Source organism: Rhodococcus sp. NPDC059969 (assembly GCF_042738325.1).
GTDB lineage: Bacteria > Actinomycetota > Actinomycetes > Mycobacteriales > Mycobacteriaceae > Rhodococcus_F.
Genome location: NZ_JBHWUF010000001.1, coordinates 286,038 through 343,708 on the forward strand (window position 1 = coordinate 286,038; position 57,671 = coordinate 343,708).

Here is a 57,671-nt window from a genome sequence, read left to right on the forward strand (position 1 = left end):
GCAGCATGAGACATCGGTGTAGTGAGCAGCATGTTGGTACTCGAAGGCCATTCCCACGTGGTGCAGGCCCAGGCATTGGCAACCAAGGATCGGTCTCTCAGCATGACGCCTTTCGGCTCACCGGTAGTGCCACCGGTGTAGAAGAGATACAAAGCTCGACCGCGGCCATCGAAGTCCGAACGTGTTCCTTCCCCGGCCAATTCACACGCCGATTCGAGGGCCGACAGTGACATCACTCGAGTCTGTGCCGCATCGGCGCGCGCCTGGAACTGTCCGTCGGCAACCAACAAGAGATCGGTACCACTGTCTTTCAACACCGTTCTGTCGTTCTCTTCGGTCGCGAGCGGGTGGAGTGCTGTGTAGCGCACGCCTGCCAGACACGCTGCCGCCATGACCGTGAATGCTTCAGGGCACGGACCGGCAAGCAGGGCGACTCCGCCTCCGTCCGGCAGCGTGAGGCGACTGAGGACCGCTGCAATCCGCTCGATCTGTTCCTCGGTCTGCCGATATGTCAGCTCGGCCCGATCACCGTTCCGATCCGTGAATCGAAACGCGATGTGGTCAGGTCGGCGCCGCAGCGCAGACAGAATCAGATCCGCATATCCCGTTTGCGCGTGCAAGCCCGTCGCCGTCGGTTCCTCGTTCATCGTGTCCTCGTTCAACGTGATACTCCCAAGATCGTGACGGCGGCGACCGCCTCCTCGATTCCGTAGAGACCTCCGCCGTTCTCTGCGACCGCGATTCGAGCGCCGGGAACTTGTCGCCGCGCTGCTTGTCCGCGCAACTGCGTGACAAGTTCGAAGACCTGCGCCAGTCCCGTTGCCGAGACTGGATGACCACGGGACTCGAGCCCACCTGACGGATTGACCGGACGCACGCCTCCCAACGAACTCGCACCGGACGCAGACCACGCGCCGCCCTCACCGATCGGGCAGAACCCCAGATTCTCGACCTGCTGCACTTCACCGAAGGCCGTGGCGTCGTGGACCTCTGCCACGTCCACATCGCCTGGCCCGACTCCGGCTTCCTCGTATGCGTTCATTGCTGCACGGCGACCGATGTGATTTTCCACGTCACCTGTGGCCCGATCCGTACCTGACACCAAGCTGCAACCGAGAACCTGCGCCGCCCGCCGAGAAGAATCGCGCCTTCGAGCAAAGTCCGCACTGGTCACAATGACCGCCGCTGCACCGTCACTGACGGGCGAGCACATCGGAACGGTCAGAGGCCACGCGACTCGCCTCGCGGCAAGCACTTCTTCGACAGTGAAGGGTTTGCGAAAGTGCGACCGCGGATTGTGCACGGAATGCGCATGATTTTTCGCTGCCACGGACGCGAGCTCGAACTCGGTAGTTCCGAATCTCTCCATGTGCGCCCGGGCAAGAGAAGCGTAGATCTCCATGAACACCGAACGCTCACCCTGCGATCCGAGTTCGTCCGGCAGCGGAGCGGACAGGGAGGCAAGGCCGGCGAGCGTCTCGTCGCGATGCGCAACGTCGAGCGCACCGTCGAACACCTCCAGACTTCGCGCCGGATCCGAGCACACCAGTTTGTCCACCCCGACCGCCAGCGCGACCTCGGACAGACCGGCGCGAACGTGGGCGATCGCCAGCCAAAGTGCGGTTGCCCCGCCGGCGCAGGCATTTTCGACATTGACGACCGGGACTCCCCCGAAACCGTATGGCCTCAAAGCAATCTGGCCTGGGATCATGTGCTGCCGATCGATCGCCTTCTGACTGACGGTCGCGTAGAAGACCGCACCGACGTCACCGCGGGACAGGCCCGCGTCTTCTACGGCGTCGATCGCCGCACGCCCCGCCAATTCCGAGGCCGAGGTATCCGCGTGCCGCCCGAAGGGAGTCGCGCCGACACCGAGAACCATGACTTCGCCGCTCACGCCACTACTCGATTCCTCAATACACCGAGGCCTGTGACCTCGAGTTCGACTACGTCTCCCGTTTCGAGGAACCGCCCGTGCTCCAATCCACATCCACTCGGCACCGTGCCGGAACAGAAGACTTCACCCGGGTACAACCGCGTGGAAGTCGAGGCGAACGAAATCACGTCCTCGAAACGATGGTCCATATCGGCGCTGGTTCCTCGACTCACCTCTTCGCCGTTGATTCTCGCGGTCATCTCGAGCTGGTAGGGGTCACCGACTTCGTCGGCGGTCACGATCCAGGGCCCGAGGACGTTTGCGTTCGAAAAGTCCTTGCTCTTACTGAGACCGAGTCCGGTGGAGATCTCCTCGAGCTGAGTATCGCGGGCGCTGAAATCGTTGAAGATGGTGTAACCGAAGATGTGCGCAGGGGCATCCGCGCGTGAGATGTCGGTTCCACCGCGCCCCAGTACACAGGCGAATTCGAGCTCGTAGTCGCGCAAGCTCGAGTACTCAGGCCACACGACGTCGGATTCATGCCCGGTCACAGCCAATCGATTCGCGATGTAGTAAAGCGGGCGTTCCAACTGGATCTTCGGCAGTTCGACGTCCTCGAGCGCGATCCCTTGAATTCGAGCGCGAGCGTTGCGGAAGTGATCCATGAAGCATCCGAAGTCTCGGATCTGTGGCGGCTGAGGAAGCGGCGACATCCAGCGCACATCACTCGAATCGACCATGGCACTTGCTGGTTGCTCGTCTGCGAGCCGATCCAGGATCTCCCGCGCCGCCGGACCACCTTCGATGACGCTTTGCATGGTTTCCAGTTCGGGAGCCCATTTTCCCGTCACAACTTGATGAGCTCGCTCGAGCAACAACAGCTGCTCGCCGCTGCCCGTCACCAGAGCCGTCTGCTGGGTCTTTTCATATTCGACGGTTGCAAGTTTCACTGTGAATCAATACCTTTCACTGAATTTTTCGGCGCGTGAGAATTCGGCTCAGACGAACGCGACCACACGAGCCGGGGCAGCGCTGGCACGCGCAAGCTTGATCGGAAAGAACGCCACGTGAAATCCCGAGGGCGGAAGCGCGGCGAGGTTCGCCAACTGTTGAACGATGAATACTTCGCGTTCACGTCCGGCCCGATGCCCGTCCCAGAGAACCGAGTTGTCCCCGGTGTCACGAAATTTCTGCGCCATGACCGCAAAGCTCAAGTCCCAGCCGGCGGCGTCGGTGCCGAGCACCTTTGCACCTTGCTCGGCGAGAAACAGCGTGCCTTCGCGACTCATACCTGGATACTGAAAGAACTCCGGATCCGCCAAGGTGAAGCGCTCCTGTCCGGTCCGTAGCAACACGGCACCGCCCTGGGAAACGGGCGCACCATTTTCTGCCAGGGCACCTTTCAGAGCGTCCACCGAGATCGGCCGGTTCGCCTTGCACCGTCCGCGCAGATCGAGCACTACTGTCTCGCAGAACAATTCATCCAACGCGATGTCTGTGATGGTGCGAGCCGGCTTGCCCTCGGAGGTCGATCCGTAGTGCAAGGGTGCGTCGACGTGCGTCCCCAGATGACTGTTGAACTCACTCAACATCTCCGACCCCCACCCCTCACCGTCCGGAAGATCATGAATTCCGCACCGCATGGCTGCCGCGAACTCGTCGCGTCCGGCACCTGCGGGGTGCGAGTAGGTCACCGAAGGGGCAACGACGGAGGCCAATGCCTTCAGGCCCTCGGGGAGCAGTTCCCGATCGGCCGGATCGAGAGTTCGAGTCAAATCGATGAGTTCCATGTCCACCCATTCCGCTAAGTTATTGGACGCTCAGCATAGAACTGGACGATCAACATAGGCAAGCGGGTTCTGGCGAGAGGAATACGACCGTGAGACGGACGGCCTCGTAGCATGAGTGCCGGTACGCAGGTCTCGGCCCCGACGGGCACGTCGACGTCACCGCGTACCGGAATTGGCTGCACTCGAGAACGAAAGAAGGCAGGAACACCGAATGGCGTCGACACGCAAGCAGGAGATTTCCGAGGAAACCAGACGACGACTGGTGAAAGCGGCGGCCGAACTTGCTGCCGAAGGTGGGTCGGCCGCAATGTCCGTCCAAGCCGTGGCGGAAAGATCCGGAATCAGCCGAGGGTCCGTGGCCTGGCACTTCGGGTCGAAAGACGGGCTCCTACGAGCCGTCGTCGAGGACGCATTCCGGTGGGGCATGGAGAAGTTGCGCGCCGAGTTGGCGTCATCCTCGGCGACTGGAATCGAAGCACTGATCGAAGCCAACTTCGTTCTGATGTCGCACCCCGAGGCACGAATTTTCTCGACGATCCTGATCGAAGCCGTGATTCCCGGGTCCACCATCCGCGAGACCTACGCAGCGCAGTACGTCGCAATGCGCACGCTGTACGCGGACTACCTGCGTTCGATCGACACCCCGGTCGCCAATCCGGAGTTGGTTGCCATCACCCTTCTGGCCGGCACTCTCGGGATCAACCTCCAACATCGCCTCGATCCCGACAACGTCGATCGACGTTCAGCGGTAACCGAGCTCGAATCGATCTATGCCCGAGCACACGAGAATCCATAGGTGGAACGGAAGTTCAACTTCCCGAACAACTTTCACCCGCAGCCTGGGGCGGGACCGCATCGAGCCTGGCACGAATGAACCTGGCAACGTCTCGTAGCGCCGCCCGGCTCTCCGGCAAGCCAGGCCAGACGGCGGGAAACGCGTGAACCTGGCCGTTCCAGATCTGCAGCGAGCACGGCACCCCCGCGGCAGCGAGCCGCTGCGCCATCACCTCCGAATCGACTCTGAGCACCTCGGATTCGGCGGCGATCAGCAACGACGGCGGCAGCGCGGCCAGATCACCGTCGACGGGCGAGTTCGTCTGTCCGCCAAGCTTTCCGATCGCCATCAATGCCGACACCGGGGCGATCACGTCGCGTCGAGCGTTGGCATGGACCGATTTGGTGGTGCAATCGAGATCAAGGAGCGGTGAGAGCCCGACAAGACCGGCCGGAACCTCGAGTCCCGCGGAAACAGCTGCAAGCGCCGTCGCGAAAACCAGGAAACCTCCGGCCGAATCACCAACGAAGACAACCTTTTCCGGCAAGGCTCCCTGTTCGAGGAGCCATCGGTACGCATCCAGGCAGTCGTCGACGGACCCGTTGATACTCGTCTTCGGCAACTGCCGATACGCGACGTGCAGGACCGGAAGGCCGGTTCGCTTGGCGATGCCGGCAACAACCGGCCGATGCGTGTTGAGCCCGCAGCACATGAACCCGCCGCCGTGCAGGTAGAGAACGACACCGTCGCGCAGATCAGCCGTAGAGCCTGCCGTCCGGACGAGTTCACCGTCGAAACCCGGAAAGCGAATCGCTTCCCGATCGATCCCGGACGGAATGCGTACACCCGCGGCCGAGTCCAGAACTGCGGCGCGGCGCATCGCGCCAGGCGTCAGCGGGGCGATCCCGACCACGGGCCGAAGCATCCATCGGCACGCGTTGTAGAGGACCTGCGATTCGATACTCGGCCTGCCGTATCGAGTTCCGGTCCTACGACTGACAGTCGGCAACAGAGACATCTGTCCAGATTAGAAGCGATCAGGCACCGAAGAGGTCGACTTCGTCGAGATCGTCGACGATCGTGACCTTTCGTTTCCGCCCGCCGATGACCTTGCCCAGACCGCGCAGTCCGCCGGACTGAGCTTTCGGGGCGGGTTCTATGCGCTGAGGCGCAACTCTCGTCCGCGCTGCGCGCTGAACAGGCTTGGGTGCGGGAGCTGATGCCGGTGCCGAGGGTTCTGGAACCTCGGCTGGAACCACCGCTTCCGGCTCCACAAAACCTGGAACAACCGGGGCCTCGGGCGCGACCTCAGCGGCTTCCTCGACCTCAACCACCTGCTCCACCTGAACCGGTCCGTCGATCACCGGGATGTCCGACGCCCACCGGATCCGATATTCAAGACCGCGCGCCGCCAGTTCACGCGCGAGATCGCCATGCCAGACCCCGTCTTCGCCGTCGCCGTATGCCCGTGCGTCGGAGCTGACCCAGATCACGTCGACGCCCGGGTTCCGGTCGGCGAGATCGAGCACGGTCAGCCAGTTCAGGGTCGCCGGGTAACCGTCTCGCTTCTTCTTGTCGGTATAGGGCCGACGCAGCGAGATCGCCCTCTCGGCCACCTCGAGATGCGAAACGTCGACTGGATCGACCACTTCGACGCCGATCGCCACGAGGTCTTCGATCACGTCGTCGACGTAGCCGTCGGCCTTGTCGTGAGCCGCGTCGACAAACCTCGTGAGGTCGCGCCGCAATCCCAGTCGGTCGTACATGCGCGCCTGGACGCTCAGGGCCGCGATCATCTCCGCCGATTCCTCGCGGTAGCGACTCGCAACCTCGAGTACGACCAATCGCGGCACGACGACGCGGTGTCCTAGTGCGCGCGCGTCGGCGATTGCGGTGTCGAACCGTGCACCCCTGGTCAGGGCCGAAGAATCGAGAACGATGATCATGGGCTCGATTCTCTCTCGAGAAACCGGACGAATGCGCTAATCCACCCCGAACCGTTACTTGATCTTGAAGATCACTGCCCGCTGAACGATGAAGTTGATGACCGTCGCGGTGCCCTGCGCGATGACGAACGCCAGCGGTGTCCGCCACCAATGTTCGTCGAAGATATGGACCATCACTTCGTTGAGTCCGACCTGGACCGCAAAAGTGACCGCGTACAGCGCAACTACGGCGATGAAGCGGGCCCGCGAAGGCTCGGCCTTGAACGTCCACCGGCGATTAATGAGGTACGCCGTCGTGGTGCCCGCGACGAAGCTCAGCGATTTTGCGGCGACGCGCGGCAAGCCGAGCGCCAGGAGCAGCACGTACAGCCCGTAGTCCACGACCGCCGACAGCCCACCCGTCGCGACGAACCGGACGATCTGCGTTTTCAGGTCCATCGCGTCGTCGGCGATGTCCGTCGTGACAGGAATCTCGACGGGCAGCGGGACGTGGGGTTCGTGCTGGTGACTTGCAGGTGTTTCGGGCACGACGACGAGAGTAACCACTCGAGTCGGAGCCGTCGGCACTACTCCCAGGTAACCTCTACCTTGATGTCCACGACAGCAGAAGAGACGCCGAAGCCGGCTCTCCACACCCAAGCCCGCACCCTCACCGGTTGGGGACGCACCGCCGCCACCACTGCACAGGTGCTGTCCACCCCCGACGTGGAAGTGATCGCGAACGCGGTCGCCCAGGTTGCGGAACAGAACGATTCCAAGCCCTCGCATCTGCGACGCGGCGTCATCGCGCGCGGCCTGGGCCGCTCGTATGGTGACCCAGCGCAGAACGCCGGCGGCCTGGTCATCGACATGAATGCACTCGACCGCATTCACCGCATCGATCGCGACACCGCTCTGGTGGACGTCGACGCCGGCGTGAATCTGGATCAGCTGATGAAGGCTGCTCTGCCGTTCGGCCTGTGGGTTCCGGTCCTGCCGGGTACTCGCCAGGTCACGATCGGCGGCGCCATCGGCTCGGATATCCACGGCAAGAACCACCACAGCGCGGGCAGCTTCGGCAACCACGTCGTGTCGTTGGATCTGCTGACGGCCGACGGCAAGGTGCGCACGCTCACCCCCAAGGGCGGACGCAACGACCCCAAAGCCGCATTGTTCTGGGCCACGATCGGCGGCATGGGCCTGACGGGCATCATCTTGCGGGCGACCATCAAGATGACACCGACCGAGACGGCGTACTTCATCGCCGACGGCGACGTCACCAACAGCCTCGACGAGACCATCGCGCTGCACAGCGACGGCAGCGAAGCCAACTACGAGTACTCGAGCGCCTGGTTCGACGCGATTTCCGCGCCCCCCAAGCTCGGTCGTGCGGCAGTCTCACGCGGGTCGTTGGCGAAGCTCGATCAGCTTCCGGCCAAGCTGCAGAAGAACCCGCTCGCGTTCGACGCACCGCAGTTGTTGACGTTCCCCGACGTCTTCCCGAACGGGCTGGCCAACAAGTTCAACTTCACCGCGATCGGTGAGGTCTGGTTCCGTAAGTCCGGCAAGTACCGCGGCAAGGTCCAGAATCTGACGCAGTTCTACCACCCGCTCGACATGTTCGGTGAGTGGAACCGCGCGTACGGATCGAACGGATTCCTGCAGTACCAGTTCGTGGTTCCACCGGAGGCCGTCGACGAGTTCAAGAAGATCATCGTCGACATCCAGCGCAGCGGGCACTACTCGTTCCTCAACGTGTTCAAGCTCTTCGGCGAGGGCAATCAGGCGCCGCTGAGCTTCCCGATCCCGGGTTGGAACATCTGCGTCGACTTCCGCATCAAGCCGGGCCTGAACGAGTTCGTCACCGAACTCGACAAGCGTGTCCTCGAATTCGGCGGACGCCTGTACACGGCCAAGGATTCGCGGACATCCGCAGAAACCTTCCACGCCATGTACCCGCGCATCGACGAGTGGATCGCGACGCGCCGCAAGTACGACCCCACAGGCGTTTTCGCCTCCGATATGTCCAGAAGGCTGGAACTGTGATCAACGCTGTAGGTAACCCGCAAACCGTTTTGCTTCTCGGTGGAACCTCCGAGATCGGCCTCGCCATCTGTGAGGAGTACCTGAAGAAGGCGCCGTTGCGCGTCATTCTGGCGGCGCTCCCCGGCGATCCGGGACGCGAAGCTGCGGTCAAGCAACTCGAAGCCAAGGGCGCCACCTCGGTAGAGCTCATCGACTTCGACGCCGTTGATTTCGAGTCGCACCCGAAGGTGATCGACCAGGCGTTCTCGAACGGTGACGTCGATGTCGCCATCGTCGCCTTCGCACTGGACGGTGACTCCGAAGAGCTGTGGCAGAACCAGCGCAAGGCCGTTCTGGTGGCAAACGTCAACTACACCGCTTCCGTCTCGGTCGGCGTTCTTCTCGGCGAGAAGATGAAGGCTCAGGGCTTCGGCAAGATCATCGCGATGTCGTCCGTAGCCGGGGAGCGCGTCAAGCGTGCCAACTTCGTCTACGGCTCCACCAAGGCGGGCCTCGACGGCTTCTACCTCGGGCTCGGCGAGGCTCTCGCGGAATTCGGACCGCAGGTGACCGTCGTTCGCCCCGGCATGGTGCGCACGCAGTTCAGTGCCCACGTCAAGGAAGCCCCGCTGACGGTCAACAAGGACATCGTCGCGAAGCTCGCTGTTGCCGCCTCGGACAAGGGCAAGGAAATCGTCTGGACTCCCGGCCCCTGGCGCTTCGTCATGATGGGCCTGCGCCACGTGCCGCGCCCGATCTTCCGGAAGTTGCCGGTTTAAGCTCCTCCCGTGCCAGAAACAACAACTGCTCCGAGTACAAAGCTTTCGACCCCGTCGCCGTGGCGTAATGCCGCGGCGACGGTGGTGGAAATGGCCCTCGGAGCGCTGGTCGCCGCTGTTGTCGCTGCAGTCGGGCTCTTTGCTTTCGGCCGAGTGCAGTGGCCGGCGTTCACCTCTTCCAACGTCACGCAGGCAGTCACGACCGTGCTGCAGGTGCTCTGCATCGCAGTGGTCGGTGCCGCGGTTCTGATGTTCCGTGCCCGCAAGGCCGAGCGGGTCGCAAAACTCCTCTCGTGGGCCGGGCTCTCCGGCTTCGTCACCACGACGCTCGGGCTTCCCCTCGCCGCGACGAGTCTGTATCTGCACGGCGTCTCGGTCGATCAGCAGTTCCGGACCGAGTACCTGACCCGGCTGACGGATTCGGCTGCGCTGCAGGACATGACGTACGTGGATCTGCCGCCGTTCTACCCGGCCGGCTGGTTCTGGGTCGGTGGACGCGTCGCGAACCTGCTGGGTATGGACGGTTGGGAAGCGTTCAAGCCGTACGCGATCGGCTCCCTGGCGGTCGTCGCCGTCGTAGCACTCGTGTTGTGGACCAAGCTGATTCGACGCGATTGGGCCGTCGTCGCAGCATTGGCCGTAACTGCCGTCGTGTTGGCGTACAACTCCCCCGAGGCGTATGGCGCCGTCATCAACCTCCTGATCCCGCCGGTGCTGATCCTGGCGTGGGGTGCGCTCGATCGCCCGGGTGCTTCTCGATTTGCCGGAGCTGGCGCAATTCTCGGGACGGGCCTGTTCCTCGGTTTTGCCGCAACCGTCTACACGCTGTATCTCGGATTCGCCGCGTTCGCAGTGACTCTGATGGCCGTCGTTGCCGCAGTACTTGCCGCCCGCGCCCAGAACACGTGGAAAGCCGCACTGGGACCCCTCATTCGACTTGCAGCAATTGCAATCATCTCGGGTCTGGTTGCTCTGACCGTTTGGGCGCCGTACCTGCTGAAGGCACTCTCCGGTGCCACTGCAGAGTCCGGCACCGCAATGCACTACCTCCCAGATTCCGGTGCGGTGCTGCCCTTCCCGATGCTGAGTTTCTCGCTCGTCGGCGGCCTGTGCCTGCTCGGCACGGTCTGGCTGATTTCGCGGTTCCTGTTCTCCCGCCGCGCCCGAGCACTCGGTATCGGCGTCATCGCCGTGTACCTGTGGGCGCTGCTGTCCATGACGTTCACCGTTGCCGGCAGCACGCTCCTCGGATTCCGGCTCGAGCCGGTACTGATCGGACTTCTCGCGGCCGCCGGCGTATTCGGTTTCTTCGAGTTCGCGGGCTGGATCGTGCTGGCCACCAGCGAGAATCCCCGAGTCAAAGCGGTACTCGTTGCACTCGGTGTCATCGGAGCCATCGCTTTCGCGCAGAACATCCCGCAGGTACTGGCGCCGGATATCGCTGTGGCATACAGCGATACCGACGGCAACGGCGAGCGCGGCGACAAGCGACCACCGGGCGCCGAGGCCAATTACGCCGACATCGACCGGATCATCCGCGAGCAGTTGGGACGCGAACCCCGTGACACGGTGGTGCTCACCGCCGACATCGGCTTCCTGAGTTTCTACCCGTACTTCGGTTTCCAAGGGCTGACGTCGCACTACGCAAACCCCCTCGCCGATTTCCGTGCGCGCGCCGCGCTGATCGAGCAGTGGTCGGAACTGAAGACCCCTGACGAACTGATAGCTGCGCTGGACTCGGCGCCGTGGCGCAGCCCCGACGCCTTCGTCTTCCGCCAGGGCGCCGACGGGTACACACTGCGGTTGGCCGAGGACGTCTATCCCAACGACCCGAACGTCCGCCGCTACACGGTCACGTTCCCCAAGGAACTGTTCGACGATCCTCGTTTCACCGTCACAGAGCAGGGTCCGTTTGTGGTCGTTACCCGCTCTGACGCGAACTAACCAGGAGATACGTCACAAAAGGCTTACCGTCGGGGTCGTTGACGCGACCCCGACGCACCCCTAACTTCATACCGTGACCCGAACCGATGCCCGAGCGGCAATGATCGATGCAGCCGAGCGTCTGGTTGCCGAACGAGGCCTGGCCGCTCTGACGCTTCGTGACGTTCAGACCGAAGCCGGGCAGGCCAACAAGTCGGCCGCGCAGTATCACTTCGGTTCACGTGAAGGTTTGCTGGCGGCAGTCGTCGAGTCCAGAATGCGACCTGCCGCTGACCGTCGGCGTGAGTTTCTCGACATGATCGATCTCGACCCGAATCCGCCGACGATGCGTGCCCTCGTCGAGGCTCTCGTCCTGCCGTTGGCAGAACAGACCATCTACCGCGAGGGCACTTTGTACGCGCGGTTCCTGGTGCAGTCGATCTTCGACCCGGCAATGTCGTCGACCATCCGCGATCACATGCAGGCCGAGAGCTTCCGCGAAGTTCAGCGGCGGATCATCGCCGCATCTTCATTGCCGACAGACATCGCCGAACTTCGGGCGGGAACTCTGACCGTGCTCACCGTCGTCACGTTTGCCACGTGGGAGGGGCGCGTCGACAGCCGAGATCGGGCTCACGTGATCGCCGCCGACCTGATCGAAAGCTGCCTCGGAGCACTCTCGGCCCCGGCTGCGCAAATCTGACACGCCACCCGGCGAGTTTGTTTCCGAAACTGCCGGGGTACTCAGCCCCTCCAAGCGCAGTCGAGCAAACGGCCGCATCAACCACCGGCGGGGTAGGTGATGACAGTGAGCGAACTCGTTGCGCAAAGCCGCGAGCTTGTACCGCATCGTGCAGTTCTCGATTCCGCTGAGCATGTTCTGGTCATTGCACGCGGCAAACCGTTCGGGCGCGAGCAGGCCTTTCACGAAGTGCTGAGTGTCGCGATTCGCAACCGCATCGAAGTCCTCACTCTGGCAAGGGCTCTCATCGACGTTTCCGAGTCTCGCGATTACCGCACGATCCCGACCGACACCGCGCACACCGTTGCGGTGCTCGAATGGGGTGAGCTACTCGAGGTCCCGACCGAACACCACGAGAGGTCCAAGGCCGAATCGGGTGGGGACATCGATGAATCGAGCGAACCCGACGATCCGGTCGAGCCTGAGTACCTGGTCGAGACAGATGTGGGCGGACGCGTCGTCTTTGTCGCCCTCGCGTTCACGGTCGGCGGGATAGTTGGATTCTTCGCGCACGACTGGGCACTTCTGCTTCTGATCACTGCCGTGTACCTCGTGTGGATCGCGGCACGACTGGTCGCGAAACTCGTCAGTGTTTCCCGCAGTGCCCATTGGGCAGACGCTTCGCCTATTCGTGGCACCGATTCGACCCCACGCAACGCAGAGAGCTCCCACCATCACGCTGTTGCAGCGTGACGGCGGGAGCACCCACTTCCGCTAAAGCCTCTGCGGTACACCGTAAGTGACGACGGTATCGCCATTCGACGTGACTGCCTTTGCGTACGGCCTGATTGTCACCGGCCCGATTGCTCCCTGCACGTATCCGTGAACTCCGGAGAGTCGAACGGCCGCTTCGGGACCGTCGAATTCCTGATCCTCGAGCAGCGCGACGTCGGTGATTCCACCTGGCGCCAGATCGACGTCGAGCTCCTGCGACGGAATGATGTCCCCACCGATGACGAACCCGTTCGAAATATCCAGTCCCAGTTCGAAGTCCGGAACCAGGCCGATACCGAGGTTGGTTCCACTCTCGACGGCCCAGTCGAGACCGGGACTGTTGAGAACGACCGTCGCGCCGGTCAACGCGATCGGGTAACCGATCTGATAGCCGATCGTCAGCTTCGTTCCGGTGAAACTTGCTGCATCCGGCCCGTCGATCTTCACGCCGGCAACCCCGTCGTGGAAGAACTCGACACTCAGCGGTGAGCTGTCGAGCGGTGGAAAGACATGGATAGCGGTGTCCGCTTGAAAGACTTCTATCCGATTTCCTTTGACGTCGGTTATCGAACTGGTGTTGTCGACGCCTGCCGACGCCGTCCCACCCCCCAGGACAACGGCCAACAAGGCCACTGCTCCCACTGCGCTACTACGAACTGCTGTCTTCGACATGCACAAGCACCATCCCATCCGGTATAGGCCCCGGACGTAGGTTCCAACTCTTCGTCGAGGATGGGATTCGTCGGGGCTGCCTGAACAAACGCGAGCAAGATCCTTGTTGCGATACCCCGGTCACGAACCCGTCAAACGATGCACGAAAACATTACTTTCCGGACAAGTCGGGCGGACCGGTTTGTCTCGCTGACTGCGCCCGCTCGCGGACGCGAACCGTTTTGTTCGTTACTCTGACAGTGGAAGTTATCGAATCGAGACCTAAGTAGGCCACCCCGAACTTCTGAGAACGCCACTTCAGGGATGGGCGCCAGAACCGAAAGGCACCGACTGCATGACCGAGACCCTGCCCGACGTCCAACTGCTCGAAGAAGCACGTCCAGGGCGAGTCCGTTCAGCAGTGCGGCGCTCGGTCGTCCAGCGCGGTCGTCTGGTCGATCTCGCGATCATGGTGACATTCACCGTCGCTGCGGTCTATGTGATGTCGAACCTGTGGAGCGATCTGCAGTCCGGCTACCTCTTCAATGCGGGGCGCGACCAGGCGATGTGGGAATGGTTCTTCGCCGACACCGCCCACGCTCTCGCGCAGTTCCGCAGCCCGCTGTTCAGTGACCTGCAGAATTACCCGCTCGGCGTGAACCTGATGGCCAATACCGCCATGTTCGGGATCAGCATCCCGCTGGCCCCGATCACGTTGATCTTCGGACCGACGGCCACGTATGCGATCGGGCTGACCGCCGGCCTCGGCGGCACCGCCATCGCTTGGTACTGGGCTTTCTCGCGGCACGTACTGACCGGCGTCTCGGTCCGCTCCAAGGTTGCCGCCGCCGTCGGCGCGGGGTTCTGCGGATTTGCACCGGCCATGATCTCGCATGCCAACGGCCATCCGAACTTCGTCGCGTTCTTCGTGCTTCCGTTCATCTTCTTGCAGGTCGTGCGCATCTCGAACGGCAAGCGTCCGGTTCGCGACGGAGTCGTTCTCGGCCTACTCGTCGCGTGGCAGATCTTCCTCGGCGAAGAGCCACTCCTCATCTTCACGATGTCGGCCATGGTGTTCGGCGCCGCATACGCCCTGCCCGACCTGGCCAAGTCACGCCAGGCGATCAAGCGTGCGATGCCCGGCCTCGTGATCGGCGGCGCGGTCACACTCCTGATCACCGCAGTGCCGCTGTGGTCGCAGTTCTTCGGCCCAGCGAGCTACGACGGCGTCTCACACGGTCAGGCCGGCAACGACACCGCTGCCCTCACCACGTTCCCGACCGAGTCGGTTGCGGGAGATCCCGAGGGCGCCGAGTTCCGGATGAACCCGACCGAGGAGAACGCGTACTTCGGGTGGCCGCTGGTGATCCTGCTCCTCGGCGCCACGGTGTGGTTGTGGCGCATCCGTCTGACCCGCGCTGCCGCCGCCGTGATCGTGGTCATGGGTGTGCTCTCGCTCGGTTCCGAACTGATCATCGACGGCGACAGGACCGGCATCACCCTGCCGTGGAAACTTCTCGCCGACCTGCCGCTGTTCGAATCGGTGCTCGAATCCCGATTCGCCATGGGCGCGATTCCGGCGATCGGACTGCTGCTCACCCTCGGCACCTACCGCGCTTTCGTCGAACTTCGTGGACCGCGCCGCACTGCTGCCGGTGTCTGGCTGGTGACACTCGCCGTCGCGATGATTCCTCTCATCCCGACACCAATCGACGCCGATCAACGATCTGCGACGCCCGAATTCATCACCAGCGGCTCGTGGGAGAACTACGTCAGCGACGGCACCCTGGTGACGGTCCCCGTCGCGAGCGCGGAAGACGCCCGCGCACTGAGTTGGCAGGTCGACGCCGACTTCGGGTTCCCGATTGCCGGCGGATACTTCGTCGGCCCGGATTCGAAGACCCGCGCCGGAATCTACGGCGCCGAGTCCCGACCCACCTCGACCCTGCTGGTCAATACCAAACAAACCGGCAAGGTCCCGTTGATCGACGTGGGCACCAGGGCGAACGCACTGACCGACCTGCGGTACTGGCACGCCGACGTACTGGTACTTCCGCGATTCAAAGGTGACGAGGCCCTGCGTCACACGGTCGACGAACTGGTCGGCTTCGATGCCAAGCGCGTCGACGACGTGTGGGTGTGGGACGTACGAGACCTCGTGAGCGGCAAGACCTCGAACCAGGGTTAGCCAGAAGGAGGTTAGTCAGCGGGTCATGATCACCGGACCGTCTTCGGTGATCGCGACCGTGTGCTCACTGTGCGCAGCCCTGGCGCCCGAAACCGTACGAAGGGTCCACCCGTCGGCGTCGTGCCGGTAGTCGTCGGTTCCGTCGGCGATGAGCATCGGTTCGATGGCGATGACCAGGCCGGGACGCAGCCGGAAGCCTTTGCCTGCTCGACCTTCGTTGGGCACGTCCGGCCCTTCGTGCATCTCACGGCCGATGCCGTGACCACCGTGATCGGCGAGCATGCCGTATCCGAGGCCGCGCGCGTACTGTCCGATCGCGGCTCCGATGTCGCCCAATCGGTTTCCGGGCTGGGCGGCGGCGATGCCGCGGGCAAGTGCCTGATCGGTCGCGTCGATCAGTGCCTGATCCCCACTGCTCCCCTGCCCGACGGTGAAGCTGATGGCAGAGTCACCGCACCATCCGTCGAGTCTCGCGCCGCAGTCGATGCTGACCAGGTCACCGTCACGGAGTCGGTACCCATTCGGGATACCGTGCACCACAGCATCGTTTACGCTCGCACAGATGGCACCGGGGAACGGTGTCGGCGCCGTTGCCGGCCGGTAGTTCAAGAACAGTGCCGAGGCACCGGCCGCCGAAATAACCTCCGCGGCAACGGCGTCCAATTCGAGCAACGTCACCCCGACGCTCGCCGCCTCACGCGCTGCAGCCAGAGCCTGCGCGGTAATTCTTCCCGCCGCCGCCATCGCGTCGATTTCGCCTGCGGTCTTGATTTCGACCATCTCGAACACCTTCCTTGTCGAATAACTATACCGGTATTACTATAAGCACATGGTGCGCGTACCGCTGACGGCGGAAGAACTCGAACGAGGACTACGACTGGGTGAACTCCTGCGATCGGCGCGGGGAGACCGAAGCATGGTTCAGGTAGCGCTCGACGCCGGCATCTCGGTCGAAACGCTGCGCAAGATCGAAACCGGCCGCATCGCGACACCCGCCTTCTTCACCATCAGCGCGGTCGCGGAAGTGTTGGGTATTTCACTCGACACCATCGCCCGAACACTTGAAACACCACAATCCGAACAGGAAGTTGCATCCTGAGTAGTTCTCTCAGGATGTGCGGGCCCACACTCGCCTAACATCGTTCCTTGTGCCGTCTGAAGTAGTAGTGCCCCCGAAACCCGTGCCCACTGGCCCCGAAGCTCCCCGGGAATCGGATTCCCAGAGAGTCCGGACGGCACGACTCATCGCGATAGTCACCGGCCTTCTGGGCCTGCTTCTCGCACTGGCGACGCCGTTCCTGCCCGTCAAGCAGGAAGCCGCAAGCATCGACTGGCCGCAGGGTGGGACCGTCAACAGCGTTTCGTCGCCGCTGATCTCCTACTCGCCCACGTCGCTGGACATCACCATCCCGTGTTCGACCCTCGACCAGTTGGGCGGCAGCGGCGGCACACTGCTCTCGACCATGCCGAACGGGGCGCCGGACCGAAACGCCCGCGGCCTCACTGTCCGCACCACTGCCGACCGCCTCGAAGCACTCACTCGCGATTCGGTTCTGATCTCGGCTCCGCTCGATCAACTCGGCGGATGCACCGCGCTCACCATCACGACCAACTCCGAGCAGACCGTCGCGGCCGTCACCGGTATCGACGGCGTCGGCACCACCCTGACCGGCGACTACCGCCCACAGGTTGTCGGCATCTTCACCGACTTGCAGGGCGCAGCGCCCGCCGGACTGTCCGCCCACATGGACGTCGACTCCCGGTTCTCGTCCAGCCCCACACTTCTCAAACTGTTCGCGATGATCGTCGCGGCACTCTCGACCATCGTCTCGCTGTACGCACTGCACCGGATCGACGGCGTCGACGGCCGTCGTGCGCGGCGCTTCCTGCCGGCGCGATGGTGGAAGTTCACCGGCATCGACGCCCTGGTGATCGGCACGCTGGCTCTGTGGCATGTGTTCGGCGCCAACACTTCCGACGACGGTTACCTGCTCGGCATGGCCCGAGTCTCGGAGCACTCCGGGTACATGGCCAACTACTTCCGCTGGTTCGGAGTCCCCGAAGCGCCGTTCGGTTGGTACTACGACGTGCTGGCGCTGTTCGCGAAGGTCAGCACCGCGAGCATGTGGATGCGCCTGCCCGCGTTGATCGCCGGCATTCTGTGCTGGATGGTCATCAGCCGCGAGGTGATACCGCGACTCGGTGTTGCGGTGCGCCGCAACAAGGTTGCCATCTGGACCGGCGGGCTCGTCTTCCTGGCCTTCTGGTTGCCGTACAACAACGGCCTGCGTCCCGAGCCCATCATCGCCCTCGGCGCTCTGCTCACGTGGTGCTCCATCGAACGCGCCATCGCTACCGGACGTCTGTTGCCCGCCGCTATGGCCGTGCTGATCGCCGCATTCTCGTTGGCCGCCGGACCTTCCGGGCTGATCGCGATCGGCGCGTTGATCGCCGGCGCCCGGCCGATCCTGCAGATCCTGATCGCCCGCGGCAAACGCGTCGGCTTCCTGTCTCAGATCATGCCGATCCTTGCGGCCGGAACCGTGGTTCTCGTCGCGGTCTTCGCAGATCAAACCCTCGCGACAGTTCTCGAATCGACCAGGGTGCGAACGGCAGTCGGGCCGAATGTTCCGTGGTTCGAGGAACGGTTGCGTTGGGACGCACTGATGACCATCTCCCCCGACGGTTCGCTGGCGCGCCGCTTCGGCATGTTCGTCATGATCGTCGGACTCGTCTTCTGCGTCATGATGATCCTGCGCAAGGGCCGGATCCCCGGCACTGCGATCGGGCCGTCGCGCCGGATCCTCGGCATCGTGTTCGCGTCACTGCTCCTGATGCAGTTCACCCCCACCAAGTGGACCCACCACTTCGGTGTGTACGCCGGTCTGGCCGCCACGGTCGCCGTGCTCGCCGCCGTCGGCGTGAGCGCGTCGAGCATGCGTTCGAAACGAAACCGCGCGCTGTTCGCCGCGGGCATCCTGTTCATCCTCGCTGTGGCGTTCACCAGCTCCAACGGCTGGTGGTACGTCTCGAGTTACGGCGTCCCGTGGTGGGACAAGCCGCCGTCAATCGCCGGCAAGGGATTCTCGACGGCCTTCCTCGGTCTGACGATCCTCGCGCTGCTGTTGGCCGCGTGGTACCACGTCATGGAGCCGCGCGAGCGAAACGGTGCGGAAGACAGCGTCAAGAAGACAAGGCGACTTCGCCTTCTCGCCCCGTCACCGTTGACCATCGCCGCCGGAGCCGTAGTGCTGTTCGAAGTGCTGTCCCTACTCAAGGGAGCCGTTGCTCAGTACCCCGCGTATTCGATCGGCAAGTCCAACATCGAATCCGTCTTCGGCGGAAGCTGCGGTCTCGCGGGCGAGGTACTCGTCGAGTCCGATCCGAACGCCGGCGTTCTGCAACTGACGGATCGGCCCACCGATCTCGCCGGCGCGGGTGCGTTCGGCGCGAGTGAGTCGACCGGATTCTCGCCGGACGGAGTCGCCGGCGACCTCACAGCCGACGCAGAAGACTCGACGGCAGGCAGTGCAAACAGCCTCGACACCTCGACCTCGCAGTCCGGCACCACCACGCCGGGAACCGGATCCGGCACCGCCGGTGGCTCGCAGTCGACGGCAGGCGTCAACGGCAGCAATGTCGCGCTCCCGTTCGGGCTCGACCCCGCAAAAACCCCGGTGCTCGGTAGTTACGGGGCGGCGCAGGCCGCTGCGCTGACCACCGGTTGGTACTCACTGCCCGAGCGCAACGACGCCGTACCGCTCCTGACCGTCGCGGCCGCCGGACGCATCCGCTACGTCAACTCCGACGGCATCGTCACCCCCGGTGCGGTCCTGCAGGTCGAGTACGGCAAGAAGCAGGCAGACGGGAGCGTCGACGCCCTGGGACGTGTCGATCCGATCGACATCGGCCCGTCGCCGTCGTGGCGCAACCTGCGCGTTCCGATGGATCAACTGCCCGCCGACGCCGACACCGTGCGTCTGGTGGCCAGTGACACCGACATCAGTGCAGATCAGTGGTTGGCGGTGACACCGCCGCGAGTGCCGACCATGCGCACACTGCAGGACGTCGTCGGATCCACCGATCCGGTGCTGATGGACTGGGCCGTCGGACTGGCCTTCCCGTGCCAGCGCCCGGTGGATCACCTGTACGGCGTCGCCGAGATCCCCGAGTGGCGCATCCTGCCCGACCGGATCGGCGCGGAGTCCACCAACGCCTGGCAGGACCACTACGGCGGCGGACCGCTCGGCTGGACCACCGAACTGCTCTCGGCCAGGGCATTGCCGACCTACCTGGACAACGACTGGGATCGGGACTGGGGTTCGCTCGAGCAGTACGCACCGCTCGATTCGGATGCAGTTCCCGCGCAAATGAACGTCACCACCGAGACGCGTTCGGGCACCTGGACGCCGGGCCCGATTCGTTACCAGTCGTAACTGTTACGCGTGGACCTACCAACCACCTGGGCACGGTAGGTCCACGCTCAGCCCTGACATACCATCGGTAGCCGTGCCCGACGCAGTGACAGCTTCACCTCAGACTTCGAGTTCGCCGCCTCCTGCTGGTCAGGATGCCCGCGAGCGTTTCCATCGCACTCGATGGGTTGCGATCATCGCCGGCTTGCTCGGCTTCGTGCTCGCACTGGCAACTCCGCTGCTTCCCGTCGTGCAGACGACGGCGACAGTCAACTGGCCGCAGAACGGCGTGATCGGCGACGTCGAGGCACCTCTGATGGCGCAGGTTCCCATCGACGTCAACGCGTCGATCCCCTGCACCGCGGTCAGCTCGCTGCCCGAGGGCGGCGGCATCCTGCTGTCGACGGCGCCAGCACAGGGCGACGGCGCGGCACTCTCGTCGATGTTCGTCCGGGTGTCCGCGACCAGCGTCGACGTGCTCGATCGCAACGTCGTCGTCGCTTCCGCGGCGCGCGAGGACGTCGAGTCGAGTCGCTGCGGCGCCATCGCGTTCAGTTCTGACGTCAACCGGACCACGGCAGAGTTCGTCGGTCTGACCTATCCCGACGGCAACCCGATTCGTGGTCAGCTCGACGGTGACTTCCGCCCGCAGGTGGTCGGCGTCTTCAGCGACCTGCCCGACGGCGCTGCTCCCGAGGGCCTCGGCTTCTCGATGACGATCGACTCACGTTTCTCGTCGAGCCCCAGCGTCTTGAAGCTGGTCGCGATGATCGTGGCCGTCCTCTCGACCATCGTCGCTCTGGTCGCCCTTGCCCGCCTCGACGGCACCGACGGCCGCAAGCACCGACGATTCCTTCCCGAACGCTGGTGGAAGTTCTCCGGCATCGACGGTGTTGTGGTCGGAACGCTGGTCGTCTGGCACTTCATCGGCGCGAACACCGCCGACGACGGTTATCTCCTCACCATGGCCCGAGTCTCGCCGGACGCGGGATACATGGCCAACTACTTCCGTTGGTTCGGTGTTCCCGAGGCCCCGTTCGGTTGGTACTACGAAGTGCTGGCCGTGATGGCGAAGATCTCGACCGCGAGCCCGTTCATGCGTCTGCCCGCTCTGCTCGCCGGAATCCTCTGCTGGATGGTCATCAGCCGCGAGGTCGTCCCGCGTCTCGGCCGGGCGGTTCGCCGGAGCAACGTCGCCCTCTGGACCGGCGGGCTGGTGTTCCTGTCCTTCTGGTTGGCGTACAACAACGGTCTTCGCCCCGAGCCCATCGTGGCTCTCGGCGCACTGCTCACCTGGTGCTCCATCGAGCGCGCCATCGCCACCGGACGCCTTTTCCCTGCGGCGACCGCGATCTTGATCGGCGCCTTCACTCTTGCCGCGGCGCCCACCGGATTGATGTGTATCGCAGCCCTTCTCGCCGGTGTGCGCCCATTGGTGCGCATCGTCGTCAAGCGTCACCGGCTGGTCGGCACACTGCCGCTTCTCGCTCCGATCGCCGCCGCCGGAACCATCGTGCTGGTGGTCATCTTCGCCGATCAGACCTTCGCCGGCGTCATGGAAGCCACCCGCGTCCGAACGATCATCGGCCCCAATCTCGAGTGGTACCAAGACTTCCTGCGCTACTACTACCTCTTCGTCCAGACGGTCGACGGCTCGGTTGCCCGACGCTTCGCGTTCTTGACAATGATCCTGTGCCTCTTCACGACGCTCTTCGTGTTGCTGCGCCGCGGCCGCGTCCCCGGCGCCGCGACAGGTCCGTCGTGGCGCCTCGTCGGCGTCGTCTTCGGCACGATGTTCCTGATGATGTTCAACCCCACCAAGTGGACTCACCACTTCGGTGCGTACGCGGGCATCGCCGGTTCTCTCGCCGCGCTGACCGCCGTCGCCGTGTCCGCGTCGGCCCTGCGCTCGCGCCGTAACCGATCGGTGTTCGTGGCCGGACTGCTCCTGATGCTGGCGTTGACGTTCGCCGGGATCAACGGCTACTGGTACGTCTCGAGTTACGGCGTGCCGTGGTTCGACAAGACCATCTCCTACGACGGCCGTGAATCCAACACACTCTTCCTCGCGCTCTTTGCCCTCGCCTTGGCTTTTGCCGCGTGGCAGTACCTGCGTGAGGGATTTGCCGCCCCGCCCGAGAAGCCGAACACGGCCAAGGGCAGACGAATTCGCAAGTTCGCGGCCGCCCCGCTCACCGTGATTGCCGGTCTGATGGTCCTCTTCGAGGTGCTCTCCCTGCTCAAGGGCGCAGTGTCGCAGTACCCGGCGTACTCACTGGGCCGAAGCAACATCGAGGCACTCGCGGGCAAGACCTGCGGCATGGCCGAGGACGTACTGGTGGAGACCGACGTCAATTCCGGGAATCTACGGCCACTGACCGCACCCGGATTCAACGCCGAGGATCCTCTGTCCGGAGTTGATTCGAAGGGCTTCTCCCCCAATGGAGTTCCCAGCGATCTGACTGCGGATTACATCGAGGTCAAGCAGGGCATGGGTAACACCGACAACCAGAGTGTCGGCCCAAGCTTCGCCACCGGCTCCGGCGCCGGGACCAGCGGCGGCACCGGCAACGTCGGCATCAACGGCAGCACGGCCAAGCTCCCCTTCGGTCTCGATCCTTCGAAGACGCCGGTCATGGGCAGCTACCAGCCCGGCGTACAGGAACCCGCTTCCCTCATCTCGAGTTGGTACGGATTGCCCACTCGCAGTGAGGAATCACCGCTGGTGGTCATGTCCGTCGCCGGGCGCGTGTGGTCCGTCGACAACACCGGTGCCATCACGTACGGCCAGTCGCTGCTGGTCGAGTACGGCAAGACTCAGCCCGACGGAACCGTGCAGGTCCAGGGTTCGTACATGCCGCGAGACATCGGACCCGCACCGTCGTGGCGCAATGTCCGTATCCCCATCGACGAACTCGCGCCGGACGCCGACGCCGTTCGCGTGGTCGCGTTCGATCCCAACCTCACTGGCGATCAGTGGATGGCATTCACGCCGCCGCGCGTGCCCAAGCTCGAGTCCCTGAACTCGTACATCGGCAACGAGCAGCCGGTTCTCCTGGACTGGGCTGTCGGCCTTCAGTTCCCGTGCCAACGTCCGTTCACGCATCAGAACGGCGTGGCCGAGATGCCGAACTTCCGCATCCTCCCGGACCGGCCCCTGGCCGTCAGCTCCACCGACACCTGGCAGTCCGCGGACAACGGCGGCCCGCTCGGGTTCACCGAGGTCATCGCCGGGGCAACGACGGTTCCGACGTACCTGAAGGACGACTGGGCGCGGGACTGGGGCTCACTCGAGCGCTACGACCGGTACTTCCCGAATGCTGTTCCGGCAGAGGTGGAGACGGGCACCGCAACCCGCTCGGGCATGTGGATGCCCGGCGAGATGCGGGTGCACTAGCCGGCACTACCTACTCGGGTGACTGCTCGGGTGCGACGTACGGAGACGGTCGAGACCGCTCCGACAACGACGACGCACCCGAGTAGCTGCCCGATACCGGGCCGTTCGCCGAGCAGCATAACCGCCAGCAGTACGGCGAGTACCGGTTGCATGAGCAGGAGCGTCGCGCCCACCTCGGCGGGAAGTCGAGGGAGCGAGTGCCCCATCAGCATCCAGCCGAACACCTGGCCGACCAGCGCCAGTGCCGCGAGCCAGCCGAATGCTTCCCAACCCGGGACGAAATCGATCCGGCCCCAGAGTGATCCGATGACGGACCCGGCGATGCCCGCGGACGTCGTGGAGATCAACACCTGGCTCGCTGCCCGATCCGCCTCGCCCGTACGGCCGACAACGAAGATGTAGCCGCCGTAGGCGATTCCGGAGACGAGCGAGAGCGCCGTTCCCCACAGCACGTCGTCGCCGGTTTCCCCACCTCCGAACACGCCGCCCGCCAAGGCAATTCCCGTGAACATGAACGGTAGGGCAAAAACGAAGCGCATCGGAACCCGATTACCGAACACCAACCAGGACAGTGCAGGCACCACGATCACCTGCACGTTCACGACGACGCTCGCCATCCCCGCGCCGATCAAGAGAATCGACTGCGACCACAACGCAAAATCCAGTCCGAGCAGAAGACCGCCCAGCACCTGCAGAACGACTGCCCGCCGGCTCGGCCTGCCCACCCGGCGGTATTCCCGCCACGCCAACCACGCCAGTGGCGGCAAGGCCAGGAAACAACGGAAGAAGACGGCCGTCGAGGGCCCGACGTCGGCCAGCTTGATGAGGAGCGAACTGATCGAGATCGCAGCTGCGCCTCCGACGACCAGCAATCGAGGGTCGATGCGCCCCTGAGGAGTACGGGCATGGGTCGGTGTGTGCGTGGTCGAGGAGGTCAGAGTGGTCACTCGACAATGTTCCTGCCGCTAACTATTCAGCACAAGCAAATGTTCAGACCGTATATTCGGTAGCATTACTACCGTGTTGAATCTCGAAAGACTCCGCGCCCTGCACGCTGTCGCCGAGAACGGATCAGTGGCGGCAGCCGCCCGCACCTTGCATGTCACACCATCCGGAATTTCGCAGCAGTTGAACAAACTCGAGCGCGAAGTCGGTGTTCCGCTCCTCGAACCACAGGGCCGCGGTGTGCGGCTCACCGAAGCCGGCCGAATCCTCGCGCGCCGAACCGCAGAGGTTCTCTCGACGCTCGCCCAGGCCGAGGCGGAAATCGCGTCGCTGCAGAGCGAGGTGACGGGCCGCGTGCGTATCGGAGCCCTGGTCTCCCCCAGCAGGACAGTGCTGCCGCGAGCCATCGCCGAGATCAGGCACGCGCACCCCCAGCTCGAAATCACCTTCAACGAAGGCGAATCCGAAGAACTGCTCCCCGCACTGATTCGCCGCGACCTCGACGTCGTGGTGGTCGACAGTTGGAGCACTCTGCCCGTCGAACTTCCCGACGGACTCTCCTTCACGCCTGTGTACGACGACGTGGCGCTGCTCGCTCTCCCGGCGTCACATCCGCTGGCGGAGAACAAGGTTGTCGCGCTCAGCGAACTGTCCGAGCATGCCTGGGCTACGTGGACACGGGGAACGGATTTTCACACCTTCACCGTCAGGACCCTGCGCGCGCAGGGGTTCGACCCTCGAATCGAGTACGAGGTCGCCGAGTTTCCCACCCAGGTCGAATTCGTCGCTCAGGGCCTCGCCGTCGCTTTGATTCCACGCCTGGCGAGAGTTGTACCACCGGAAGGTGTTCGAATGCTCGACACGGTTCCGCCGCTCAGCCGAGACATCTACCTCGCCTGGCGGACCGACAGCGAGAGGCCCGCCGTCCTGGCGACGATAGAAGCGCTACGCCGCCAGTTCGACGCCCTCGGTGACAAGAAGAATTAGAGCGGCATCAAGTTGTGCTTGCGCGGGTTCTTGAAGATCGTCTTGTCCTTGAGCAACTTCAGAGCCTTGCGGATTTCGAGACGCGTCTGCGAAGGCTCGATCACCGCGTCGATGTATCCGCGCTCAGCCGCGATGTACGGCGTCGCGACGAACTCGTTGTAGAAGTTGATCAACTGAGCACGCACCGCGGGTGCGTTCTCGCCCGCCTCGGCGAGCTGACGACGTCCCATGATGTTGACGGCACCCTCGGCGCCCATCACGGCGATACGTGCCGTCGGCCACGCGAGGTTGATGTCGGCACCGAGCTGCTTGCAACCCATGACGGCATAACCGCCGCCGTACGCCTTGCGAACCACCACCGTCACCTTCGGGACAGTGGCTTCGATGTACGCGAACAGGAAACGCCCGCCACGCTTGATGACGCCGACCTTTTCCTGATCGACGCCGGGAAGGAAGCCCGGTGTGTCGACGACAAAAACGAGCGGGATGCTGAAGGCGTCGCACAGGCGCACGAAATGGGCGGCCTTGTCGGAGCTGTCCGCGTCGAGGGCGCCACTGAGGTACGTGGGCTGGTTGGCCACGACGCCGACGGGCAGGCCGTCGACGCGGGAGAACCCGGTGATCACGTTGTGCGCGACCTGGGCTCCGATTTCGTGGAAGGTTCCGTCGTCGAAGATCCGCAGAATGATGTCGTGCATGTCGTAGCCGGCGTTGTCGGCATCCGGCATGAAGGCGTTGAGTTCGAGATCCGACTCGGTGATCTCGGGTTCGAGGCCCGGGTTGATCAGCGGCGCCTTCTCCGTGCACGAGGACGGCATGAAGCTCAGGTACTCACGGACCCAGTCGAATGCAGCCTTCTCGTCTGGAGCGACGTGATGGATGTTTCCGTACTCCGCCTGCTTGCGTGCTCCGCCCAGATCCTCGAGGCTGACCTCTTCGCCGGTGACCGACTTGATGACGTCGGGTCCGGTGACGAACATGTACGACTCTTCGGTCGCGACCACGACGTCGGTGTTGATCGGTGCGTACACGGCACCGCCGGCGCACTTACCGAGGATGACCGAGATCTGCGGGCAGACACCGGACAAGGGCTCCTGACGTGAACCCATGTTGGCGTACCAGGCCAATGAGGAAACGGCATCCTGGATTCGAGCTCCACCGGAATCGTTGATACCGACGACCGGGCAACCAACCTTCAGCGCAAAATCGTTGACAGCTGCGACCTTACGGCCGAACATCTCTCCGGCGGCACCGCCGAACACAGTCTGATCGTGCGCGAACACGGCAACCGGCCGCCCCTCGACGGTTCCGTGACCGGTCATGACGCCGTCGCTGTACGGATTGTCCTCGCCCGCCATCTTCACCAGGGCGCCGACCTCGACGAAGCTACCGGGATCGAGCAACATGTCGATGCGCTGGCGCGGCGTACTGTGCCCTGCTGCATCGCGCTTGGCAATGGCCCGAGCCGAGCCGGGTTCCTTTGCCTTCTCCAACTTTTCGCGGAGTTCAGCGAGCTTCTCCGCGGTGGTTGTCGTCACTTCTGAACTCCGGTTTCCGATGCTTTGGTCTGGGCTGTCTCGATCTGGGCCAGCTTTGTGGTGAGGTCTGCCGCGACCTTCGCGATGTACGGCTCGTCGACGATCTGCAGGTGATCCCCGCCGATGTAGACGACCTCGAGGTTCTTCACGTAGTCACCCCAACCACCGTCTGCCTTGCGGGTCTTGAATGCAGGCTCGAGCGTCATCAGCTCGTCGTGGTACTTGTCGGCCATGTAGAGCACGACGTCTCCGTCGTAGCTGCTGAACGCGGCAGTCTGGATGGCGCGGTTGTCCAACCAGGACGTCCGCTGATGCTCGATGATTCCGCCGGGAATCTTTGCGCCGCTCATCTTGATCATGTCCATCAAGATCTGGATCTGATCCTCGTCGGCTTCGGTGGAGGCCAGAACGTCAAGCGGCAGCGGAACATCCAGGTTGTAGGTGCGCTTGGCGAACTTGCCGTAGCGCTCCCAACGCTTGCGACGTTCCTCCTCGGTGTCCGGCACGACCTCGCCGGCCATCACGGTGTCGAGAAGTCCGACCACACGTACGTCGGCACCCTGCTCGCGCAGCAACTTCGCGACCGCATACGACATCACGCCGCCGAACGACCAGCCGCACAGCACGTACGGCCCGTCACCCTGGATCTCACGAAGCAGCGGAACGTAGGCAGCAGCGCGGGTTTCGATCGAGCCCTCGACCCGTTCGAACCCGTACATCGGCGTGCCTGCGGGCAGGCGCTTGAGCAAAGGCTCGTACGTCACCGTCGAACCACCGGCAGCGTGGAAGACGAATACCGGTACGGCCGTGGAGCCTTCGGGACGGGCACGCAGAGTACGAACGAGTCCGTCGATCTTGCCGTCGTCCTCGAGGTACTGGCGAACGACGTCCGCAAGCTCTTCGATGGTGGTGGAGTCGAGAACGTCGTCGAGAGTGATCTCGCCGCCCGCACGCTCGGAAAGCCGAGCAGCAAGCTTCTCGGCGACCTCGTCACCGACGATCGGCAGATCGTTGAAGATGCCCTTGGCCGACTTCCCGGTGACGACGGCCCACGTCGCAAACGTCAAGCGCTCGGCCGCATCTCGCGGCGGAACGTCGGAGCCGGCATCGTCGGCAGTTCCGGCACGCGAAGGATCGGCGGGCGCGGCAGCCGGTACAGCCGCCGCAACGGGAGCAGTGGCAGGTAGTTCCGTCTCCACCTCGGCGGGTGCAACGTCCTCGTCGTCAGCAGCATCGGCCGCCAACTTCTCCGCGGCCTGCTTGTCGGCCATCGCCTGAACCTCTTCGCGATTGTCGATCGCGTAACGCAGGTACTTGTTGACCTCGTTGAGGCTCGCGTCCTTGACTGCCTGGAGCTGGAGCTGCGGAATGTCGAACTCGTACTCGACGCGGTTCTTGATACGCATCGCCATGAGCGAGTCGAGACCCAGTTCGATGAGCGGAACCTCGGCCGGAAGATCCTCCGGCGAGTACCCCATCGACTCGGCGACAACGATCTTGAGGCGGTCGTCGAGGCTCTGCGAACCGTTCGGATCCCACTTGTCTCCGGCGTCTTCGACGACCTCGGCCAGGGTTTCCATCGTTGCGCTGGTCTTGACCGGCGCGCTGACGACCAGCTCGGGCAGCGGCTCACCGGACGTGACGACGGCGTCGAAGAGCAGACGGAACGTAGCGCCCTCACGAGCGTGCACCTGCACCGACGCTCCACCCGGGTGCGGGTTGAGTGTCGTGGTCAGGGTCGCAGCACCGGCCAGCTCACCGTGCGGAACAGCAGCGGTCAGAGAGACATCCGAGAGCACCTGTCCGGCAGCAGCGCTCACGAGCACCGCCAGGTCGGTGACGGCGGATGCGTCGACCTCCCACACGTGGCGGCCGTCGGGCAGGGCGACGTGCGAACCGGGAACGCGAGCCGAACCACCGGCACTGACGCGAATGTCGAGCCAGTACGGCTTGCGCACGAACGCGGTACGAGGAACCGAAGCGAAATCGCCTGCGGGAAGCAGAGACTCGAGGTTCACGGCATGGCCGTGAACGTACAGCTGCGCGAGAGCGGCAAGCACACCTGCGGACTCGTCTTCCTTACGCTTGAGCGTCTGGATGAGCTCCATGTCGTGCAGGCCCGAATCGAAAGCGGTGGCCGCCACCGACATCAGCGTCACCGGGTTGGGTGCAAGCTCGACAAAAGTGGTGTGGCCGTGGGCAACTGCACCGCGCACCGCATTGGTGAAGTACACGCTGTGGCGAAGACCCTTGACCCAGTACGCCTCTTGATGGATCGGCTCGTGACCGGGACGGTAGAAGGTGTCCTTGTCGACGGACGAGTAGACACCGAGCTTCAACGTGGCCGGCTCGATACCTGCCAACTCCGCGGCGAGTTCGCCGAGCAACGGATCTACCTGCGAAGTATGGCTGGCGCCCTTGGTCTGCAGGACACGCGCCATCTTGCCGTCGGCCTCGGCGGCAGCGACGATCGCCTCGATGTCCGGCTGCGGTCCACCGATCACCGTGTGCGTCGGAGCTGCGTAGACGCAGACCTCGAGCTTGGGGTACGTGGGCAGCAGCGCCTCGATCTCGGATGCGCTGTACTCGAGCAGTGCCATCAGACGGATGTCGTCACCGACAAGTGCGCCCTCGGCCTCACCCATCAGCCGTGAACGTGAACAGATCACGCGGACAGCGTCTTCCAGGTTCAGACCGCCGGAAACGTACGCGGCAGCGGCCTCACCCATCGAGTGCGGAACCACGGCTTCGGCTTCGGCGCCGTGGTGGCGCAGCAACGCAGCCAGACCGACCTGGATGGTGAAGATTCCCACCTGTGCGGTCTCGACGTTGTACTCGATCGAATCGTCGAGGAACATCTCGACCATCGAGTAACCGGCCTCGTCCTGGATCAGCGCATCGACCTCGTCGACGGCTGCCTTGAAGGCCGCGTTCTCCGTGTACAACTGCTTGGCCATCTTGCGGTGCTGCGAGCCGAAGCCCGAGAACACCCACACCGCACCCTTGGGCGACGGCGAGTCGGCCGAGAAGACGCCCTGGGCCGGCTTGCCCGCGGCGACAGCGCGCAGCGAGCTGATGGCCTCGGACCGCGTCTTCGCCACAACAGCGGCGCGCGAGCGTCCGTGGTTGCGACGCGAAAGTGTGCGGGCGACGTCGGCGAGGGGCGTCTTGCTTCCCTCTTCGGTTTCGAGCCAGTCGGCCAGATCGGCAGCTGCGCGGCGACGACGCGAAGGCAGCGCGCCGGACACGGCCAGCACAACCGTGATCTCGTCCTCTGCTGCCGGTTCATCCACGACTGGGACATCCACAACCGGTTCTTCGACTACGGCGTCGGCAGGCACGTATTCCTTGACCACGACGTGGGCGTTGGTTCCGCCGAAACCGAAGCCGGAAACACCGGCGACGGCCTTGCCGGTGTAACGCGGCCAGTCGGTGGCCTCGGGCGTCACCTGCAGGTGCGCCTTCTCGAAGTCGATGTGCGGGTTGGGGCCCAGGTAGTTGATCGTCGCGGGAATCTTGTTTTCCTGCATCGCCAGAACGACCTTGATCAGGCCGGCGGCGCCTGCAGCTGCTTCCAGGTGCCCGAAGTTGGTCTTCGCGCTACCGAGCAGTGCCGGCTTGTCGTCGTCACGGCCACGACCGACAACTCGGCTGAGAGCGTCGGCCTCGATGGGATCACCGAGATCGGTACCCGTTCCGTGAGCCTCGATGTAGTCGACGGTGGTCGGCACGATGCCGGCGTCGCGGTACGCGAAACGCAACACGTCGGCCTGGGCATCGGGGTTGGGCGCGAGCAGACCGTTGGAACGGCCGTCCTGGTTGATCGCGGATCCGGCGATCACCGCGAGGATGGAATCGCCGTCACGCTCGGCGTCTTCGAGGCGCTTGAGCACAACGAGGCCACCACCCTCGCTGCGAACGATTCCCTGAGCCTGAGCGGAGAAGGCACGCAGTTTGCCGTCGGGAGCGAGCATCCCGGTCTGATCGAAACCGAGAGTTCCGGGAGGTGCCAGCAGCATGTTGACGCCACCGGCCAGCGCGATGTTGGAATCGCCGCTGCGCAGCGAGCGCACAGCCTCGTGAACGGCAACCAGCGAAGACGAGCACGCGGTGTCCAGCGCGATGGACGGTCCACGGAAGTCGAAGAAATACGAGACCCGGTTCGCGACGATGGCCGTCGACGTTCCGGTCAGCGCGTACGGGTGCGCCGTCGTCGGATCACTGACCGCGAGCAGCTGGTAGTCGTTGGCGGAACTGCCGATGAAAACACCAACCTGCTTGCCCTTGAGCCCACTTGCCGGAATGCGAGCGTGCTCGAGTGCTTCCCACGCGAGTTCGAGAGCGAGGCGCTGCTGCGGATCTACGTTGACGACCTCGAGCGGAGACATCGCGAAGAACTCGGCGTCGAAACCCTTGACGTCGTCGAGGTACCCGCCCTTGGTGTTCGCGTTCTCGACCGCGGCCTTGATGGCGGGATCGGACATGAACTCGGCCCAGCGGTCCTCGGGGAGGTCGCTGATGCCGTCGCGTCCGGCCGCCAGCATTTCCCACATGTCCGAAGGCGTGTGCCCGGCACCGGGGAATCGTGTGGAGAGTCCGACGATGGCGATGTCGTGAGCGTCCGTCGCGGCGCCTGAGACGTAGTACGACGCGTCGATGGTCTCCTCCGGCGCCTCGGGCTCACCTTCGATGATCCGAGTCGCCAGCGAAGCGATGGTGGGGTGTTGGTAGGCAACCGTGGCGGTCAGCGTGACGCCGAGCAGATCCTCGATGTCGCCGCTCAGCGCAACTGCGTCGCGTGAAGCGAGCCCGAACTCTTCCATCGGGCGGTCGTCCGTGATCGTCGACACCGGCTGACCGGTCGCGTTGGCGATCCAGTTGCGAAGCCACTCACGCAACTGCGCGACACTCATCTCGCTCACAACGTCTTTGCTCTGCGCACCATCTTGTTCAACCATCAACTCACCAAGCCACCGATCATGAAGGGACTGCTCCTCAAACGCTATCGGGGAATGCGGTCTGCTGATAGCCGCCTCGCAACGTTCCCTCGATATAGCTCGCTTTACACGCGCGGCGAGCGATCTTGCCGCTGGACGTACGCGGAATCGAACCGGCAGGAACGAGCAGGATGTCTCGGGCCGTGACGCCGTGACGGGAAGAAATCGCCGCACGCACGGTGTCCGCGATCGGCTGCGGATCCGCCTTGCCTGCACCGGGAGCACGCTCGGCCACGATGACCAGCTGCTCCGAGGAATCGTCGTCGTCGAACTTCAGACCCGAATGCGTGTTGGAGAACACGACAGAAGGCAACTGGTTGGCCGGTACGGCAAACGCAGCGATGAATCCGGGACGCAGAGCCGGGCTGGCTTCCTGAGCCGAAGACTCGAGGTCCTGCGGGTAGTGATTGCGGCCGTCGACGATCACGAGATCCTTGACGCGCCCGGTGATGTACAGCTCGCCGTCGACGTAGACGCCGAAGTCGCCGGTACGCATCCAGTTGGCATCCGCCGGTGTGCCCTCGGTGTGGCTGTCTTCGCTCAGCCGGTTGTCCAGCTTGTTGTGGAAGGTCTCGGCCGTCTCGTCGGGGCGTCCCCAGTAGCCGATGCCGATGTTCTCGCCGTGCAGCCAGATCTCGCCGACGTGATTGTCGGGAACCTCGGTCAGCGTCTCGGGATCGACGATCGCCGCCCACTGACTGCGCGAGACGTACCCACAGGAGACCTGCGCGATCGCGTTCTCGGAGTACTGGTCGACGATGACCATGCGGCCCTTGTTGAGTTCCGTGCGGTCGACGTAGATGACCTTGGCCTCGTCGGAATGCTTGGTAGAGGAGACGAAGAGCGTCGCTTCGGCCATGCCGTAGGAGGGCTTGATCGCAGTCTTGGGCAGACCGTACTGAGCAAAAGCCTCGTTGAACTTGCGCATCGACGACGTCGTGACCGGCTCACTGCCGTTGATCAGTCCGATGACGTTGCTCAGGTCGAGTGTCTCGCCGTCCTTCGGCAAGCCGCGCGCGGCAGCATGCTCGAACGCGAAGTTGGGAGCAGCAGCAAAAGTGCCGGCGCCGTCGGACACCGCAGCAAGTTCCTTGATCCACCGGTACGGCCGCTGCACGAAAGCGCGCGGGCTCATGATGGTGATGTACTTGCCGCCCAGAGCAGGCAGGATGACCGTCAGCAGGCCCATGTCGTGGAACAGCGGCAGCCACGTGACGCCGCGTGAGTCCTCGTTGAGCTCGATGGAATCGACCATCTGGAGCGCATTCGTTCCCACAGCGCGGTGGGTGATCTCCACACCGGCGGGAACTCGGGTCGAACCGGAGGTGTACTGCAGGTACGCGATGTCGTCGAGCTCGATGTCGGGGCGAACCCACGTTTCACCGACGGTGTCGGGAATCGCGTCGACGGCAATGATGCGCGGTCGCTCGGCAGCGGGAAGCGAGCGGAACAACTGACGAACACCGGCTGCCGACGATGCGGCAGTCAGAATCGCGGTCGGCTTGCAGTCACCGAGAACAGCGTGGAGACGGTCGCTGTGACCGGGCTCGTCCGGATCGAAGAGCGGCACCGCGATGGAACCGGCCTGAATGGCCGCGAAGAACGAAATGACGTAGTCGAGCCCCTGCGGCGCAAGAATCGCAACACGGTCCCCGCGCTTGGTGACCTGCTGCAGACGGGCTGCAACAGCCCGCAGACGCACACCGAACTGCTCCCAGGTCAGCTCCAGGGCTTCACCGTCACGCTCGCGTGAGTAATCGATGTACCGATACGCGAGCTCGTCCGCGTTGACACGCGAGTGTTGCTCGACGTAGTCGACCAGCGTGAAGCCTGGTTGCAGGCGGATCTGGCCCTTCTCGTCGAGAAAGCCATCGAACAGCGCGTTCATTCCATCTCCTCCGAAGCGATCACACAAGCACTGTCCTTCATGCCTGCGCCCCAGACTTCCTTCGCTCTCTCGGGTCCATCTTCGATCAATCGAATCGCACTTTGTGCGCAACTCACCTGAATCACTTCATCGATCCCAAACCATCGATATGTTACAGATTCGCATCGTCCGTATTCTCCGGCCTACTCGCCCGCCAGTAACGGGATGATCGGGGCGAACGCTTCCATCTGCGTCGGGAAGACCCCGACGTACGACATCGACGTCTTTTCGCGGACCAGTCGAATCTGGTCTGCGATTTCCTCGAAAGTGCCCACAGCCAGGTAGGGAGAGTTCAGCAACTCCTCCACGCTCAGCTTACGATCCACTTCGATGTTCGGCGGAAAACCTTGGTCCAGAGCGGCGATTGCCATTTCGGCAGCCTGCTCTCGATCGTCGGTGATCATGATCATGGTGATGGTCCAGTTGAGTTCGATCTCATCGAAACGCTCGCCGGCGGCTTCGCGGATCCGCTCGACACGTTCGATGGTCTTTTCCATCGTGATTCCGGAGAGCAGAAGGCGCCCGTCACGGTTGGTCGGTGTGGCGACCGAGATGATGTCCGCGTACTTCGCCGCGAGAGCTAGCATCTTCGGGCCGCCGCCGCCCACGATGATCGGTGGCCGCGGGCCCTGCCGCGGTCGGGGGCTGCCCTTGAGGCCGCGCACCTGATAGTGCTTGCCTTCGAAAGTGCATTCCTGCCCGCGCAGCAGAACGTCGAGAATCTGCAGAGACTCCTCGAGCTTCTCGATGCGAACGCCCGGGCTCTCGTAGGCGATGCCGCCCTTGTCGAACTCTTCCTTCATCCAGCCCGCACCGATGCCGAGTTCGAGTCGGCCGCCGGACAGCACGTCGATCGTCGCCGCGTCCTTCGCCAGTACAGCTGGATGGCGGAAGCCGTTGGCCAACACGGCGGTGCCGAGACGGATCTTGTCCGTGGCCACCGCGAGCGCTCCGAGAGCGGCGATCGGGCCGACCTGATTACCCAGGTGATCCGGAATCATGAACGAGTCGTAGCCGAGTTCCTCGGCCTTCTGCGCAAGCTTGACGAAACGTCGCGCACCACCCTCTTCGGCGTTGCCCTCGCCACCGGCCGCAAACCGGAATTTGCGTCGGGCATCGCTGCCGTGGGTGGAACTCATATATCGATCTCCTGTGATGGACACGTACGTCGTACTCGAACTACAAACTCGGACAAACCGAACCTACTCGCCAGTCACTTACGTGACAGCACTGTAGAGGAAGCCCCCGGACCGTGCAGCACTCTACCGGGACCAAACGAGCAGATTACCCGCGAGCGAACTCCCGAGACGCCCGATTGTGACGAATCAACAGTGCGGCGGTGACTCAACTGTGGGGCGGCGTCGGCGCGGCGTCGATCTTCTCCGCAGCCCACTGTGCCATCCACTGGGTGGCCGTCGTGCCGTTCGGATCAACTTGGAAGGAGTTGTACATCGCGTGCACAGGATTGTTGTAGTACTCGAGCAGTCGCGGTGCCGAACTCAACCAGTTCGTCGGATTGAGAGCAGCGGCCGGAGCGTCGCAGATACCGTCACTGGGCGCGCAGATCTGATAGGTCCGGTCGTTGAGGTCACCGAAACCGCCAGGCCTCGGGCCGGTCATCGTGAGACCGGGAAGCTTCAGCCCGTTCAGCGACAACTCGGCGCCGACACCGGCAACGCTTGGGCCAACGGTGTTTCCGAACGCCGGATCGCGCCGACCGTCGGCAATCAAGCCGACGCCCAGAACCAGATCGGCAGGCACCGCGCCGCTGCCGTCGCCGATACTCGCTGCGACGTCACCCGCGATCACCGCTCCCTGGGAGAATCCGGTCAGGACGTAGCTCGTGAGCGGGCACTCGGCGTGCCGCTTCATCAGAAAGTCGTTAGTGGCAGCAGTTCCCGCGGCCCGACTGTTGTTGTAAGACTGCTGTCCGTCCGGCGGGATCGCAACCGGATTCGAAAACTGTGCGACGTACGGAACGGTGTAGACGTCGGCCCGTGAAGTATCGAACTTCTCCTGCAGCGGACGGGTCACGTTCAGCATCAACGACGCCGGATTGGCCGTCGGGTTGTACGGGTCGTCGGTAGCGCTCGACTCCCACGTACCCGGTATGGCTACTACCTGGACATCGGGGCAGCTGGCTGGCTGAGACACCGGCGGCTCCGGGCTCGGCGGGATCGGAGTCGGCGACGGCACCCGCCCGGCCAGGATGTACCAACCGCCGATCACGACCGCTGCGACCACAAGAATGATCAGCAGCGGGATCAAGCACCCACGACGCTTTCCAGACCTCGCCATTTCCCGCTCCTACTTGCAGTAGGTGGCGTTGGCGACGTCGATGTAGATCTGAGCGTTCGCACCTGCCTGATCGGGAGTGATCTGCTTGCCTTCCGCCGACGCTTCCTGGCCGACGAAGGCGGTCACGAAGGTCAGGACCTCGTCGTCGGTCTGAGGACCGGCAGCGCAGATGTAATTGGCCGTGTTGACGGCGATGCTGCCGTCACCGGCCGGGGTGATGCCCTTCGCCTTCAGGCCGTCGAGGAACTTCTGTGCCTCGGGGCTGACCTCGACGACTGTGGGACCCGGGAAGCCCTCGATGCTCTGCGGCTGCTCCGGCGGCGCGGTGGCCGCGGCTCCCGGACTGGTGGGCGCAGCCGACGCCGTCGTGGTCGCCGAGGCGGACGCAGACGCCGAACCGCTCGAGGACGAAGCCGCAGCGGACGTCGTGGTGACCGGATTGGAGGTTGCAGTGGAGTCGTCACTACCGCACGCGACAAGTGCGCCACCCGTGGCGAGCGCCAGGGCGCCGACCGCGATCGCGCGTGCACAAGTGTTTCGGTTACCCGAGAAAAGCGACATCAATGTCCGTCCTTGCCTTCAGTCGAAAGTCCATCAACAGGTTACGCAACGCACGCGGGCGGGCACCGATCCGTGATCGGGCCCGCCCGTCGTGCACCACTGTGAGTTAGTGAACTTCTGTCTTGTCACCGATCACCGTGATGTAGCCGAACTGGAAGTTCTGCTGGACACCACCGGGAATGTCGAACTTGTCACTGATCGGGAATCCGAGTCGTCCACCTTCGTATCCGACGCTCTTCCAACCGTCGAAGAGCGGGCCGTTCTCGACGGACCAAGCACCGGTGCCGGGGCTCCAGTAGATGTTGCCGCCCTCGAACTCGGTGAAGCGTCCGTTGTCCTTGATCGGAACCTCGTTCGACTTCGGGAATCCGAGCCAGCCGTTCTCCCAGCCGAGTTCGCCGTACTTGCCCATGATCATTCCGAGAACCGCGTGAGTTCCGTTGGCGCTGCTGTACATTGCGCCGATCTCGAATCCCTGGACCTTGCCGGGCTTGCCGGGGGTCGCGATCTCGTCGGCGGTCGGGTAGCCGAGCGGGCCACCTTCCCATCCCTGTGCGGACCACTCGGCGAGGATGTCGCCGCTGACGGGGTGAGCGCCGGTCTGCGGGGTCCAGTAGATGGAGCCGTTCTGGAAGTGGTTGAAGCGTCCGCGTCCGTCGGGCGTACCGAGTTCGGGTGTACGCGGGAAGCCGAGCGGGCCGGCCGCTGCTCCGGTGTTCATGTACGCGCCGGCGATACGACCGGCGACAGGCTGAGCGCCCGTTCCACTGGTGAAGTAGATGCGACCGTTGCGGAAGTCCTGCGCCAGGCCACCCGCGACGCTGTACTCGGGCGTGATGCAGTCGCCGATCCAACCGTTGGCTGCAGCCGTCGCACCGATTTCACCCGACGTGCCGCACGCCGGCTTCTCGACCTCGACGCCGATGGCGTTGGCCAACTGCGGCCACAGCTGATGAAGCTCGAACTGCCAGTACGGCCACGAGTGGGTACCGGACGGGCGGTAGTTGACCTGCGCGGGGATTCCCAACTGGTTCAACTTGGTCGCGAAGGTCTGCGAGGTCAGGCGAGCGAGGATCTCGAGGCCCATGCCTGCGTAGTTGGTGCTCACGCCGGGAATTCCCGACGGCTGGTCGTACGGGCCGGTCGTACCGCTACCGCTGGAGACGTACAGGCTGACGCCCTTGAGCTTCTCGGCGAGCGCATACGGATCGTGTGCAGCCCACTGTGCGTTGGACGGCGGTCCCCACATCGCGGCGGAGTTGTATCCACCGGCGTCGGTCATCGCGAACTGGATTGCCTGAGGCATGCCGAGCGAAGTGGTGGTGAGGATGCCGGACAGCGAAGCCGCGAACTTGAAGAAGCCGGGGTTGCGCGCCGTGAGGAACATCGCGGACGTTCCGCCCATCGACAGTCCGACGACTCCGCGCGTCTGCGTGGTGCGCCAGTCCTTTTCGAGGATGGAGGGCAGTTCCTTGGTCAGGAACGTCTCCCACTGGTAGTTCTTGCCGTTGTCGGGCGCGAGCCAGTCGGAGTAGAAGCTGGATTGACCGCCGACGGGAAGAATGACGTTGACGTTCTTGTCGGCGTAGAAGGACTCTGCGTCGGTTTCGTAGGTCCAGGCGTTCTCGTTGTCGGTCGCGCGAAGACCGTCGAGCATCCAGACCGAGGGGAAGCTGGCCGACGGATTGACGTTCCAATCGCGGGCCAAGAGGATCTGCACCTGAATCGGGATGCCCATCGCGGGAGAGTTCACCCACAGCGCGACGCGACGCTCACTGAGCCAGTCGACCTTCGTGACCGCTGCGCCGGAGGGGTTCTGGGTAGCGGCCGGTGCGGCCTGAGCAGGTGCCGGCGCGGCTGCCGCGGTTCCGGCCGTCGTCAAGCCCGCGGCGATCGGCAGAACCAGCATCGCTGCCAGTGCGCCGACGACCTTTGTCCGGAAGGTTGCCCGGGACCGGCGACGGTCCTCCGTGGCAAGGCCTACTCGCATGAGCTCACTCTCTTTCCTTACGTTCGGTCCGCGCGTCGATCGTGGAGCCGCCTGAGCAGCCAGACCCCCGTTGAAACTATTTCTACACGCAAACGATCCCCGCTTGGGGTAGCCGCGCTGTTACTGGTGGTGCAATTGTTACTGACATCCGGCGCTCGTGCAGCACCTGAATACACAAGTGCCGTCCCGGTTCTCCTTCGAGGAGTCCGGAACGGCACTGGTGAAGTGACTAGGTCACGGGATCGCGCACGATCACCAAGCGTTCATGGTGTCGAGGATCTGGCCGCGAGCCTTCCACAGCTCTGCCGACCAGTACGGCCACGAGTGCGTTCCGTTGGACGGGAAGCTGTAGGTGGCCGGGATACCCAGCGAGTTCATGCGGATCTGGAATGCACGGGTGTTGACCAGGGCGAGAGCTTCGAGGCCCATGCCGTTAGCCGTGTTGTAGTAGTCGATCGGTGCGCGCGGGTGGTCGTATTCACCCGGCAGGCCGCTTGCCGACGAGATGTACATCGACAGGCCCTGCAGACGCGGCGCGAAGACGAACGGGTCGTTGCGCAGCCAGGACGGGCTCCACGGCGGTCCCCACATGGAGTCGACGTTGAAGCGACCGGCATCGAGCATTGCGACGCGGATTGCCTCGCGCATGCCGGGAGCCGAGATGTTCAGGTAGCCCGACAGCGAGCCGGCGAACTTGAACTGGTCACGGTGGTAAGCAGCCAGCGTCAGAGCAGCGCTGCCACCCATCGAGAGGCCGAGAACCGCGTTGTTGGTGGGCGAAACGCCGTAGTTCGCGAGGAAGTTGGGGAGTTCCTGCGTGAGGAAGGTTTCCCACTTGTACGTGATCTGCTGGCCGTTGAAGTTCGACGGTGCATACCAGTCGCTGTAGAAGCTGGACTCGCCACCGACGGGCATCACGAGGGTGATGTTGTCGTTGCGGTACTGGTCCATCGCATTGGTCTCGAAGCTCCACGCGTTGGCGTCGTTACGCGCACGCAGGCCGTCGAGGAGGTAGAGGGCAGCGTTTCCGCCGCGAGCGGCCCACTGGACCTGGACCTTGATGTTGCCCATCGAGGAGGGCACCCACAGCTCGTCGTATCCGCCCGACTGGACGGTGCGGCTGGGAGCAGTGTGCGCGGGCGCAGCAGAGGCGACAGCACTACCGGCAACACCTGCAGCAAGGGGAAGCACAAGTGCTGCGGCACCGATGGCCAACGCTCGGTGCTTGAGGCGCTGGGTCAGCCTCTTTCTGGCAAAACGCATGGATACTGCTCTCTCTCTTCGTCTGCGGCACCCACTCGGTGAGTGGTTCCGGCGGATTCCGTCGGGGAACAGGCTTTTCTGCCAGCCCGAACAAGTTCAGGTCGGCAGCGGACCTCTTCCAAGTCACACTGCGCTCGCTGGACTTTATGTCACAGGTTCAGCTGTGACAAATAGACAGATCGTTACGTCCCAGTCCGCGAGCGACACCGTCGTCACCCCTGGGGGCGATTCAGGTTAGGTGAATCGTCTTCGAGTACATCGTGGCCAATCGATTCGGTGTTACTGAATCGAAATATTCAAACCTTCAACCGTCGGTGATGCTGATCACATCACCTGGGTGACTCCGGTGGCACGAGCCCGCAGCGTTCCAATTCGTAGGCCGGAACCCGGTCGAATCGGTACTTCGCGAAGTCGAATGCCTGCTGAAAGTTCTGTTTGAATCGGGCCCAGGTCAGCTCGGAGCGGTACGACGTCAGCAGCTCCTGCGTTTCCGGGCAGGTGATGGCCAGCTTCGCGTCCGCAACCCAGTCCTCGTCGAGGAAGAACGGCAGCCACGGGCGAACGTCGATCATTCCCGTGTCCGCGACTACCCAGTCCGGATAGAGATTCTTGTCGTGCCCGATCCGGCCGTCCTCGAGTCGCTCGGTGTGAGCTGCCAGCGGGTACGCCAGACCCATCTGATCGAGCACCCGGACGTCGAGGCCGACGTTCATGCTCGTCATTCCGAGGTTGAGGAAGAAGACGACGTGCTCGGCCGGCTCTTCGAGCGGTCCGGGCGGTGGGACGACGAACCAGGAGTCGTAGCTCGCCGACGGCAGCAGCAGCCCACCCTCCGGGGTCCGCGCGATGGTCTCGACCATGGCACGCATTCGCGGATAGTCGAGGTAGTCCTCGGCGAGGATCGGATGCTTGTGACCGGTGTTGAGTGCGTAGAACGCGCGCTCGTCGACGATTCCCGAACGACCCACCACCGAGCCTTCCGGCATCCCCGTCGTGTTTGCGGCGAAGAAAGCCCAGATGATCGTGCCGATCCACAGCACCGCCGAGACACCGAAGATCGCGGTGTCGCGGTGACTGCCGAACGCCGATCTGGCGGGCACCCGCAACGGAATGACCGCGACCGGGATGAGCAGGCAGAACAGCACCGGCAACAGGACACGGCCGTGCATGAAGTCGCCGCCGACGCGCAGCGAGTAGACCCCGAGGATCAGCCCACTGCCGAGAATGAAGGTGACAATCGCCCGCGGGGTACGCAGGAACTGTTGAAAGCGCTGCCACAGCGGACGTGCTGGTTGATCGGTGGCGGTGGCAGGTGCATCCGCTCGGCTTCGCCACACGAGCAGCAGCGCACCGATGAGCAGGAACAGCAACGGCAACCAGAGCAGGTACGGCCCGACGAGGTTCCACAGGTACGCAAAGCCCTGCGCCCACTTCGCGCCACCGGCGTCCTTCGACACCGCGGTGTTCGGGTACGGCAAGGCGTAATAGCCCATTCGCCAGATCTGATAGGCCACCGGGACAAGTCCGGCGACGACCACGATCAGTGTGCGAATCTTCCAGGTCAAGCCGGCGGAGAGAACGATCATCATCAACGCGGCAGCACCGGGAATCGCCATCTCGGGTCGAACCAGTGGTCCGAGACCGGCAACGAACGAGAGAGTCAGGATCGACGCCGTGGACGGCGTCGACGCCTGCGCCCACCGAACGAGCAGTAGCCACAAGAGCGCGATCCAGAAGATCACCAGGCACGTTTCGAGCCCGGACGTGGCGAAATCTCTCGCAGGCGGGACCGCGATGTAGACGAGAACACCTGCCGGGACCAGCAGGATCGTTCCTCCCGCCGACGGCCGAACGCCGCGGTACAGACGACCGGTGCCGAGCATCGCCAGCACGACGGCGGCCGTCGAGAGCACGAGCGCGATCGTCAGGACGACGTATTCGAGGCGGATCTGTGTGAGCCAACTGAACGCGTAGACGATGTACGTCCACGCGGTACTCGTGTTCGCCTCGACACGCTCACCCGCATTGAAGACCGGGCCGTTTCCCGCCAGCAGATTGCGGACGGTTCGTAAGACGATCAGTCCGTCGTCAGCGATCCAGCGACGCTCCCACGCACCCCAGAACATGAGGGCAGCAGCAAGCACCACCCCGCCGAGAAAAACTCCTCGACTGAGGGTGGTGCGATTCGCCGCAGTGTCGACGTGCGGGTCGGCCTCGGTGCGTGGCTCAGACGAGGTAGACAGCGACACCCACTACTCCGATCCACGCAATCGCGAGGAGTTGCAGCACCCGGTCACCGAGCGCGATCTCCTCAGGCTCTCCGGCTTCGCCGCCGTCGACGTCCACCGCGTATCGCAGCACCGCGATGGTGAACGGCACCATCGAGATGGCGTACCAGTTGGTGCCCTTGATGGCGTCCTGTTGGAACGCCCACAGTCCATAGCAGAGGACCAGCGTCGTCGCTGCCATCGTCCACACGAAACGCAGGTACGTCATCGTGTAGCTCTCGAGGGACTTACGGATCTTCGCGCCGGTCTTCTCGGCCAACTGCAGCTCGGCGTAGCGCTTGCCTGCGGCCATGAAGAGCGAACCGAACGCCATCATCAGCAGGAACCACTGCGAGAGATCGATCTCGGCGGCAACGCCACCGGCGATCGCTCGGAGCAGGAAGCCGGACGAGACGATGCAGATGTCGATGACGGCTTGATGCTTCAGACCGAAGCAGTACGCGAGCTGGATGACGATGTACACGCCCATGACCACGGCGAGTTGCCAGTTGGCCAAGAACGAGAGACCGATCGCGCCGGCCAGCAGTACGACTGCCATGCCGTAGGCGATATTGACGGGCAGAACTCCGGCCGCAATGGGACGGAACCTCTTCGTGGGGTGTGCTCGGTCGGCTTCGACGTCCATCGCGTCGTTGACGAGGTAGATGCCCGATGCCGCCATACAGAACACGACGAACGCCAGCGCGACGGGCAGGAGCACGTCGGCTTCGGTGGCGGTTCCGGCCGCGATGGGCGCTGCCAGCACAAGGACGTTCTTGACCCACTGACGTGGGCGAAGCGCCTTGACGATGCCGGCGGGCAGCGACTTCGGGGGTCCGCTGACCGTAGCCGGTTCCTCGCTCATTTATCTCCACATTTCTGTTCGGCTCTGGCTTCTTCGACCCGGCGAACTACCGCCGCGGATGCGGCTCCCAGTGCCGCTCCGGCGAGTACGTCGGTCGGGTAGTGAACTCCCAGGACCAGACGCGAGAGCATCATCGGGGGCACCAGCAACGCCGGTAAGGGTAGCCCGGTGAGTCGACCGATCAGCACAGCCGCTGCCGTCGTCGACGTCGCGTGTGAAGACGGGAAGCTGAGCTTGCTCGGTGTCGAGACGTTGACCTGCACCGACGGATCTGAAGGCCGCTTGCGCCGGACGACTCGTTTGATCACCACGGAGGCGGCGTGTGCACCGAATGCTCCGACAGCTGCTCCGGCCCATTCGCGTCGACGCGGCTTGTCCACGGCAGCTCCGACGGCAGCGATCGCGATCCACCCGAGGGAGTGCTCACCGAAGTGAGACATACCGCGGGCGACCTTGACAGCTCCGGGCAGTTGCCCGACGGTCGATTGAATTCCGGCCAGAATCTGTACTTCAGGAGATACCGAAGACACGTTCCCACCTTTCCGTGCTGGTCAGTGAAGGAACGGCGTCCTGGTACTGCTTCTTGAGCTCAGGGAAACGTGCGGCGAGCTCGCGCCGCAAACGCATGGCTTCCTTGAGCAGTTCGAGGGCCTGCTTGGGGTTGCGCTTGCGGTAGACGACGCCGCGGCCGTCGGCGGTGGTGACGGTGACGCCGTCGACCTGTGAGAGCAGGTACCACCTTGCGTCGATGGTCGGCACGTTGAGCTGAGGACGCTCGTGATGCTCCGGGTGCGCAGGCTTGAGGTTGTGTACCACGGCCTTGCCGACGCGGACGATCTTCGCGACCGGGTTGGTCGGCGCGCTCACGTCCCCGACCTCGGCGCCGGAGGGCAGCGGTAGCGCGGTCGCGGAGGGCACCACGACGGCGTCGGGGTACTCCTTGCGCTGCGCGTGGACCTCACCGAGTGCCGTCGGCAGCATGTTCGCGACGTGTTCCGGTCCGGCGAGGAAGTCCGCGATTGCCTTGTTCTGGATCGCGACGGTGGAGTATTCGAGGCACAGCAGGTGCTTGAGAGTCGCCTTCACCGTGTTGACGACAAGGCCGCGGCCGTTGCCCGGCATGTGGAGCGCGGCCACCACCAGACGGTTACGGAGGTGGAAGTACGCCTGCCAGTCGATGGCGTCGTCCTTGTCGCTCCAGGCCATGTGCCAGATCGCGGCACCGGGCAACGTGACGGTCGGGTATCCGGCTTCCTTTGCGCGCAAACCGTATTCGCAGTCGTCCCACTTGATGAACAGTGGCAGCGGCTGCTTGAGTTCTTCCGCGACCTGGCGCGGGATCATGCACATCCACCAGCCGTTGAAGTCGACGTCGATGCGGCGGTGCAGCAGTTTCGAATCTCGCAGCGAATTCTTGGAGAAATCGTGGTCGTATTCGACGTTCGGCGCGGCAGACCACATGAAGATCCCGCGGTTGACCACTTCACCCATCACGTGGAGGTGGCTGCGTTCCTGCAGGTTGAGCATCTGCCCACCCACCAGCATCGGCGACTTCGCGAAGCGCGAGAAAGCGAGCGCGCGAAGGATCGAGTCGGGTTCGATCTCGATGTCGTCGTCCATGAACAGGATGTGCTGGCACTGCGTGGTCTTGAGTGCCTCGTACATGATTCGGCTGTATCCGCCGGAGCCGCCGAGGTTGCCCTGATCGTGAATGGCGAGCCGATCACCAAGTGCTGCAGCAGCTTCGGCGAACCCGGGTTCGTCGCGAACCTTGCGGGTGCCCTGGTCCGGCATGATGACGGCCTTGATCACGTCCGACACCAGCGGATCCGAAGACAGCGCAGCCAGAGCCTTGACTGCGTCGGTCGGGCGATTGAACGTCGGAATACCAACGGCGACCGTCGCTTCGCCGGGAGCCTCGACGGGCGCGTACCAGCCACCACTTTCTACGACTACGGCTGTATCAGTGGTGATGTCGAACCAGATCCAGCCGCCGTCCTCGAACGGTGCCAGTTCCACCTCGAGTTCGACCGCGGCATCGCCGTCGGCAAATTCCTTGCCTTCCACGTGAATTCGCGAGGAGTCCGCCTTGGAACGGTAGACATCGACGCGGCCGTGTCCGGACAGTTCGAGCCGAAGGACCACAGATTTCAGGATGGACCAGCGACGCCAGTAGCTGGCGGGGAACGCGTTGAAGTACGTGGCGAAGGAGACCTCTGTCTCGGCTCCGAGCGCGACGGACGTACGCGAGGTGGAGTGAGCCCGACGACTGTTGGTCGAAGCTTCCTCCAGGTACAGCGTGCGAACGTCGAGTGGTTCGCCGGCGCGGGGAAGGATGATCCGAGAGAGCAGGGACTTGCCGAGGTAGGTCACCTCGTCGCCGGTGACGGCGTCTTCGCCTTCGAGTAGATGACGTGCGTTCATTCGTTCTCCCCTGCCAATTCCGCACCCGTTTCGAGATGCGGGCGCAGGGTGTTCTCGAACATGGTCAGCGCGCTGGCGATTGCCATGTGCATGTCCAGGTACTGGTAGGTGCCGAGACGTCCACCGAAGAGGACCTTGTTCTCCGCGGTCTCCTTCTTGGCGCGTGAGCGGTACGCGGAGAGCTTCTCGCGATCCTCGGGCGTGTTGATCGGGTAGTACGGCTCGTCCTTCGCCTCCGCGGCACGTGAGAACTCACGCATGATGACGGTCTTGTCGGCCGGGTACTCGCGCTCCGGGTGGAAGTGACGGAACTCGTGGATGCGGGTGAACGGGACGTCCGCGTCGTTGTAGTTCATGACGGGGGTGCCCTGGAAGTCCCCGGTGGGCAGAACCTCGGTCTCGAAGTCGAGGGTGCGCCATCCGAGCGAACCTTCGGAGTAGTCGAAGTAGCGGTCGAGCGGGCCCGTGTAGATGACAGGTGCGTCGGGGCTGGCGGTGCGAAGTTCGTCGCGGACGTCGAAGTAATCGGTGTCGAGGCGGACCTCGATCTTCGGATCCTTTGCCATGTTCTCGAGCCACGCCGTGTAGCCGTCGACGGGCAGACCCTCGTACGTGTCGTTGAAGTAGCGGTTGTCGAAGTTGTAGCGGACCGGCAGGCGGCTGATGTTCGCCGCGGGCAGCTCGGTGGGGTCGGTCTGCCACTGCTTTGCGGTGTAGTCACGCACGAATGCTTCGTAGAGCGGGCGTCCGATCAGGGAGATCGCCTTCTCTTCGAGGTTGGAGGCATCCTTCGAGTCGATCTCGCTGGACTGCTCGGCGATGAGGGCGCGTGCTTCTTCGGGCGTGAAGTACCGACCGAAGAACTGCGACACGAGGCCGAGTCCCATCGGGAACTGGTACGCCTGTCCCTTGTGCAGCGCGAAGACGCGGTGCTGGTAGTTCGTGAACTCCGTGAACTGGGTGACGTAGTCCCAGACCTTCTTGTTGGAGGTGTGGAACAGGTGGGCACCGTACTTGTGGACCTCGATGCCGGTCTCCGGCTCTGCCTCCGAGTATGCGTTTCCCCCCAGGTGGTGACGGCGATCCAGCACCAGCACGCGCTTACCCAGTTGGGTAGCGGCACGCTCGGCGATGGTCAGCCCGAAGAATCCCGAACCGACGACGATCAGGTCGTACTGGGCACGGGCGGTCTCTGAATTTGCAGCGGTCACGATGAACCAGGGTATCGGACCTGTTCGGAAGCCGAGGGTTGGATGCGTCACCAGGGCCGATGCGGCAAGTCAGGACGCTGCGAGACCGATCAGACCCACGGCACTCGGCACACCCGTCGCATCGAAACCGATGGTGATCGGTTCGTCGACCGGAAAGTGCGCGGGAAGAAGAAGGAGTCCCTCCGACGCGCAGCGTTCGAGAAGTGCTCGGCGGGTGTCCCTGGCGATGTCGGGGTCAGCGTCACCGCCCTGGCTGAGGTCCGGGTACAGAAACTGAATCGGATGGTGGATCACGTCGCCGGAGATGACGGCGCCACCGTCGGCGGTGCGAATCTCGATCACGATGTGACCCGGCGTGTGACCGGGCGCGCTGCGCACGACGACGCTTGTGCCTTCGGACTCGGCCAGGACATGGCCGTCGTCGACTGCCGCCCACTTCGCCCCGTCCAGAACGGGACGGACGCTGTCCTCGAAGGTCTGCGCGAGATCCGAGACCACTCCTTCGTGTGGACCGTCGGCGGCCAGTTGTTGGAGCGCGGCCAGTTCGGTGCGGTCGAAAATGTAGGTCGCGCGGGGAAAGGTGGGCCGCCAGGTTTCGGCGTCGAGGTTGGTGTTCCAACCACAGTGGTCGGGGTGCAGATGTGTGCTGACCACCAGATCCACGTCGTCCACGGCAACGCCGGTGGCTGCGAAGCGCGAGAGGTAGTCGGTGCCGAACATGTGATGCGGCAAGAGGTTCGGCCGGTGCTTGCTGTTGCCGTTGCCGGTGTCGACGACGATCGCCTTGCCGCCGATCTCCACCAGGTAGGTGTGGATGGCAAGCACGAGGTCACCACTACCCTCGTCGAAGAACTCCGGTGTCAGCCGCGCCGACGCTTCACTGATCTCGGCCTCACTCGCCTGGGGAAAGAGCTCTCGCGGCGGAAACGGCCAGTGCGCCAGCTCTGTCAGTTGGGTGACGCGTGCCGACCCGACGTCGATGGTGAAGCTCATCAGTGTTTGCCTTCCGAACAGCTCGATACCGCTTGTGGGCACACACAAAGGCACCCACCGAAATGCTCGGTGGGTGCCTGGTCGGTGTCAATGGTTTTCGACGCCGGTGATCAAAGACTCTTCGCGATGATGCCCTTCATCACTTCGTTGGCGCCGGCGTAGATCTTCTGGACGCGGGAGTCCTCGTACATGCGCGCGATCGGGTATTCACGCATGTAGCCGTATCCGCCGTAGAGCTGCACGCACCGGTCGACGACGGCGCATTGCTGCTCGGTGAGCCAGTACTTGACCATCGCGGCGTCTGCGCCGTCCAGCTCGCCGTTGAGGTGATCCTCGATGCAGTTGTCGAGGAAGACACGGCAGGTGCGTGCGATCGTCTGGCACTCGGCCAGCTCGAAGGCGGTGTTCTGGAACTCGAAGAGACTGTGCCCGAACGCTTGACGCGCCTTGGTGTATGCGACGGTCTCCTCGACCGCACGCTCGATGGTGCCGATGGCCTGCGCGCCGATGATGAGGCGTTCCTGCACCAACTGCGCCATCAGTTGACCGAAACCGAGACCCTCGGACTCGCCGAGGAGATTCGAGACCGGAACGCGAACGTCGGTGAAGGACAGCTCGGACGTATCGGCGCCGTGCTGACCGACTTTGTCGAGCACGCGGCCGACGGCAAAGCCTTCGCAGTCACGAAGATCCACGATCAAGAGCGAGACTCCCTTGGCCCCGGCCTTGGGATCGGTCTTGACGGCGAGCACGATCATGTCGGCGCTGCCACCGTTGGTGATGAAGGTCTTCGACCCGTTCACTACGTAGTGGTCACCGTCGCGGATCGCGGAGGTGGTGATGGCCTTGAGGTCGGAACCTGTTCCGGGTTCGGTCATTCCGATGGCGCCGAGGATTTCACCCGTGGCCATGCCAGGCAGCCAGGCCTTCTTCTGCTCTTCGTTGCCGTACTCGAGGACGTAGTGGGCGACGATGCCACTGTGCACCGAGTTGCCGAGTGCGTAGTCACCGCAATAGCCCTGCGCCTCGAAGACAGCGAGATCGTGCGCGAAAGTTCCACCGCCCCCGCCGTATTCCTCGGGAATCGAGCAGCACAGCAGGCCGAGCTTGCCGGCTTCGAGCCACACGGATCGGTCGACGCGATGCTGAGCGTCCCACTGCTCACGCTTGGCGATCAGTTCACGATCGAAGAAACCACGGGCCAGTTCGGCTACTGCGGTGATCTCGTCGTCGTGCCACGACGGCTTGCGCTTGGTCGCCATGATCAGACCCGCTTCAGCAGGGCTGCGAGTGCCTGTCCGCCGCCGATGCACATGGTGACGATGCCGAATTCGAGGTCGCGCCGGACCATGTCGCGGGCCGCGCGCAGGGTCAGGATGGCTCCGGTGGCGCCGACCGGGTGTCCGAGGGCGATTGCTCCGCCGTACGGGTTGGTCTTCTCCGGATCCAGGCCACTGTCACGGATGACGGCGATGGCCTGCGAAGCGAACGCCTCGTTGACCTCGGCGGTGCCGATGTCGGAGGGCTTCAATCCTGTTTGCGCAAAGAGCTTTTCGAGAGCGAGCACGGGAGCGTAGCCCATCAGGCCGGGCTCCATGGCTGCTGTCGTGACTGTTTCGAGCGTGACCAGTCCGGTGAGGCCGCGCTTGGCTGCCTCGGTGCCCGTCGCGAGGACGAGTGCGCCGGCGCCGTCGTTGATGCCCGACGCGTTACCGGCAGTGACGGATCCGCCCTCTTCGAATGCGGGGCGCAACTTGGCGAGGGTTTCGACGGTGGTTCCGGGCTTGGGATGCTCGTCCTCGGTGACTGTGACGGAGCGCCGACCACCGGTCTCGACGGGAGTGATTTCCTCGGCGAATGCTGCCTTCGCTGCGTCGGTAGCGGCGCGGCGCTGCGATTCGACGGCGAACTCGTCCTGCTGCTCGCGGCTGACGCCGTACTTGCGGGCGACGGCTTCGGCGGTGCGGCCCATGTGGGCTTTGCTGAACGGGTCGGTGAGCATGGCGACGGTGCCGTCGACGAGGCTGCGATCGCCGAGCTTGTAGCCGGATCGGGCAGCGAAGTCGTAGAACGGCATGCGGGACATGCTCTCGTCGCCGCCGGCGAGGGTGATGGCAGCTGCGCCCCAGCGCATCTGCATCGCCGCAGACCACACGGCCTGCAGGCCGCTGCCACAGAGGCGGTTGACGGTGTAGGCGGGGACGTTCTCGGGCAGCCCGGCGGCGATGCCCACGCGTCGTGCGTTGTAGGCGTCGGGGCCGACCTGGCCGATGCAGCCCATGACGACCTCGTCGATGTCTTCGGGTGCAACGCCGGCGCGGCTCAGCGCGGCCTTGGCTGCTGCGGCGCCCAGCTCGTGTGCGGGGACGTCCTTGAAGACGCCGCCGAAGCTACCGACGGGGGTCCTGGCCCCGTCGACGATGACGATCGGTTCGGGTGTGGTCATGATTGTCCCCATCTGCTGTGCTCACGTCGATTTCTTCGTCCGTGGCCGATACTAGGACATCGAAGTATCTCGCAGATGGGGACGTTGGTGTCAGGGTGTGGGAGCGCTCTCGGCCACCGGTACGACCTCGGTCTCAGTGGCTTCGGCGTCTTCGGGGTCTTTGTCGTTCCGATAGCGGTAAAGCCCGATACCCACGAGGATCGCTGCGAGTCCCAGGGACACGAACATCTGACTGCGAGTCGAGTCCAGAGTGAGCATGCCGATGCAGAGCGCGATGATGGCTGCGATCGTGGCGTAGGTCAGGTACGGGAAGAACCACATCTTCAGCTCCAGCTCCTGGCCCGACGCTTCGAGCTTGCGGCGAGTGCGCAGCTGGGACACCGAGATGACGAGCCAGACGAACAGCGCGATCGCACCGGAGGAGTTGACCAGGAACAGGAAGACCTTGTCCGGGGAGAGGTAGTTCATGCCGACGGTCAGGAAGCCGACGATCGTCGAGACCAGAACCGCGCGCATGGGTACGCCGGTCTTCTCGATACGTGAGAGCGACTTGGGGGCGTCGCCGCGGCCGGCGAGGGAGAAGATCATGCGGCTCGCGGTGTAGAGACCGGAGTTGAGGCAGGACAGAACCGACGTGAGGACGACGACGTCCATGATGTTGCCTGCGGCCGGAATGCCGTACGAGTCCATGACGGCGACGTACGGGCTGAGCGCGACGGACGCGCTGTCCCAGGGAAGCAGCGTGACGACAACGGCGATCGAGCCGATGTAGAAGATGAGGATTCGCCAGACGACGGATTTGACGGCTGCGCGAACGGCTTCGAGCGGGTTGGCCGATTCACCGGCGGCGATGGTCGCGATTTCGGCGCCGAAGAACGAGAACACGACCACAAGGACTGCGGCGAGCATGGCTCCTGTTCCGTTCGGCAGGAAACCGCCGTGACCGGTCAGGTTGGTCATTCCCGGTGCTTCGACGCCCGGCATCCATCCGCAGATCGCCACGACACCCATGCCGAGGAACGCGATGATGGCGACGACCTTGATGGACGCGAACCAGAACTCGAACTCACCGAAGGACTTGACCGAGATGATGTTGGTCAGCGTCAGCACGATCATCAGAATCAATGCCCAGGTCCACTGGGGAACGCCGGGAACCCAGCGATTCATGATGAGGGCACCGGCGGTGGCCTCGATGCCGAGCACGATGATCCAGAACCACGCGTACAGCCAGCCGATCGAGAAGCCCGCCCAGCGGCCGATGGCCTTGTCGGCGTACGACGAGAACGAACCGGTTTCCGGCGACGCTGCCGACATCTCACCGAGCATGCGCATCACGAGGATGACGACGACGCCGGCGAGTGCGTAGGAAATCAGGACGCCTGGGCCCGTCTCCTGGATCGCCACACCGGAGCCGACGAACAGTCCGGCGCCGATGACGCCCGCGATCGCAATCATCGACAGATGCCGCTTCTTCAGCGTGTGCTGAAGTGCGGGCGGTTCTGTACTGGACATCAGTACTCCTCGTTGGCTGTTCGGGACGTGGATCTCGGTGACGCTCTGCTGGAGCGCAATTTCGATAGCGCCAGTGTCGGACCTTCGGCAAGCTCGCGTCAGGCTCCACTTTGTACAAACGTGACCGCAGGCACTACAAAGTGGCGGGTTCGGGGTGCCAGACTGGACCCATGCCCATCACGCTCCGTCAACTCTGTGCGACCGAACAGTTCGGCCTTCGCGTCCTGGCTGGGCACGACCAGCTCGATCGCACCCTGACCTGGGCACATGTCTCCGAACTTCCCGATCCGACGCCTTTCCTCGACGGCGGTGAACTACTGCTCATCACCGGGGTGTCACTACCGACGACGGCCGCGGAAACGACCCGATTCGTACGAACCCTGGTTGCGGCCGGAATTGCCGGAATCGGTTTCGGAACCGGCCTCGGATACGAGCAGGCGCCGCAGACTCTGGTGGATGCGGCCACCCGTTTCAGTGTGCCCCTACTCGACGTCCCTTTGCGAACACCTTTCATCGCCCTGACCAAAGCGGTGTCGAAGGCGCAATCCGACGACGACATGAAAGCGCTGCGCAGCAACTACCAGAGCCTGCGGCGACTACTTCAAGCTGCGGTGACGGTCAACGGCACCCGGGCGGTCGTACGACGGGTGGCGGAATTGATCGGCGGATGGGCAGCACTGCTGGACTCGGCCGGTCATACCGTCGAGATCTCGCACACCGCCGCGGCCGCGGGAATCGAGCGAACGGCCCCTGAGCGCGATGCTCGCCCGATGGAGGTCAGCTTCCTCACGAGTGAGAACGAGGACGTCATCTCCCATCCCCTGCTGACGTCGAGGGGAAAGCTGATGGGATACCTCGTCGCCGGTTGCCCTGGCGCCGTCGGTTCGCTGAATCAGGGCATCGTCATCGCAGCCGCATCTCTGCTCACCTTGATGACGGCTCGGACCCGAGATGCGCAGTTGACGATGAACCACTTGCGCACCGTTGCGATGCATCAACTGTTCGAAGGCCAGAATGCGCTCGCCCGCAACATCTCCGGTGAACTATGGGGAGGATTTCCGGTCGAACCTTTCCAGGTCTTCCACGTAGCGGGTCCCAGCGGCCTGCTCGAGAGCGTGTCCGTCTCACTGCTCGACGGCCTCAGCCGCGATCTGGCGTTCGGCATCACCGACGGTGCACTGATTGCCGTCGTCTCGGCTACCGACAGCGGGCGAATCCTCGCCCGTGTCAACGAAATCGACGTCACCGTCGGCGTGTCGGACATGCTGTGGTGGGACGATCTCTCGCGCGCCAGACGCCAAGCAGCGCAAGCAGCAGCCGAGGCCGGTGCCCGCAACCTGCCTTCGATGCGGTTCGCCGAACTCTCGGAGAGCGGATTGTCCGCATTTCTCGACCAGGATCGCTCGACGGCATTCGCGGCGGCACACTTGCGCCCGCTTCTGGAAGCGAAGGGCGGTAGCGATCTCTACCGGACCTTGGCCATGTGGCTGGCACACAACGGGGTGGGCGACGCCGCAGCAACAGCGCTGAATATTCATCGACATACGTTGCGCAGCAGACTCGCTCGGATCGAGAGCCTTCTTCAGCTCGATCTCGGCTCCCCCACGGAACGCGCGGAGTTGTGGCTCGAGTACCGTCTGCTCGGCGACGCTCCGACCATCTGACAAGTCGACCGATATCCCCTGAAGCGACCTGAAGGGCCCCCACCGGATTGCGGCGGAGACCCTTCAGAGTCGATACGTGCGAGTCGCTACCGACCGACCTTCCCCTAGCTTCCGCCCGTCGGTATCCACTCGCGGAGCACGTTGGCATCAACTACCTGCGCACCCAAAACCTTTGTCCAGATGATGGTTCCGTTTTCGTAGACACGGAAAGTGCCTGCTTCGGAGGGCAACTGCATCTCCGGGCCGACAGGAGCACCGAGAGAGCCGGTTTCACCGCCGAGCTCCCGATACTTCTTCTCGATCTGCGTCTCCGTAACCGTACCCGATGGATCCAGGGATTGCGAATTGGATTCCGGCACTGTCGATTCCGAATCCGGTGCCACTACCACACCGGCACCGTCACCGATGGTGAACCAGTCCGATTTCAGGCCGAGTTTCTGACGGAATTGCATTCCGGTGGCACCGACCGTGCCGCCTGTACCGACCACCTCGACTGCCGTCACTCGTCCACCGTCGGTGCCGAACCCGTTGCGCGAGAGAATCTTGAGTGATTGCAGCTCGCCGACGCCGAAGGCGTCCGCAATCTGCCCTGCGGTCAGATTCACGGTCCAATCGTGATTGGGAGACAGCGCGTCGCCAAGATCTTCGACGGCCGGGAACTCACCGCCGGAGCTGTAACCTCCTGTGGACGAAGAGAATTCAGTGGCTACGATCTTGCCGTCACGTGACAGAACGGCGCCGGCGGTGGAGCGAACCGCTTCGGTGGTGCGGGGATCTTCCTTGCCCGCCCCGCCGTACACCTGGCAGTCCTGCGTGTCGCAGGTGTCGGCGTACGAGGACCGATGTTCGGTTGCAGCATACGAGCGCGCTGCCACGGCTTGAGCCCGGAGTGCTTCGGCCCCACCGGAATCCGCCCATTCCGCCTTTGCCTCCACCGGCACTACGCCGAGCAGGTAATCCTCCATGTCGAGAAGATTCACCGTCCGCGCCGAGCCGTTGTCGAGCACTACGCCGAGGGCACCACGATAGGGCGCGTCGTTGTCGCACAGCTTCAGGAACTGGTCGGCGGGTCGATCAGGACCGAGATCCACCGGGTCCACCCACGGATGATCGGTGACCGCTTCCCAGACGACCCCACCACCACATCCACTGGTGACGACCACCTGTGCACCGCCACCGGGCAGTGCAGTGAGGTGGGCAGCCTCGCCGGGCGCGGTGCGCTGGCCGTTGACCACCAGGCCGGCGTCGGAGTAGACGTCGAGCGTCGAGTTGTCCTGGGCCGTGAGCCGCACACTCATCTGCGCGGGCGGAATGGAGTCCAGGACAGTTCCGCCGTAGTAGTGACTGAGGATTCGCTCGCCGGACCACCCGTCATTCTTGGCGTAGCCGTAAGCGCCCCACTGACCCATTCCCCGGCCGTGTCCGTTGCCGTGACCGGAGAGCGTGAATTGTGTATCGGCGGCGACGGCGTGCAAAATCGACGGCTCGTCAGCGCGGATTTGCGTGAAACCTCCGATCGCGACGCCGAGTGCGAGAGCTGGAACGAGTCCGAGGACCGAGACCCGCATCAGTGAGGTTCGCCTCCCGGGTCCGCCCACCAGAAAGCGACCTGCGCGACCGGACACAGGCTTCTTACCTGCAGTTCCGCTTCTTCCGCTTCTCGCCATCAATGCTCTCCTCATCGCTACCGGCCTCACGAGTCCGCGAAGTCGGTACTCCGCGCGCAGGCCAGTCCACAACGATTTAACTAAAGTCTCACCCTAAGGTTGAGCGTTATGGACTTTTGTGACTAGTGTGGCAAGAGTGTTTGGAGTTAGCAACACCAGTCACACGAGTCACACCAGCATCACGAGTTGCAGACGTACGCGTCCGAAAACTGGAGTTCAACCCCAGAACATGGCATCCGACCTGCTCGGATCCGGTTTTGAAGGATTCCGTTCACGGCCGTCATCGGCCCTGAAGTTCGCTCGCAAGTAACTACAACCGAGGAGTAATCCCTTGCCACACCGTCGACCGAAGCCCTCGCTCGTACTCGGGGCTGTAGCCGCAGTGGCTGTCGCAAGTCCTTTTGCGGTCTACGGCTTCACGAGCACTACGTCCGATGTACGTTCCGCGAACGAAACGACGTCAGTAGCAGTGCCGACCCAGATCGCAGAGGTGCTCCTCGCGTCGGTGCCCGACATCATCATTCCGGTCAAGGAGCTGACCGGTCTCGATCTCCCCGACATCAACCTCGGTGATCTGAGAAACCTCAAGCTCCCGACCGAAATCCCGCTACCTCCCGGGGTCACGCTGCCGACCGAGCTGTTCCCGGCACCCGCTGCTCCCGGCGGCCCGACCGAGACCGCTCCGGTTCCTTCCCTGGAAGAGCCAGGCGCAGTGGTCAAGGAAGTCACCCGCGACACTCCGTTCAGCATGGTCGCGTTGACCTCGGACACGATCGCCTCGGCGCAGTCCAAGGTCCGCGCCCTCGCCGAAGACGGCACCTGGGGCCCGTGGTTCACCCCTGACGCCATCGACTCCGCCAGCTCGGATCAGGCCACCAACTCCGGTACCGCCACCGAACCGGTCTTCGTCGGCGCCACCAAGTCCATCCAGATCCTCACTCCGCAGGGTGCCGCTGCCCCCGCAGCCGAGGCTGTGCCGGTTCCGGCTCCGGAAGCAGCACCCGTGCCGGAAGCCGCACCGGCTCCGGAAGCCGCACCCGCTGAGGCGCCTGCGCCTGCTGAAGCACCCGCGGCCACCGGCGAACTCGGGTACACCCCAGCTTCGGTGTCCAAGCCGCTTCGCCAGGTGACGACGGCGGCAGATGCCGTCACCGCCGTGTTGATCGACCCGGGCGCCAGCGAGGCAGACAGCAATCTGCAGGCGGTCGCAGCGCCGCTCGGCGGCAGCGGACCGTCCGTCATCACCCGCGCACAGTGGGGAGCAGACGAGTCACTTCGGTGCGACTCCCCCACGTACGACGACTTCATCGGCGGCGCGACCGTTCACCACACCGCGGGTAGCAACAACTACACCAAGGAAGAATCGGCCGGCATCGTCCGCTCGATCTACGCCTACCACGCACGGACTCTCGGCTGGTGCGACGTCGGATACAACGTCCTCGTCGACAAGTACGGTCAGACCTTCGAAGGCCGCGCAGGCGGACTCGACAAGGCAGTGCAGGGCGCACACGCCGGCGGATTCAACGAGAACACCACCGGTATCGCGATGATGGGTGACTACTCGACCGTCGAGCCTTCGCAGGCGACGCTCAACGCCGTCGGCAAGTTCCTCGGTTGGAAGCTCGGCCTGGCCGGCCTCGACCCGAAGGGCCGAACGACTATGTACTCCGAGGGCACCGAGTTCACGCCGTACCCGCAAGGCGCAGCAGTCGATCTGCCGATCATCTTCGCGCACCGCGACGTCGGAAACACGGCTTGCCCTGGCGATGCCGCATACGCACACATGAACGACATCCGGAACATCGCGGCCGCGAACATCGGGGGATCGTTGAACCCGTCGAACCCCTCCAATCCGTCGACGCCTGCGCCCAAGCCGACCACTCCGGTCGACACGGTCACCGGTGGCACCGGATCGTCGATCCCGGATCTGGTCACCCAGATTCTGAAGATCACTGACAATTCACCGCTTGCGCAGAAGTGGATCGCCGAAGGTGGTGACCTCGGACGCCTCGGCCAGGCGCTGTCCGGAATCCTGCAGGCGAAACTCGGCAACCAGGGTGCGTTGTTCCAGAACGGCGCTGTTTACACCTCACCCAACGGCGGAGTGTTCACCGTGCTCGGCGAGATCTTCAAGTCGTGGCAGAGCTTCGGTTCCGACGCTGGTGAACTCGGATTGCCGATCTCGGACGAGTACTCGATCCCGGACGGCCTGCGCAGCGACTTCGAGAACGGTTCGCTGATCTTCAACCAGATCACCGGCATGGTCACCAAGGTCCTCAAGACCTACAACGAAACCTTTGCCCAGGAAATGGCCAACAGCGCGCCTGTCGGCTGACAGCCGAGCAGTACACGTCCTCGGGCGCTGGTGGGTTCTACGACCACCAGCGCTCGAGGACTTTTGCGACCCCGTTCTCCGAATTGGTGTCCGTGACCTCGTCCGCTGCGGCTTTGGCTTCGGGGTGAGCGTTCCCCATAGCCACGCCGAGGCGTGCCATCCCCAGCATCGGGATGTCGTTGGGCATGTCCCCGAAGGCAACCAGACCCGACAGGTCGAAACCGAACCGCTCCGCGGCGGCAACCAGTCCCGATGCCTTCGTGATTCCCGGCGCCGAAAGTTCGATCAGTCCGTTCTCGGTGGAGTACGTCATGTCGGCGAGCGCACCGACGTGTGGGGCGAGCGTGTCGTACATCGCCGTGCTGGTCATGCCCGGACGACGAATCAGGAGTTTGACGGCAGGCGCCGCAAGCACTTCGTCCTCGGACATCTCGGTGTTGTCCGGATTGAGCCAGGCGTGTTCGTAATCCGGTGAGCTGACGAACTGCGGAGTGGCGGCGTCATGTGCGCTCTCCCCCACCCGTTCCGCGGCCAAACCCGACCCGGGGAGTGCAACCAGAGCCAGTTCGGAGAGTTCGGTG

At 63.8% G+C, this 57,671-nt stretch carries 42 protein-coding genes (2 of these 42 cut by a window edge); 13 read left to right on the forward strand and 29 right to left on the reverse strand.

Annotated features, from left to right (window positions below; translation table 11 throughout):
* The 4 genes in view from ACFWAD_RS01400 to ACFWAD_RS01415 are tightly spaced (at most 48 nt apart) and all read right to left on the reverse strand, a layout consistent with a single transcriptional unit that may run on beyond the window.
* Window positions 1–647: the start of an AMP-binding protein gene (locus ACFWAD_RS01400; RefSeq protein WP_378540760.1), read on the reverse strand. The gene continues 886 nt to the left of window position 1, outside the view; 647 of the gene's 1,533 nt are visible here — the first part of the coding sequence; it begins with the start codon at window positions 645–647; the stop codon falls past the left edge of the window.
* Between the two features lie 11 nt (window positions 648–658).
* A complete protein-coding gene (locus tag ACFWAD_RS01405; protein WP_378540763.1) occupies window positions 659–1,897 on the reverse strand; it encodes a thiolase family protein in 1,239 nt (412 codons plus the stop codon).
* A complete protein-coding gene (locus tag ACFWAD_RS01410; RefSeq protein WP_378540765.1) occupies window positions 1,894–2,826 on the reverse strand; it encodes a fumarylacetoacetate hydrolase family protein in 933 nt (310 codons plus the stop codon). The genes ACFWAD_RS01405 and ACFWAD_RS01410 overlap by 4 nt, the downstream gene beginning before the upstream one ends.
* 48 nt (window positions 2,827–2,874) lie before the next feature.
* The gene (locus ACFWAD_RS01415; RefSeq protein ID WP_378540767.1) at window positions 2,875–3,666 is read right to left on the reverse strand and encodes a cyclase family protein; all 792 of its coding nucleotides are present in this window, start codon (window positions 3,664–3,666) and stop codon (window positions 2,875–2,877) included.
* A 211-nt stretch (window positions 3,667–3,877) separates the two neighbouring features.
* Between ACFWAD_RS01415 and ACFWAD_RS01420 the strand changes: the two genes are divergently transcribed.
* On the forward strand, window positions 3,878–4,462 hold the full coding sequence (locus ACFWAD_RS01420; RefSeq protein WP_378540769.1) for a TetR/AcrR family transcriptional regulator: 585 nt from the start codon (window positions 3,878–3,880) through the stop codon (window positions 4,460–4,462).
* Between the two features lie 13 nt (window positions 4,463–4,475).
* On the opposite strand, the gene ACFWAD_RS01425 is transcribed toward ACFWAD_RS01420, so the two are convergent.
* From ACFWAD_RS01425 to ACFWAD_RS01435, 3 genes are read right to left on the reverse strand one after another with little or no spacing between them, the layout of a single operon-like run.
* The gene (locus ACFWAD_RS01425; RefSeq protein WP_378540771.1) at window positions 4,476–5,459 is read right to left on the reverse strand and encodes an alpha/beta hydrolase; all 984 of its coding nucleotides are present in this window, start codon (window positions 5,457–5,459) and stop codon (window positions 4,476–4,478) included.
* 19 nt (window positions 5,460–5,478) lie between these two features.
* Window positions 5,479–6,387 (reverse strand): PIN domain-containing protein, encoded by a 909-nt coding sequence (locus ACFWAD_RS01430; RefSeq protein WP_378540773.1) that lies wholly within the window; start codon window positions 6,385–6,387, stop codon window positions 5,479–5,481.
* A 54-nt stretch (window positions 6,388–6,441) separates the two neighbouring features.
* Window positions 6,442–6,915 carry a GtrA family protein gene (locus tag ACFWAD_RS01435; RefSeq protein ID WP_378540775.1) on the reverse strand — a complete coding sequence of 158 codons (474 nt, stop codon included), beginning with the start codon at window positions 6,913–6,915 and terminating at the stop codon, window positions 6,442–6,444.
* A gap of 63 nt (window positions 6,916–6,978) precedes the next feature.
* Between ACFWAD_RS01435 and ACFWAD_RS01440 the strand changes: the two genes are divergently transcribed.
* The 5 genes from ACFWAD_RS01440 to ACFWAD_RS01460 all read left to right on the forward strand — a co-directional run bounded on the left by ACFWAD_RS01440 (window position 6,979) and on the right by ACFWAD_RS01460 (window position 12,528).
* Entirely contained in the window at window positions 6,979–8,412 is a 1,434-nt protein-coding gene (locus ACFWAD_RS01440) for an FAD-binding oxidoreductase (protein WP_230817627.1), read from the forward strand.
* Window positions 8,409–9,170, forward strand: coding sequence for a decaprenylphospho-beta-D-erythro-pentofuranosid-2-ulose 2-reductase (locus ACFWAD_RS01445; RefSeq protein ID WP_019746424.1), 762 nt, complete (start codon window positions 8,409–8,411; stop codon window positions 9,168–9,170). Before ACFWAD_RS01440 ends, ACFWAD_RS01445 begins: the two co-directional genes overlap by 4 nt.
* Window positions 9,171–9,260: 90 nt before the next feature.
* Window positions 9,261–11,114, forward strand: a complete 1,854-nt coding sequence (locus ACFWAD_RS01450; RefSeq protein WP_378542883.1) for a galactan 5-O-arabinofuranosyltransferase — start codon at window positions 9,261–9,263, stop codon at window positions 11,112–11,114.
* A gap of 73 nt (window positions 11,115–11,187) precedes the next feature.
* Window positions 11,188–11,796, forward strand: coding sequence for a TetR family transcriptional regulator (locus tag ACFWAD_RS01455; protein ID WP_378536559.1), 609 nt, complete (start codon window positions 11,188–11,190; stop codon window positions 11,794–11,796).
* Between the two features lie 99 nt (window positions 11,797–11,895).
* Window positions 11,896–12,528 (forward strand): hypothetical protein, encoded by a 633-nt coding sequence (locus tag ACFWAD_RS01460; RefSeq protein ID WP_378540777.1) that lies wholly within the window; start codon window positions 11,896–11,898, stop codon window positions 12,526–12,528.
* A gap of 21 nt (window positions 12,529–12,549) precedes the next feature.
* On the opposite strand, the gene ACFWAD_RS01465 is transcribed toward ACFWAD_RS01460, so the two are convergent.
* On the reverse strand, window positions 12,550–13,239 hold the full coding sequence (locus ACFWAD_RS01465) for an MspA family porin (RefSeq protein WP_037126068.1): 690 nt from the start codon (window positions 13,237–13,239) through the stop codon (window positions 12,550–12,552).
* 316 nt (window positions 13,240–13,555) lie between these two features.
* Between ACFWAD_RS01465 and ACFWAD_RS01470 the strand changes: the two genes are divergently transcribed.
* Window positions 13,556–15,388, forward strand: a complete 1,833-nt coding sequence (locus tag ACFWAD_RS01470) for a glycosyl transferase (RefSeq protein ID WP_378540779.1) — start codon at window positions 13,556–13,558, stop codon at window positions 15,386–15,388.
* Between the two features lie 15 nt (window positions 15,389–15,403).
* Here the strand turns inward: ACFWAD_RS01470 and map are convergent, their stop codons facing one another.
* Window positions 15,404–16,168 (reverse strand): type I methionyl aminopeptidase, encoded by a 765-nt coding sequence (gene map, locus ACFWAD_RS01475; RefSeq protein ID WP_378540781.1) that lies wholly within the window; start codon window positions 16,166–16,168, stop codon window positions 15,404–15,406.
* Between the two features lie 49 nt (window positions 16,169–16,217).
* Here map and ACFWAD_RS01480 point away from each other — a divergent pair, with 49 nt between their 5' ends.
* From ACFWAD_RS01480 to ACFWAD_RS01490, 3 genes are all read left to right on the forward strand, one after another.
* Window positions 16,218–16,487 (forward strand): helix-turn-helix domain-containing protein, encoded by a 270-nt coding sequence (locus tag ACFWAD_RS01480; protein ID WP_003943854.1) that lies wholly within the window; start codon window positions 16,218–16,220, stop codon window positions 16,485–16,487.
* Window positions 16,488–16,569: 82 nt separating this feature from the next.
* On the forward strand, window positions 16,570–19,824 hold the full coding sequence (locus ACFWAD_RS01485; protein WP_378542885.1) for an arabinosyltransferase domain-containing protein: 3,255 nt from the start codon (window positions 16,570–16,572) through the stop codon (window positions 19,822–19,824).
* A gap of 73 nt (window positions 19,825–19,897) precedes the next feature.
* The gene (locus tag ACFWAD_RS01490; RefSeq protein ID WP_378540783.1) at window positions 19,898–23,200 is read left to right on the forward strand and encodes an arabinosyltransferase domain-containing protein; all 3,303 of its coding nucleotides are present in this window, start codon (window positions 19,898–19,900) and stop codon (window positions 23,198–23,200) included.
* On the opposite strand, the gene ACFWAD_RS01495 is transcribed toward ACFWAD_RS01490, so the two are convergent.
* Window positions 23,197–24,147: a DMT family transporter gene (locus ACFWAD_RS01495; RefSeq protein WP_378540784.1), complete on the reverse strand. Its 951-nt coding sequence runs from the start codon at window positions 24,145–24,147 to the stop codon at window positions 23,197–23,199. The two genes, ACFWAD_RS01490 and ACFWAD_RS01495, sit on opposite strands and share 4 nt — an antisense overlap.
* Window positions 24,148–24,220: 73 nt before the next feature.
* On the opposite strand from ACFWAD_RS01495, the gene ACFWAD_RS01500 reads away from it, so the two are divergent.
* Window positions 24,221–25,132: a LysR family transcriptional regulator gene (locus ACFWAD_RS01500; protein WP_378540787.1), complete on the forward strand. Its 912-nt coding sequence runs from the start codon at window positions 24,221–24,223 to the stop codon at window positions 25,130–25,132.
* On the opposite strand, the gene ACFWAD_RS01505 is transcribed toward ACFWAD_RS01500, so the two are convergent.
* From ACFWAD_RS01505 to ACFWAD_RS01585, 17 genes are all read right to left on the reverse strand, one after another.
* Window positions 25,129–26,670: an acyl-CoA carboxylase subunit beta gene (locus tag ACFWAD_RS01505; RefSeq protein ID WP_378445549.1), complete on the reverse strand. Its 1,542-nt coding sequence runs from the start codon at window positions 26,668–26,670 to the stop codon at window positions 25,129–25,131. The two genes, ACFWAD_RS01500 and ACFWAD_RS01505, sit on opposite strands and share 4 nt — an antisense overlap.
* Window positions 26,667–31,628: a polyketide synthase Pks13 gene (pks13, locus tag ACFWAD_RS01510; RefSeq protein ID WP_378540790.1), complete on the reverse strand. Its 4,962-nt coding sequence runs from the start codon at window positions 31,626–31,628 to the stop codon at window positions 26,667–26,669. Before pks13 ends, ACFWAD_RS01505 begins: the two co-directional genes overlap by 4 nt.
* 37 nt (window positions 31,629–31,665) lie before the next feature.
* Entirely contained in the window at window positions 31,666–33,555 is a 1,890-nt protein-coding gene (fadD32, locus tag ACFWAD_RS01515) for a long-chain-fatty-acid--AMP ligase FadD32 (protein WP_378536540.1), read from the reverse strand.
* A gap of 182 nt (window positions 33,556–33,737) precedes the next feature.
* Window positions 33,738–34,733, reverse strand: coding sequence for an LLM class F420-dependent oxidoreductase (locus tag ACFWAD_RS01520; RefSeq protein WP_347875736.1), 996 nt, complete (start codon window positions 34,731–34,733; stop codon window positions 33,738–33,740).
* A 205-nt stretch (window positions 34,734–34,938) separates the two neighbouring features.
* On the reverse strand, window positions 34,939–35,892 hold the full coding sequence (locus ACFWAD_RS01525) for a cutinase family protein (protein ID WP_378540793.1): 954 nt from the start codon (window positions 35,890–35,892) through the stop codon (window positions 34,939–34,941).
* A gap of 9 nt (window positions 35,893–35,901) precedes the next feature.
* Window positions 35,902–36,453, reverse strand: a complete 552-nt coding sequence (locus ACFWAD_RS01530) for a DUF732 domain-containing protein (protein WP_317553625.1) — start codon at window positions 36,451–36,453, stop codon at window positions 35,902–35,904.
* Window positions 36,454–36,559: 106 nt separating this feature from the next.
* On the reverse strand, window positions 36,560–38,443 hold the full coding sequence (locus tag ACFWAD_RS01535; RefSeq protein ID WP_378540797.1) for an alpha/beta hydrolase-fold protein: 1,884 nt from the start codon (window positions 38,441–38,443) through the stop codon (window positions 36,560–36,562).
* A gap of 252 nt (window positions 38,444–38,695) precedes the next feature.
* Window positions 38,696–39,706 (reverse strand): alpha/beta hydrolase family protein, encoded by a 1,011-nt coding sequence (locus tag ACFWAD_RS01540; RefSeq protein WP_230817654.1) that lies wholly within the window; start codon window positions 39,704–39,706, stop codon window positions 38,696–38,698.
* Window positions 39,707–40,035: 329 nt separating this feature from the next.
* On the reverse strand, window positions 40,036–41,955 hold the full coding sequence (gene zomB, locus ACFWAD_RS01545; RefSeq protein ID WP_378540799.1) for a flagellar motor control protein ZomB: 1,920 nt from the start codon (window positions 41,953–41,955) through the stop codon (window positions 40,036–40,038).
* Window positions 41,933–42,838, reverse strand: coding sequence for a decaprenyl-phosphate phosphoribosyltransferase (locus ACFWAD_RS01550; protein ID WP_003943808.1), 906 nt, complete (start codon window positions 42,836–42,838; stop codon window positions 41,933–41,935). Before ACFWAD_RS01550 ends, zomB begins: the two co-directional genes overlap by 23 nt.
* Window positions 42,835–43,368, reverse strand: a complete 534-nt coding sequence (locus ACFWAD_RS01555; protein ID WP_378540801.1) for a phosphatase PAP2 family protein — start codon at window positions 43,366–43,368, stop codon at window positions 42,835–42,837. Before ACFWAD_RS01555 ends, ACFWAD_RS01550 begins: the two co-directional genes overlap by 4 nt.
* Entirely contained in the window at window positions 43,349–45,262 is a 1,914-nt protein-coding gene (locus ACFWAD_RS01560) for a glycosyltransferase (RefSeq protein WP_003943981.1), read from the reverse strand. Before ACFWAD_RS01560 ends, ACFWAD_RS01555 begins: the two co-directional genes overlap by 20 nt.
* Window positions 45,259–46,473 carry a UDP-galactopyranose mutase gene (gene glf / locus ACFWAD_RS01565; protein WP_378536524.1) on the reverse strand — a complete coding sequence of 405 codons (1,215 nt, stop codon included), beginning with the start codon at window positions 46,471–46,473 and terminating at the stop codon, window positions 45,259–45,261. Before glf ends, ACFWAD_RS01560 begins: the two co-directional genes overlap by 4 nt.
* A gap of 69 nt (window positions 46,474–46,542) precedes the next feature.
* A complete protein-coding gene (locus tag ACFWAD_RS01570) occupies window positions 46,543–47,466 on the reverse strand; it encodes an MBL fold metallo-hydrolase (protein WP_378540804.1) in 924 nt (307 codons plus the stop codon).
* Between the two features lie 110 nt (window positions 47,467–47,576).
* Complete coding sequence (locus tag ACFWAD_RS01575; RefSeq protein ID WP_283306458.1) at window positions 47,577–48,728, reverse strand: acyl-CoA dehydrogenase family protein; 1,152 nt, start codon at window positions 48,726–48,728, stop codon at window positions 47,577–47,579.
* A gap of 2 nt (window positions 48,729–48,730) precedes the next feature.
* Complete coding sequence (locus ACFWAD_RS01580; RefSeq protein ID WP_007731825.1) at window positions 48,731–49,912, reverse strand: thiolase family protein; 1,182 nt, start codon at window positions 49,910–49,912, stop codon at window positions 48,731–48,733.
* 90 nt (window positions 49,913–50,002) lie between these two features.
* Window positions 50,003–51,424: an amino acid permease gene (locus tag ACFWAD_RS01585; protein ID WP_378540807.1), complete on the reverse strand. Its 1,422-nt coding sequence runs from the start codon at window positions 51,422–51,424 to the stop codon at window positions 50,003–50,005.
* A gap of 170 nt (window positions 51,425–51,594) precedes the next feature.
* Here ACFWAD_RS01585 and ACFWAD_RS01590 point away from each other — a divergent pair, with 170 nt between their 5' ends.
* Window positions 51,595–53,088, forward strand: a complete 1,494-nt coding sequence (locus ACFWAD_RS01590; RefSeq protein WP_003943944.1) for a PucR family transcriptional regulator — start codon at window positions 51,595–51,597, stop codon at window positions 53,086–53,088.
* A gap of 104 nt (window positions 53,089–53,192) precedes the next feature.
* Here the strand turns inward: ACFWAD_RS01590 and ACFWAD_RS01595 are convergent, their stop codons facing one another.
* Window positions 53,193–54,755 carry a SpoIID/LytB domain-containing protein gene (locus ACFWAD_RS01595; RefSeq protein ID WP_378536516.1) on the reverse strand — a complete coding sequence of 521 codons (1,563 nt, stop codon included), beginning with the start codon at window positions 54,753–54,755 and terminating at the stop codon, window positions 53,193–53,195.
* A gap of 331 nt (window positions 54,756–55,086) precedes the next feature.
* On the opposite strand from ACFWAD_RS01595, the gene ACFWAD_RS01600 reads away from it, so the two are divergent.
* Window positions 55,087–57,090 carry an N-acetylmuramoyl-L-alanine amidase gene (locus tag ACFWAD_RS01600; RefSeq protein WP_378540809.1) on the forward strand — a complete coding sequence of 668 codons (2,004 nt, stop codon included), beginning with the start codon at window positions 55,087–55,089 and terminating at the stop codon, window positions 57,088–57,090.
* A gap of 37 nt (window positions 57,091–57,127) precedes the next feature.
* Here ACFWAD_RS01600 and ACFWAD_RS01605 read toward each other — a convergent pair whose 3' ends face one another.
* On the reverse strand, window positions 57,128–57,671 hold the 3' portion of the coding sequence (locus tag ACFWAD_RS01605; RefSeq protein ID WP_317553712.1) for an HAD family hydrolase. Its footprint extends 278 nt past the window's final position; 544 of the gene's 822 nt are visible here — the last part of the coding sequence; the start codon falls outside the window, past its right edge — the gene reads right to left on this strand; it ends in the stop codon at window positions 57,128–57,130.

Excerpts from the sequence above, each read along its gene's own strand:
- ACFWAD_RS01415 (WP_378540767.1), bottom strand. The coding sequence starts at position 3,666 with ATGGAACTCATCGATTTGACTCGAACTCTCGATCCGGCCGATCGGGAA.
- ACFWAD_RS01420 (WP_378540769.1), top strand. The coding sequence starts at position 3,878 with ATGGCGTCGACACGCAAGCAGGAGATTTCCGAGGAAACCAGACGACGA.
- ACFWAD_RS01425 (WP_378540771.1), bottom strand. The coding sequence starts at position 5,459 with ATGTCTCTGTTGCCGACTGTCAGTCGTAGGACCGGAACTCGATACGGC.
- ACFWAD_RS01430 (WP_378540773.1), bottom strand. The coding sequence starts at position 6,387 with ATGATCATCGTTCTCGATTCTTCGGCCCTGACCAGGGGTGCACGGTTC.
- ACFWAD_RS01440 (WP_230817627.1), top strand. The coding sequence starts at position 6,979 with ATGTCCACGACAGCAGAAGAGACGCCGAAGCCGGCTCTCCACACCCAA.
- ACFWAD_RS01450 (WP_378542883.1), top strand. The coding sequence starts at position 9,261 with ATGGCCCTCGGAGCGCTGGTCGCCGCTGTTGTCGCTGCAGTCGGGCTC.
- ACFWAD_RS01460 (WP_378540777.1), top strand. The coding sequence starts at position 11,896 with ATGACAGTGAGCGAACTCGTTGCGCAAAGCCGCGAGCTTGTACCGCAT.
- ACFWAD_RS01465 (WP_037126068.1), bottom strand. The coding sequence starts at position 13,239 with ATGGGATGGTGCTTGTGCATGTCGAAGACAGCAGTTCGTAGTAGCGCA.
- ACFWAD_RS01470 (WP_378540779.1), top strand. The coding sequence starts at position 13,556 with ATGACCGAGACCCTGCCCGACGTCCAACTGCTCGAAGAAGCACGTCCA.
- map (WP_378540781.1), bottom strand. The coding sequence starts at position 16,168 with ATGGTCGAAATCAAGACCGCAGGCGAAATCGACGCGATGGCGGCGGCG.
- ACFWAD_RS01480 (WP_003943854.1), top strand. The coding sequence starts at position 16,218 with ATGGTGCGCGTACCGCTGACGGCGGAAGAACTCGAACGAGGACTACGA.
- pks13 (WP_378540790.1), bottom strand. The coding sequence starts at position 31,628 with ATGGTTGAACAAGATGGTGCGCAGAGCAAAGACGTTGTGAGCGAGATG.
- fadD32 (WP_378536540.1), bottom strand. The coding sequence starts at position 33,555 with ATGAACGCGCTGTTCGATGGCTTTCTCGACGAGAAGGGCCAGATCCGC.
- ACFWAD_RS01520 (WP_347875736.1), bottom strand. The coding sequence starts at position 34,733 with ATGAGTTCCACCCACGGCAGCGATGCCCGACGCAAATTCCGGTTTGCG.
- ACFWAD_RS01525 (WP_378540793.1), bottom strand. The coding sequence starts at position 35,892 with ATGGCGAGGTCTGGAAAGCGTCGTGGGTGCTTGATCCCGCTGCTGATC.
- ACFWAD_RS01530 (WP_317553625.1), bottom strand. The coding sequence starts at position 36,453 with ATGTCGCTTTTCTCGGGTAACCGAAACACTTGTGCACGCGCGATCGCG.
- ACFWAD_RS01535 (WP_378540797.1), bottom strand. The coding sequence starts at position 38,443 with ATGCGAGTAGGCCTTGCCACGGAGGACCGTCGCCGGTCCCGGGCAACC.
- ACFWAD_RS01540 (WP_230817654.1), bottom strand. The coding sequence starts at position 39,706 with ATGCGTTTTGCCAGAAAGAGGCTGACCCAGCGCCTCAAGCACCGAGCG.
- ACFWAD_RS01550 (WP_003943808.1), bottom strand. The coding sequence starts at position 42,838 with ATGAGCGAGGAACCGGCTACGGTCAGCGGACCCCCGAAGTCGCTGCCC.
- ACFWAD_RS01560 (WP_003943981.1), bottom strand. The coding sequence starts at position 45,262 with ATGAACGCACGTCATCTACTCGAAGGCGAAGACGCCGTCACCGGCGAC.
- ACFWAD_RS01570 (WP_378540804.1), bottom strand. The coding sequence starts at position 47,466 with ATGAGCTTCACCATCGACGTCGGGTCGGCACGCGTCACCCAACTGACA.
- ACFWAD_RS01575 (WP_283306458.1), bottom strand. The coding sequence starts at position 48,728 with ATGGCGACCAAGCGCAAGCCGTCGTGGCACGACGACGAGATCACCGCA.
- ACFWAD_RS01580 (WP_007731825.1), bottom strand. The coding sequence starts at position 49,912 with ATGACCACACCCGAACCGATCGTCATCGTCGACGGGGCCAGGACCCCC.
- ACFWAD_RS01585 (WP_378540807.1), bottom strand. The coding sequence starts at position 51,424 with ATGTCCAGTACAGAACCGCCCGCACTTCAGCACACGCTGAAGAAGCGG.
- ACFWAD_RS01590 (WP_003943944.1), top strand. The coding sequence starts at position 51,595 with ATGCCCATCACGCTCCGTCAACTCTGTGCGACCGAACAGTTCGGCCTT.
- ACFWAD_RS01595 (WP_378536516.1), bottom strand. The coding sequence starts at position 54,755 with ATGGCGAGAAGCGGAAGAAGCGGAACTGCAGGTAAGAAGCCTGTGTCC.